Source organism: Janthinobacterium kochi (assembly GCF_051380715.1).
Taxonomy (GTDB): domain Bacteria; phylum Pseudomonadota; class Gammaproteobacteria; order Burkholderiales; family Burkholderiaceae_D; genus Janthinobacterium.
Genome location: NZ_JBNYXO010000010.1, coordinates 1 through 55,225, shown reverse-complemented (window position 1 = coordinate 55,225; position 55,225 = coordinate 1). Strand labels below are relative to the sequence as shown.

General features: G+C 61.8%; 51 protein-coding genes and 1 pseudogene (1 of these 52 cut by a window edge). 20 read left to right on the top strand and 32 right to left on the bottom strand.

Annotation, left to right across the window (positions count from 1 at the left end; all coding sequences use genetic code 11):
- Positions 1-815: the 5' portion of an AraC family transcriptional regulator gene (locus ACQ4WL_RS20165; protein WP_436511337.1), read on the bottom strand. 22 nt of this gene lie to the left of the window's left edge; the window shows 815 of its 837 coding nt (coding positions 1-815); it begins with the start codon at positions 813-815; its stop codon lies beyond the left edge, outside the window.
- 170 nt (positions 816-985) lie between these two features.
- Here ACQ4WL_RS20165 and ACQ4WL_RS20160 point away from each other — a divergent pair, with 170 nt between their 5' ends.
- Positions 986-1,390 carry a hypothetical protein gene (locus ACQ4WL_RS20160; protein ID WP_436511336.1) on the top strand — a complete coding sequence of 135 codons (405 nt, stop codon included), beginning with the start codon at positions 986-988 and terminating at the stop codon, positions 1,388-1,390.
- A gap of 136 nt (positions 1,391-1,526) precedes the next feature.
- Here the strand turns inward: ACQ4WL_RS20160 and ACQ4WL_RS20155 are convergent, their stop codons facing one another.
- A complete protein-coding gene (locus ACQ4WL_RS20155) occupies positions 1,527-1,892 on the bottom strand; it encodes a hypothetical protein (protein WP_034781254.1) in 366 nt (121 codons plus the stop codon).
- 310 nt (positions 1,893-2,202) lie between these two features.
- On the opposite strand from ACQ4WL_RS20155, the gene ACQ4WL_RS20150 reads away from it, so the two are divergent.
- Positions 2,203-3,849 carry a methyl-accepting chemotaxis protein gene (locus ACQ4WL_RS20150; protein ID WP_436511335.1) on the top strand — a complete coding sequence of 549 codons (1,647 nt, stop codon included), beginning with the start codon at positions 2,203-2,205 and terminating at the stop codon, positions 3,847-3,849.
- A gap of 4 nt (positions 3,850-3,853) precedes the next feature.
- On the opposite strand, the gene ACQ4WL_RS20145 is transcribed toward ACQ4WL_RS20150, so the two are convergent.
- Positions 3,854-4,279 (bottom strand): hypothetical protein, encoded by a 426-nt coding sequence (locus ACQ4WL_RS20145; RefSeq protein ID WP_436511334.1) that lies wholly within the window; start codon positions 4,277-4,279, stop codon positions 3,854-3,856.
- A gap of 191 nt (positions 4,280-4,470) precedes the next feature.
- On the opposite strand from ACQ4WL_RS20145, the gene ACQ4WL_RS20140 reads away from it, so the two are divergent.
- Complete coding sequence (locus tag ACQ4WL_RS20140) at positions 4,471-5,169, top strand: glutathione binding-like protein (protein ID WP_436511333.1); 699 nt, start codon at positions 4,471-4,473, stop codon at positions 5,167-5,169.
- A 7-nt stretch (positions 5,170-5,176) separates the two neighbouring features.
- Here the strand turns inward: ACQ4WL_RS20140 and uraH are convergent, their stop codons facing one another.
- Together uraH and ACQ4WL_RS20130 are read right to left on the bottom strand one after the other, a co-directional pair.
- The gene (uraH, locus tag ACQ4WL_RS20135) at positions 5,177-5,587 is read right to left on the bottom strand and encodes a hydroxyisourate hydrolase (RefSeq protein WP_436511332.1); all 411 of its coding nucleotides are present in this window, start codon (positions 5,585-5,587) and stop codon (positions 5,177-5,179) included.
- Between the two features lie 11 nt (positions 5,588-5,598).
- The gene (locus ACQ4WL_RS20130; protein ID WP_436511331.1) at positions 5,599-6,093 is read right to left on the bottom strand and encodes a GlcG/HbpS family heme-binding protein; all 495 of its coding nucleotides are present in this window, start codon (positions 6,091-6,093) and stop codon (positions 5,599-5,601) included.
- A gap of 141 nt (positions 6,094-6,234) precedes the next feature.
- On the opposite strand from ACQ4WL_RS20130, the gene ACQ4WL_RS20125 reads away from it, so the two are divergent.
- Positions 6,235-6,945 carry a heavy metal response regulator transcription factor gene (locus tag ACQ4WL_RS20125; RefSeq protein ID WP_436511434.1) on the top strand — a complete coding sequence of 237 codons (711 nt, stop codon included), beginning with the start codon at positions 6,235-6,237 and terminating at the stop codon, positions 6,943-6,945.
- On the top strand, positions 6,942-8,351 hold the full coding sequence (locus ACQ4WL_RS20120) for a heavy metal sensor histidine kinase (protein WP_436511330.1): 1,410 nt from the start codon (positions 6,942-6,944) through the stop codon (positions 8,349-8,351). The genes ACQ4WL_RS20125 and ACQ4WL_RS20120 overlap by 4 nt, the downstream gene beginning before the upstream one ends.
- A 112-nt stretch (positions 8,352-8,463) precedes the next feature.
- Here ACQ4WL_RS20120 and ACQ4WL_RS20115 read toward each other — a convergent pair whose 3' ends face one another.
- The 3 genes from ACQ4WL_RS20115 to ACQ4WL_RS20105 form a co-directional block, all read right to left on the bottom strand.
- Positions 8,464-11,802 (bottom strand): DEAD/DEAH box helicase, encoded by a 3,339-nt coding sequence (locus tag ACQ4WL_RS20115; protein WP_436511329.1) that lies wholly within the window; start codon positions 11,800-11,802, stop codon positions 8,464-8,466.
- Positions 11,803-11,976: 174 nt separating this feature from the next.
- Complete coding sequence (locus ACQ4WL_RS20110; RefSeq protein WP_436511328.1) at positions 11,977-13,683, bottom strand: methyl-accepting chemotaxis protein; 1,707 nt, start codon at positions 13,681-13,683, stop codon at positions 11,977-11,979.
- Between the two features lie 208 nt (positions 13,684-13,891).
- Entirely contained in the window at positions 13,892-14,782 is an 891-nt protein-coding gene (locus tag ACQ4WL_RS20105; protein ID WP_436511327.1) for a LysR family transcriptional regulator, read from the bottom strand.
- A 112-nt stretch (positions 14,783-14,894) separates the two neighbouring features.
- Between ACQ4WL_RS20105 and ACQ4WL_RS20100 the strand changes: the two genes are divergently transcribed.
- Positions 14,895-16,073, top strand: a complete 1,179-nt coding sequence (locus tag ACQ4WL_RS20100) for a serine hydrolase domain-containing protein (protein WP_436511326.1) — start codon at positions 14,895-14,897, stop codon at positions 16,071-16,073.
- Positions 16,070-17,251 carry an MFS transporter gene (locus ACQ4WL_RS20095; protein ID WP_436511325.1) on the top strand — a complete coding sequence of 394 codons (1,182 nt, stop codon included), beginning with the start codon at positions 16,070-16,072 and terminating at the stop codon, positions 17,249-17,251. Before ACQ4WL_RS20100 ends, ACQ4WL_RS20095 begins: the two co-directional genes overlap by 4 nt.
- On the opposite strand, the gene ACQ4WL_RS20090 is transcribed toward ACQ4WL_RS20095, so the two are convergent.
- The 3 genes from ACQ4WL_RS20090 to ACQ4WL_RS20080 all read right to left on the bottom strand — a co-directional run bounded on the left by ACQ4WL_RS20090 (position 17,216) and on the right by ACQ4WL_RS20080 (position 19,299).
- Positions 17,216-17,761 carry a DinB family protein gene (locus ACQ4WL_RS20090; protein WP_436511324.1) on the bottom strand — a complete coding sequence of 182 codons (546 nt, stop codon included), beginning with the start codon at positions 17,759-17,761 and terminating at the stop codon, positions 17,216-17,218. The two genes, ACQ4WL_RS20095 and ACQ4WL_RS20090, sit on opposite strands and share 36 nt — an antisense overlap.
- A 31-nt stretch (positions 17,762-17,792) precedes the next feature.
- Positions 17,793-18,392, bottom strand: a complete 600-nt coding sequence (locus ACQ4WL_RS20085) for a MarC family protein (RefSeq protein ID WP_436511323.1) — start codon at positions 18,390-18,392, stop codon at positions 17,793-17,795.
- 118 nt (positions 18,393-18,510) lie between these two features.
- The gene (locus ACQ4WL_RS20080; protein WP_436511322.1) at positions 18,511-19,299 is read right to left on the bottom strand and encodes an AraC family transcriptional regulator; all 789 of its coding nucleotides are present in this window, start codon (positions 19,297-19,299) and stop codon (positions 18,511-18,513) included.
- 101 nt (positions 19,300-19,400) lie between these two features.
- Between ACQ4WL_RS20080 and ACQ4WL_RS20075 the strand changes: the two genes are divergently transcribed.
- The 3 genes from ACQ4WL_RS20075 (at position 19,401) to ACQ4WL_RS20065 (ending at position 23,715) form a co-directional block, all read left to right on the top strand.
- Positions 19,401-20,315 carry a DMT family transporter gene (locus ACQ4WL_RS20075; protein ID WP_436511321.1) on the top strand — a complete coding sequence of 305 codons (915 nt, stop codon included), beginning with the start codon at positions 19,401-19,403 and terminating at the stop codon, positions 20,313-20,315.
- Between the two features lie 41 nt (positions 20,316-20,356).
- Positions 20,357-21,562 carry a toxin-antitoxin system YwqK family antitoxin gene (locus ACQ4WL_RS20070; RefSeq protein ID WP_436511320.1) on the top strand — a complete coding sequence of 402 codons (1,206 nt, stop codon included), beginning with the start codon at positions 20,357-20,359 and terminating at the stop codon, positions 21,560-21,562.
- A gap of 416 nt (positions 21,563-21,978) precedes the next feature.
- Positions 21,979-23,715 carry a methyl-accepting chemotaxis protein gene (locus ACQ4WL_RS20065; RefSeq protein WP_436511319.1) on the top strand — a complete coding sequence of 579 codons (1,737 nt, stop codon included), beginning with the start codon at positions 21,979-21,981 and terminating at the stop codon, positions 23,713-23,715.
- 1 nt (position 23,716) lies between these two features.
- On the opposite strand, the pseudogene ACQ4WL_RS20060 reads toward ACQ4WL_RS20065, so the two are convergent.
- A pseudogene (locus ACQ4WL_RS20060) lies at positions 23,717-24,145 on the bottom strand (AI-2E family transporter); the annotation flags it as partial.
- A gap of 107 nt (positions 24,146-24,252) precedes the next feature.
- Positions 24,253-25,149, bottom strand: a complete 897-nt coding sequence (locus ACQ4WL_RS20055) for an AraC family transcriptional regulator (protein ID WP_436511318.1) — start codon at positions 25,147-25,149, stop codon at positions 24,253-24,255.
- 181 nt (positions 25,150-25,330) lie between these two features.
- On the opposite strand from ACQ4WL_RS20055, the gene ACQ4WL_RS20050 reads away from it, so the two are divergent.
- Positions 25,331-26,092: an SDR family NAD(P)-dependent oxidoreductase gene (locus ACQ4WL_RS20050; protein WP_426089604.1), complete on the top strand. Its 762-nt coding sequence runs from the start codon at positions 25,331-25,333 to the stop codon at positions 26,090-26,092.
- Between the two features lie 3 nt (positions 26,093-26,095).
- On the opposite strand, the gene ACQ4WL_RS20045 is transcribed toward ACQ4WL_RS20050, so the two are convergent.
- Positions 26,096-27,112: a hypothetical protein gene (locus tag ACQ4WL_RS20045; RefSeq protein ID WP_436511317.1), complete on the bottom strand. Its 1,017-nt coding sequence runs from the start codon at positions 27,110-27,112 to the stop codon at positions 26,096-26,098.
- A gap of 124 nt (positions 27,113-27,236) precedes the next feature.
- Between ACQ4WL_RS20045 and ACQ4WL_RS20040 the strand changes: the two genes are divergently transcribed.
- Entirely contained in the window at positions 27,237-27,587 is a 351-nt protein-coding gene (locus tag ACQ4WL_RS20040) for a hypothetical protein (protein ID WP_436511316.1), read from the top strand.
- On the opposite strand, the gene ACQ4WL_RS20035 is transcribed toward ACQ4WL_RS20040, so the two are convergent.
- From ACQ4WL_RS20035 to dnaA, 5 genes are all read right to left on the bottom strand, one after another.
- Positions 27,584-28,645 carry a GGDEF domain-containing protein gene (locus ACQ4WL_RS20035; protein WP_436511315.1) on the bottom strand — a complete coding sequence of 354 codons (1,062 nt, stop codon included), beginning with the start codon at positions 28,643-28,645 and terminating at the stop codon, positions 27,584-27,586. The two genes, ACQ4WL_RS20040 and ACQ4WL_RS20035, sit on opposite strands and share 4 nt — an antisense overlap.
- A 206-nt stretch (positions 28,646-28,851) precedes the next feature.
- On the bottom strand, positions 28,852-29,772 hold the full coding sequence (locus ACQ4WL_RS20030) for a bifunctional helix-turn-helix transcriptional regulator/GNAT family N-acetyltransferase (protein WP_436511314.1): 921 nt from the start codon (positions 29,770-29,772) through the stop codon (positions 28,852-28,854).
- Positions 29,773-29,917: 145 nt separating this feature from the next.
- On the bottom strand, positions 29,918-32,416 hold the full coding sequence (gene gyrB / locus ACQ4WL_RS20025) for a DNA topoisomerase (ATP-hydrolyzing) subunit B (RefSeq protein WP_436511313.1): 2,499 nt from the start codon (positions 32,414-32,416) through the stop codon (positions 29,918-29,920).
- An 82-nt stretch (positions 32,417-32,498) separates the two neighbouring features.
- Positions 32,499-33,605 carry a DNA polymerase III subunit beta gene (gene dnaN / locus ACQ4WL_RS20020; RefSeq protein ID WP_436511312.1) on the bottom strand — a complete coding sequence of 369 codons (1,107 nt, stop codon included), beginning with the start codon at positions 33,603-33,605 and terminating at the stop codon, positions 32,499-32,501.
- 272 nt (positions 33,606-33,877) lie between these two features.
- Positions 33,878-35,272 carry a chromosomal replication initiator protein DnaA gene (gene dnaA / locus ACQ4WL_RS20015; RefSeq protein ID WP_034781304.1) on the bottom strand — a complete coding sequence of 465 codons (1,395 nt, stop codon included), beginning with the start codon at positions 35,270-35,272 and terminating at the stop codon, positions 33,878-33,880.
- 636 nt (positions 35,273-35,908) lie between these two features.
- On the opposite strand from dnaA, the gene rpmH reads away from it, so the two are divergent.
- The 6 genes from rpmH to ACQ4WL_RS19985 are packed head-to-tail and all read left to right on the top strand — an operon-like array spanning position 35,909 to position 40,259.
- Positions 35,909-36,043, top strand: coding sequence for a 50S ribosomal protein L34 (rpmH, locus tag ACQ4WL_RS20010; RefSeq protein ID WP_010401996.1), 135 nt, complete (start codon positions 35,909-35,911; stop codon positions 36,041-36,043).
- Between the two features lie 23 nt (positions 36,044-36,066).
- The gene (rnpA, locus tag ACQ4WL_RS20005; RefSeq protein WP_071653349.1) at positions 36,067-36,504 is read left to right on the top strand and encodes a ribonuclease P protein component; all 438 of its coding nucleotides are present in this window, start codon (positions 36,067-36,069) and stop codon (positions 36,502-36,504) included.
- Complete coding sequence (gene yidD, locus ACQ4WL_RS20000; RefSeq protein ID WP_102123285.1) at positions 36,501-36,761, top strand: membrane protein insertion efficiency factor YidD; 261 nt, start codon at positions 36,501-36,503, stop codon at positions 36,759-36,761. Before rnpA ends, yidD begins: the two co-directional genes overlap by 4 nt.
- Positions 36,762-36,772: 11 nt before the next feature.
- Positions 36,773-38,509 (top strand): membrane protein insertase YidC, encoded by a 1,737-nt coding sequence (gene yidC / locus ACQ4WL_RS19995; protein WP_436511311.1) that lies wholly within the window; start codon positions 36,773-36,775, stop codon positions 38,507-38,509.
- 60 nt (positions 38,510-38,569) lie between these two features.
- Positions 38,570-39,949 carry a tRNA uridine-5-carboxymethylaminomethyl(34) synthesis GTPase MnmE gene (gene mnmE, locus ACQ4WL_RS19990; protein ID WP_436511310.1) on the top strand — a complete coding sequence of 460 codons (1,380 nt, stop codon included), beginning with the start codon at positions 38,570-38,572 and terminating at the stop codon, positions 39,947-39,949.
- Between the two features lie 10 nt (positions 39,950-39,959).
- Positions 39,960-40,259, top strand: a complete 300-nt coding sequence (locus tag ACQ4WL_RS19985; protein WP_436511309.1) for a hypothetical protein — start codon at positions 39,960-39,962, stop codon at positions 40,257-40,259.
- 23 nt (positions 40,260-40,282) lie between these two features.
- Here the strand turns inward: ACQ4WL_RS19985 and ACQ4WL_RS19980 are convergent, their stop codons facing one another.
- On the bottom strand, positions 40,283-41,980 hold the full coding sequence (locus ACQ4WL_RS19980; RefSeq protein ID WP_436511308.1) for a M1 family metallopeptidase: 1,698 nt from the start codon (positions 41,978-41,980) through the stop codon (positions 40,283-40,285).
- Positions 41,981-42,159: 179 nt separating this feature from the next.
- Between ACQ4WL_RS19980 and ACQ4WL_RS19975 the strand changes: the two genes are divergently transcribed.
- Positions 42,160-42,360, top strand: a complete 201-nt coding sequence (locus tag ACQ4WL_RS19975) for a hypothetical protein (protein WP_436511307.1) — start codon at positions 42,160-42,162, stop codon at positions 42,358-42,360.
- A gap of 9 nt (positions 42,361-42,369) precedes the next feature.
- On the opposite strand, the gene ACQ4WL_RS19970 is transcribed toward ACQ4WL_RS19975, so the two are convergent.
- Positions 42,370-43,005, bottom strand: a complete 636-nt coding sequence (locus ACQ4WL_RS19970) for an Hpt domain-containing protein (RefSeq protein ID WP_436511306.1) — start codon at positions 43,003-43,005, stop codon at positions 42,370-42,372.
- 95 nt (positions 43,006-43,100) lie between these two features.
- Positions 43,101-44,054: a CAP domain-containing protein gene (locus tag ACQ4WL_RS19965; protein WP_436511305.1), complete on the bottom strand. Its 954-nt coding sequence runs from the start codon at positions 44,052-44,054 to the stop codon at positions 43,101-43,103.
- 238 nt (positions 44,055-44,292) lie between these two features.
- Here ACQ4WL_RS19965 and pssA point away from each other — a divergent pair, with 238 nt between their 5' ends.
- Positions 44,293-45,063 carry a CDP-diacylglycerol--serine O-phosphatidyltransferase gene (gene pssA, locus ACQ4WL_RS19960; protein WP_046683308.1) on the top strand — a complete coding sequence of 257 codons (771 nt, stop codon included), beginning with the start codon at positions 44,293-44,295 and terminating at the stop codon, positions 45,061-45,063.
- A 3-nt stretch (positions 45,064-45,066) separates the two neighbouring features.
- Here the strand turns inward: pssA and ACQ4WL_RS19955 are convergent, their stop codons facing one another.
- The 10 genes from ACQ4WL_RS19955 to ACQ4WL_RS19910 all read right to left on the bottom strand — a co-directional run bounded on the left by ACQ4WL_RS19955 (position 45,067) and on the right by ACQ4WL_RS19910 (position 54,844).
- Complete coding sequence (locus ACQ4WL_RS19955; RefSeq protein WP_436511304.1) at positions 45,067-45,993, bottom strand: aldo/keto reductase; 927 nt, start codon at positions 45,991-45,993, stop codon at positions 45,067-45,069.
- Positions 45,994-46,140: 147 nt separating this feature from the next.
- The gene (locus ACQ4WL_RS19950; protein WP_436511303.1) at positions 46,141-47,286 is read right to left on the bottom strand and encodes a D-alanyl-D-alanine carboxypeptidase family protein; all 1,146 of its coding nucleotides are present in this window, start codon (positions 47,284-47,286) and stop codon (positions 46,141-46,143) included.
- Between the two features lie 113 nt (positions 47,287-47,399).
- The gene (locus ACQ4WL_RS19945) at positions 47,400-48,053 is read right to left on the bottom strand and encodes an alpha/beta hydrolase (protein ID WP_436511302.1); all 654 of its coding nucleotides are present in this window, start codon (positions 48,051-48,053) and stop codon (positions 47,400-47,402) included.
- Positions 48,054-48,088: 35 nt separating this feature from the next.
- Positions 48,089-48,406, bottom strand: a complete 318-nt coding sequence (locus ACQ4WL_RS19940; protein ID WP_034781335.1) for a (2Fe-2S) ferredoxin domain-containing protein — start codon at positions 48,404-48,406, stop codon at positions 48,089-48,091.
- Between the two features lie 40 nt (positions 48,407-48,446).
- On the bottom strand, positions 48,447-49,634 hold the full coding sequence (locus ACQ4WL_RS19935) for a VanZ family protein (protein WP_436511301.1): 1,188 nt from the start codon (positions 49,632-49,634) through the stop codon (positions 48,447-48,449).
- Between the two features lie 10 nt (positions 49,635-49,644).
- Positions 49,645-50,259 carry an ABC-type transport auxiliary lipoprotein family protein gene (locus ACQ4WL_RS19930; RefSeq protein WP_436511300.1) on the bottom strand — a complete coding sequence of 205 codons (615 nt, stop codon included), beginning with the start codon at positions 50,257-50,259 and terminating at the stop codon, positions 49,645-49,647.
- Positions 50,260-50,271: 12 nt separating this feature from the next.
- Complete coding sequence (locus ACQ4WL_RS19925; protein WP_436511299.1) at positions 50,272-51,231, bottom strand: MlaD family protein; 960 nt, start codon at positions 51,229-51,231, stop codon at positions 50,272-50,274.
- The gene (locus ACQ4WL_RS19920; RefSeq protein ID WP_436511298.1) at positions 51,231-52,133 is read right to left on the bottom strand and encodes an ABC transporter ATP-binding protein; all 903 of its coding nucleotides are present in this window, start codon (positions 52,131-52,133) and stop codon (positions 51,231-51,233) included. Before ACQ4WL_RS19920 ends, ACQ4WL_RS19925 begins: the two co-directional genes overlap by 1 nt.
- Complete coding sequence (locus tag ACQ4WL_RS19915; protein ID WP_436511297.1) at positions 52,133-53,266, bottom strand: MlaE family ABC transporter permease; 1,134 nt, start codon at positions 53,264-53,266, stop codon at positions 52,133-52,135. Before ACQ4WL_RS19915 ends, ACQ4WL_RS19920 begins: the two co-directional genes overlap by 1 nt.
- Before the next feature lie 57 nt (positions 53,267-53,323).
- The gene (locus tag ACQ4WL_RS19910) at positions 53,324-54,844 is read right to left on the bottom strand and encodes a B12-binding domain-containing radical SAM protein (protein WP_436511296.1); all 1,521 of its coding nucleotides are present in this window, start codon (positions 54,842-54,844) and stop codon (positions 53,324-53,326) included.
- Positions 54,845-55,225 lie beyond the last annotated feature (381 nt).

Below are 55,225 nucleotides of genomic sequence, written 5' to 3'. Positions count from 1 at the left end.
TCCGCCAGATAGCGCGCCGGTGGCTTGCCCATCGCCTTGCGGAACATGGTGACAAAACCGCTGGTGTTTTCATAGCCCAGTTCCAGCGCCACCGCTTTCACGCTGTGGCCTTGCGCCAGTCCTTGCAGGGCAAGGATGACGTGCAATTGCCGGCGCCAGCGGCCCACGCTCATGCCCATTTCTTCCAATGACTGGCGGGTCATGCTGCGCTCGCTCATGCCGATGCGGCTGGACCATTCGGCCAAGGTGCTTTTATCGGCGGGCTGCGCCAGCAGCAGGGCAGCCAGGCGGCGCAGGCGCGCATCGCGCGGCATCGGCAAATGCAAGTCTTCCACCGGCGCGGCCGCCAATTCATCGAGCAGGGTGGCCACCAGGCGTTCCTGCGCGCCATGCAGCGCGGTCAAGGTGGGAAAGCCGGCTGCCTTGGCGATCAGTTCACGCAGCAAGGGTGAGACGGCCACGGTGCAGCAGACGGCGGGCAGGGCCGGCGCCATGGCCGGCTCGACAAACAGGCAATAACATTCGGCCTCGCCCACGCCCTGCGCGGCATGCATCAGGCCGCCGGGTATCCACACGGCGCACTGGGGCGGCACGATCCACACGCCGCTTTGCACTTCGCAATGAATCACGCCTCGCGTGGCGTATAGCAGCTGCCCCTTGCGGTGCTGGTGCGGCGCCTGCTCCGCATCCTCGCGCACGCTGGCCAGGCCCACGGCCAGCAGCGGACGCAGCACGCCATCGACGTCGAAATCGATGGTGACGCTGGCTGCACCCAGCCGCGTAGAGAGCAGATCAGGCAGGAGGAGATGGGGCATGGGGAAAATTTGGCTGGATTGAATAATATCGTGGCTATTTTATGCAATGACGCGCAATGCCGTCGACGGTATCGTGTATGCATCCGCAGCCCCGCTTCAACGGCAACCGCCGCCGCCAGTGTTCTGATGAAGGCCAGGAGGAACGGCAACCCCCTTGAAGGAGTCATCCCATGCAACTCGATTTTTCCACATTCCCTCTCGTCTGGATGCGCCGCGACAGCGCCGCAAGCGGCCCCGACGATGCCTTGTTCGCCCAGTTTGAGGCCCTGCTGGCACGCCGGCAGGCGTTTGTCATTCTCAGCGAAGAAGGCCTGGACGAGGATGGGCATGACCATCCGCAGGAAGAGCGCAAGCGGGCTGCACTATGGATGAAGCAGAACAAGGCGGCGATCCGCGCGTATATCCAGGGCATGGTGCTGGTCGAGCCGAGCGCCGCCAAGCGCCTGGCCGGCAAGGCCTTTGCCATCATGTTCGGCAAGTTCTGGGGCTATCCCCTGCATTTCGGCACCAGCCGCGACGACGCGCTCGACATCGCGCAGCATTTGCTGAAGGCATGGCTGCCGCCCCAAAAATGATCTGACAAGGCTACACAACGCCTGACAAAACCGTCGCGAGCGGAAGGGAGTGGTAGCCGGGAAGCGGAACTGTACTTTAGTACAGTGAGCATCGCAGGCTGCCTATACCGACGCGCAGCAGGTTTGGTCAGGTGTTTCAGTAGCGGTAGTCGTTGACGAAGTGCTTGGTGAAGTTGTACTTGCTGCCGCCGTCGAGCAAGTCAACCAGGCGTTTCGGCGCGGAGGCCGACATGAAAGCGTCGGCCGCGCCGCCCGTGCTGCGGAACTTCATGCCGGGGCTGAGGATCTGGTTGGCGCCGATTTTCAGGTGCTGGAAGCTTTTCGTCTTTTCATTGTTGAGGATGAAGTGCAATTCCTGCTTGAAGGTCAGGAAGGGAATCTTCAGCCACCAGCCTTCGTCCGTGCCATAGCTGGCGACGCTGGCAAAATGCGTGTTCTTGTCCGTCAGGGTGGGTTTGCCCAGGCGGTCGTTGATGCGTTTCATGGCTTCATTCTTGGTCATGCTGTGCTTTCGTGATTCAATCGATCTGGCGTGCATTTTGACACAGGCACGCCACCCCCGCCTGCCTTGCCACTGCCTGTCTGCCTGCTTTTTTACTGCAATGCAGCATCAATTCTCATCAATTGTCGCAACGCATTAACAACACCGGGCAAAAATCATTGCTTCCCGGCATTGTAAATATCGGTCGTTCGAGCGTATGCTGGAGACGTCTGAACGGTGCCGCCAGAGCACCGTCGCCGCCGCATTCTGGCCAGCCGAGCTGGAAGCGGGACACGCCCCCTCGCCGCAAATAGATAGTTGGAGACACAGCATGAAGAAATTGACGTTCCAGCAGAAGTTATGGATTCCCCTGATTTGCAGCTTGTTGTGCATCACCGTCATTTTTGTCTATAACGCCCTGGAAGTGCGCAAGATCCGCATTGAAGAGCGCAGCGCCGACCTGAGCAATGCCGCCGACCTGGGCCTGGGCGCCGTCAAGATGTTCGGCGACCTGGCCGCCAGCGGCGCCTTGACGAAGGAAGAGGCGCAAAAGCAGGCGAGCGCCGTCATCAAGAGCATGCGTTTCGGCGAGACCGGATATTTGTCCATCATCAACCTCGATGCTGTTGTCGTGATGAACCCCGCCGCGCCGCAAACCAACGGCAAGAACATGTCGGATTTTAAAGATGCCAACGGCACCTATCTGTACCGCGACATCGTTGCCGTCGGCAAGAGCGATGCGGGCAAGGGTTTCGTCCACTATTATTTCCCCCGTCCCGGCCAGAAAAACCCCGAGCCGAAGATGAGCCGCGTGGTGGCTTACAAGCCATGGAGCTGGACCATCGTGGTAGGTGTATACATGGACGATATCGACGCGGCCTTCCGCCAGTCACTGCTGACCTCGCTGGGCGTGCTGGTGCTGGTGTGCGGCCTGCTGGCGGCCGTCGTCGTGGCGATCAACCGCAGCCTGCGCCATGCGCTGGGCGGCGATCCCGAGTATGCGGCCGACGTGGCCGCCCAGATCGCGAATAACGATCTGAGCGTTGCCGTGCGCACGCATGCCAACGACCGCCACAGCGTGTTGTATGCGATGAAAACCATGCAGGCCAACCTGGTCGATGCGATCAGCGAAATCCGCCACAGTGCCGAGACGATTGCCACGGCATCGAGCGAGATTGCCAGCGGCAATATGGACTTGTCGGCGCGCACGGAAATGCAAGCCAGTTCGCTGGAAGAAACGGCGGCCTCGATGGAAGAATTGACCTCGACCGTCACACAAAACGCGGGCAATGCCGTGCAGGCAAATGAACTGGCGCAGTCCGCTTCTGCCGTGGCGCGCCAGGGCGGCGCCGTGGTGGCGCAAGTGATCGGCACCATGGACACCATCAACGCTTCGTCGCGCAAGATCGTCGACATCATCGGCGTCATCGATGGCATCGCCTTCCAGACGAATATCCTGGCGCTGAACGCGGCCGTGGAAGCGGCACGCGCCGGTGAACAGGGACGCGGCTTTGCCGTGGTGGCCAGTGAGGTCCGCAATCTGGCTCAGCGATCCGCTGGCGCAGCGAAGGAAATCAAGGAACTCATCGGCGCTTCCGTCGACAGCATCGCGGCCGGCAGCACGCTCGTCGCACAGGCGGGCACGACCATGGATCAGGTGGTGGCTTCCGTTTCGCGCGTGACCGACATCATGGCCGACATCACGGCCGCTTCGCACGAGCAAAGCACGGGCATCGGCCACGTCAACCAGGCGATCACGGAAATGGATAGCGTGACGCAGCAAAATGCGGCACTGGTGGAAGAGGCGGCGGCAGCGGCGTCGAGCATGCAGGACCAGGCGGCCGTGCTGGCGCAACTGGTGGCGCGCTTCAAACTGTCGGCGCAGGAGCCGGGGACGTCGCCGCGCCTGGCGGCAAGTTCGGCTGGCGCGCCGCGCGCCGTGGCGAAAAAGCCGCTGCGCAGCCTGGCGGCGCGCTAGGATTTTATTGGGCTGGCGCCGCCGCCTGCGGCGCCGGTTCGAATTCCAGCTTGTCATCGACGACCACGAATTGCCCGACCGGCTGGCCCAGGTCGGCTTTCGGGTCGTTTTCCATTTCCGTCAGTTCATTGCAGGTAGTCGTTTCCGCCTGCCACAACTGCTTGCCCATGCGAATATTCCACAGGCCATCGCCGGCCGCAAACAGCTCGACGGTGATGTCGGCTGGCGCATCCGTCGACAGGGTATGCAGGCGCTGGCATTGCGGCAAATTGGTCGCCATCAGCTGCACTTCCACGGTATCTTGCCAAAAATAACGTTGCTGGCGGCGCACGGTCAGGGAATGGTCTTGCCCATCGAACATATAGATGGCGAAGTCCTGGACACAGCCTGACAGCAGGACGGACAGCATGACGATCAGGAGTTTGCGCATGGTCGGCTTTCTTTGTTTGTGCTCTGGATTGGTGCTCGGGAATGTCGGGATGCCTGCTTGAGGGCGCCAGCCTTTCTTGGGCGCCGTCGTGTTTTCCGCTTACGTGGCATTATATCCATGCATATCAGTTGCGGCGCGACAATAGTTATGCGGAGGCCGCCTGCCCTACTCATCTACCTGGAAAGACCACGATGATCGACCTGTATTACTGGACCACGCCCAACGGGCACAAAGTGACGATGTTCCTGGAAGAAACGGGCATCCCCTACAACATCATTCCCGTGCATATCGGCAAGGGCGAGCAGTTCAAGCCCGAGTTTCTCGCCATCGCGCCGAATAACCGCATCCCCGCCATCGTCGACCAGGCGCCGGAAGATGGCGGCGCACCCTTGTCCCTGTTCGAGTCGGGCGCGATTCTGCAATACCTGGCCGAGAAAAGCGGGCAATTCCTGCCGGCGGACGTGCGCGGGCGCGCCGAGGTCATGCAGTGGCTGTTCTGGCAAATGGGCGGCCTTGGCCCCATGGCAGGGCAAAACCACCATTTCGTGCAATATGCGCCCGAGCCCATCGAGTATGCCATCACGCGTTACGTGAACGAAACGAACCGGCTGTACGGCGTGCTGAACAAGCGCCTGGCCGACCGCGAATTCGTTGCCGGCGACACGTATTCCATCGCCGACATGGCGATCTACCCGTGGATCGTGCCGCACGCCCGCCAGCGCCAGAAGCTGGAAGATTTCCCGCACCTGGCGCGCTGGTTCGCGGCCATTGCCGCCCGTCCCGCCACCGTGCGCGCGTATGCCCGCGCGGCCGAAATCAATGTGCAGCCTACCGTCAGCGGCGACGCGAAAAGCGTGCTGTTCGGCCAGACGGCGAAGACGGTAGCCTGAGCAACGGTCAATTACCCCGGTAAGTGGAAAAACCGAAAGGGCTGAGCAGCAAGGGAATGTGATAGTGCTGGTCAGTCTTTTCCACGTGGAATTGCACGGGAATTTCCGGGAAGAAGGTTTCCTGCTTCAGGCGCGCATAGTGTTCGCCTGTTTTAAACACGATGCGGTAGTCGCCCGTCTGCATGGGTGCATCGACCGGATACATGGCCGTGATGCGCCCCTGCGCATTCGTCACGGCGCTGCCCAGCTGTTGCCAGCCTTCACCGTTCTTTTGCTCCAGGGTGACCGTCACGCCCGCCGTCGGCTGGCCGCTCTGCAGATCGAGGATGTGCACGCTCAAGGGATTGGCGGCGGCCAGGGCCATGCTGGACAGGCTGGCGAAGGCCAGGGCGGCAGCGGTTTTTTTCAGATAGGTCATCGTCGTTTCTTTCAAGGTGTGGGGGAATCGAGTTCAGGGATGGCGACCAAGGCAGCCTGGGCGCAGGCGCGGTCTTGCAGGGCGCCACCGCCACCGGCAACGCCGATGGCGCCCACCACTTGCCTCTGGGCCATCAACGGCAGGCCGCCACCCAGCAGCAACAGCTCTGGCACGGTGGTTAGATTGTGCATGTCCGGATTGTTGCGGGCCGCCACGGCCAGCGTGTAGGTATCGCTTTTGGTGGACAGAGCCGTGTAGGCCTTGCGCCGGCTGGCCTCCGTGTTGTGCGGCCCGACGCCATCGGCGCGCTGCACGGTCATGACATTGCCGCCACGGTCCAGTACGGTGACGACGATGTGCCGTCCTTGCGCCTGACACGCGGCCATGGCCGCATCGGCCAGCTGCTTGGCCGTTGCCAGAGAAAGATCATCGACCTTGCGCAGCTGGGCGTGGGCGGGGCTGGCCAGCAGGCACAGCAGGGTACTGCCGAGTAACAGGGTTTTCATGCGGCGGTCCGTTGAGTAAAGTGACGCCAGTATGGCCAGTGCTACCCTACGAGAAGATGATCGCCGCATGACATTTTTATCATCCGCAGCGGCCTGCGCGCGGCGTAAAATGCTTCAACTTCCCTCATGAAAGTCCCATCCATGCGCATCCTGGTCATCGAAGACGAACCGAAGACGGGCGACTATTTGCTGCGCGGCTTGGCCGAGTCCGGCTTCACGGTGAGCCTGGCGCGCAATGGTCGCGACGGCTTGCACATGGCGAGTTCGGACGCGCCCGACTTGATCGTGCTCGACGTCATGCTGCCCATCATGGATGGCTGGCAAGTGCTGCGCGCGCTGCGCTTGCAGGAAGGCGGCGCGGACGTGCCCGTGATTTTCCTCACGGCGCGCGACGAGGTGCAGGACCGCGTGAAAGGGCTGGAACTGGGCGCCGACGATTACCTGGTGAAACCGTTCGCCTTTGCCGAACTGGTGGCGCGCATCCGCACTTTGCTGCGGCGCGGGCCGCCGCGTGAAGACGACGTCATCCGCATCGGCGACATGGAAATCGACGTGATGAAACGCAAGGTCAGCCGGCAAGGCCAGCGCATCAGCCTGACGGCCAAGGAATTCGGCTTGCTGCATTTACTGGCGCGGCGCCAGGGCGAGGTCTTGTCGCGTTCCATCATCGCCTCCCAAGTGTGGGACATCAATTTCGAGAGCGACACCAACGTCATCGACGCGGCCATCCGCCGCCTGCGCAGCAAGCTCGACGACCCGTTCGAACCCAAGCTGATCCACACCTTGCGGGGCATGGGCTATGTCTGTGAATTGCGCGCGCCATCCGCTCCAGACAGCGGCACCGCGCAATGAAGCTGGCACAATTGCGCCGCTCGCTGACCCTGCGCGTCACGCTCGTGTTCGTGCTGATCGTGGCGCTCGTCTCGGCCGGACTGGGCATGCATTTGTACCGTTCATTCGTCGCGGAAATCGAGCGCCGCGACGATATTTTATTGCTGGGAAAATTGCGGCAAATCCAGCAGTTGCTGGGGAATGCGGGCACGCTGGACATTATCCGCGAGCGGCCCCAGTATTTCCGCGACACCATGAGCGGACAAGAAAATTCGCTGGTGCGCATCGTGCGCGCCGATGGCACGCGTTTGATCGATGTCAACCCGCACGGCGAGACGGTGGCGCATGCTGTTCCCGTGGCTGTCGATGCGACCGTCACAGCCAACGACATCGTCAGCTGGACCAGCCGCGACGGCTATCCAGCCAGGGTCGTGGCGGCCAGCGCGCGCATCGGCGACCCGGCGCAGATGGCCGACATTTCCGTCGCCCGCGTCTACGGCGACCGCACGGCCATGTTTGCCGCCTACCGCTGGCAAATCGTCGTGTCCGTCGCCGTCAGCGCGCTGGTGGCGGCGATTCTGGCCAGCGTGATGCTGCTGCGGGGACTGCGGCCGCTGCGCAATATCGCCGCCCATGCGGCCTTGGTGCGGCCGGGCAAGCTGGAGCAGCAGCTGGAGGCGAGCGGCGCGCCGACGGAACTCTTGCCCCTGATTCAGGCCCTGAACGCCATGCTGGCGCGGCTGCAGGAAGGCTATGCGCGGCTGTCGCAATTTTCCGCCGACCTGGCGCATGAATTCCGCACGCCCGTCACCAATCTGCTGGGGCAAAGCCAGGTGATGTTGGCCCGTCCGCGCAGCGCGCACGAGTATGAACAGCTGGTGTCGTCGAATGTGGAAGAACTGGAACGGCTGTCGCGCATGATCGACAGCATGCTGTTTTTGGCGCGCGCGCAGCAGGATGAAATGGTGCTCATCAAGCAAGTCTTGCCCGTGCAGGACGAGTTCTTGCGCCTGGCCGATTTCTTTGAAGGCCTGGCCGAAGAGCGCGAGCTGGCGCTGGCCTGCCACGGCAGCGGGACAGTGACGGCCGAGCCGCAACTGCTGCGCCGCGCGCTGGGCAACTTGCTGTCGAACGCCATCCGTCACGCGGCGCCAGGCAGCACAATTCTGTTGCGTTCGCATCAAACGGGCGAGGGCATGGAACTGAGCGTCACCAATCAGGGGACGGCCATCCCCGCGCGCCATTTGCCGCACCTGTTCGAGCGCTTTTACCGCGCCGACCCGGCCCGCAGCGATTCGGCCGCTTCCACAGGATTAGGGCTGGCCATCGTCACGGCCATCCTGCAATTGCACGGCGGCAGCGCGACGGTCGCATCCGACGCGGCCGCCACGACGTTTACTCTTGTTTTCCCCGTTGAGAATACCTGATAAAACCGTAGCGAGCGGAAGGGAGAGGTGGTTGAGAAGCGGAACTGTGCTTTACGCACAGTGAGCATCGCAGACCACCTATACCGACGCGCAGTAGGTTTGATCAGGTGTTCTACCCCATTTCCACCAAAAACTCATGCATGCCCGTATGCGGCATTTGCGCACACGCCGGTGCAAAGTGCGGCAACTGTCCCCACAGCAAGGGGTTACCGACGATGTACACAAAGTGTTGCGCGCGCGTCAGGGCCACATTGAGCAGGTTCGGCGTGGCCGCCGCCCATTGCGCGGCACCGGCCGTGCTGTCGTCGGCGCCGAGGACCAGCATCACCACGCTTTGTTCCTTGCCCTGGAATGTGTGCACGGTGCCCACCATCTGGCTGCTCCATTGGCGCAATTCGCGCGCGGTCGGTGCCTTGCCATAGCCGAGGCGACGGTCCCAGTCCATATCGACGATGCGCGAACGCAACTCGTTGCGCACGGCCTTGAATGGCGTAATTACATACATGTCGGGCAGTTTGCCGTCGCGGCGATACAGTTTCAGCAGCACTTCCAGCACGAAATCGAGCTGCACGGGCACCACCTGCTTGTAGCTGACGGGGCCGACGGCATCGATCCAGCGGCTGGGGCCACGCGTCAGGCCCCGTGCGCCAGCCGGCGGCGTGCGTTCGCTCAAACCATAGACCATCTTGTCTTCATAGGCGATGCTGTTCGCCAGTGAAAACATCGGTTCCACGCAGCGGCGGTGCACGCGCAAGGGGCTGCCTATCCACAGCGGCTGGGTGCTGCCGGCGCCGACAGTCGCGCCATAGCGGTTGGCCTTGTCCGCCAATGTCTGCACGGAAACGGACGTCGGTGCGTAACTGCCATCTTGCGTGTGCGGCGACAGGGCGGACAAGGTTTGCACGAGGCGTCCCGGTACCGTGAACACGGGTTCGATCTGCAGCGGGTCGCCCACGACGACAGCACGTTTTGCGCGCCACAGGCTGCCCAGCGCCGCTTGCGGCACGGCCTGGCCCGCTTCATCGATGAACAGCCAGCCCAGCGATTCGGGGCCCATGCCCTGGAACTGGCGCGCGAACGAAGCGAACGTGGTCGACACGACAGGCACCACCATGAACAGGCTGTGCCAGACCATGGCGATGTGCGACTGGTCATAGGCGCGCTTGTTTTTGAGCAATTTCGATACGGCCAGCAAGTTGCCGCCAAAGCCGGGGCCGCCCTTCTTTGCCACTTCCGCCAGCCACGCTTCATGCAGGGCCAGGGCCTTGGCGAACAGGCGCGAGCGCAGGCGCGCCAGCGCCGGTTCATGCCACAGGCCGGCTATCTGCAGCGCGTCGCCGTCCAGCTCGTCCAGGGTGGCCGGGGCGATGATGGTGGGGAAACGCATGCGCGCGCGGCGCAACAGTTCCGTGCTGTCATCCCATTCGCGCTGGCGCGACTGCGCCGTGCGCAGGGCGATGTGCAGGCTGTTGCGGGCCCGTTCGCAGCGCGGTTCCAGCTCGCCCTTCAGCAGCAGCTTGATGGCGGAGACGTCGCGCGCGGCCTGGCGCTGCGCTTCGGCGTTGGCGATGACGGCGTCCTTGTAGGCGCGCGCCGGTGCGGTGCGGAACAGCCGGGCAAAGAAACCGGGCTGCGTCAGCGCCACCAGGCGTTCTTCTTCCAGCAATTCCTTCTTGCTGGCGAGCAGGGTATCTTGCTGCGCCAGCGCGCCGGACAGGGCACCATTCGCCGCATCCATCTCTTGCTCGGCAGCAATCAGCGCTTGCTGGCTGGCCTGCATGAAGTCTGCTTCCGTGCAGGTGCCCACGGCTTGCCACAGGGCCGCGTACTGGGCGTGCTCGGCCAGGGCTTTTTCCACCACGTGTTCCGTCTCGCGAAACTCGCGCGCCGCCTGGGCGAAGCTGACGCCCTGGTAGCTGGCCAGCCACTGGCGGATATTTTGCGCGTTCGGCGTCTTGCGCGTCGTGGCCTTGTCCCAGTCGTCGTCATAAAAATTGCTGACGAAGCGGCGGCGGTTAGCGCTATTGCCCAGCGCACAGGACATCAAGCCCCATGGCGCTTCCGCCTCGCCCAGGGCGCGGTTGGCGCCATTGCCGTCGGCCACGACCCGGCGCGCCACGCTTTCAAAGTAACGCGTGCGCGCCCATTCCTTGCCCAGCTGCTTGGGTTTTGGCAGGTCGCCGGAAATGTTTTCCACGGCTGCATTGTTCGACGAAGCGACGACCATTTCAAAGCCCGTCAATTCCGGGCGCAAACGGGCGATGGTGATCGGGTCGCGCACGCCTTCGAAGGCCACGGCCACCTTGCCGATGAAGGCGTCGCCGGCGCGATCCAGGCAGGACAGCACGGCCGCGCGGCGCACGATGTTGTCGGCGAACAATTCGCGCAACAAGGTCGTCTTGCCCGTGCCGGGTGGGCCGTTGACGGAAAAGATGCCGCGTTCATGCAAACTGGTGCGCGCGCCGTGGATGGCGAACTGCTGCATCAGGCTCATGGCGTAGCTGGCGTCTTCCAGCCAGTGTCCGCGGTTCATATTGCCCGGATTGAGCATGGCGGCCAGCGCCTGGCGTCCGGCCGGGCTGTACAGGTCGATGCGCTCATCCTGCGCCAGCGGCGTCAGGTAGGCGGCGACCGTGGCGGGCAGCTTGCCGCCACGCAAGGCGCGGATGATCTGTTCCAGGTCATCGAGGTAAAAACTGTTGAGGATATCGATCGATGGTTCCACCGCGTCGCCAAAGTCCAAGGTGCGGTTCTGGCTGGACTCAAGCGTATCGGCTTCCATTACGGCGGCGCGTTTTTTGCGCGTGCGCAATTCGAGCACGGCCAGCGGCTGGCAGGCGGACGGGTGGAAACCGGCCCAGTCGCGCAGCAGGTCGGCCAGGGCCGCCATTTCCAGGCCGGACAGGGGCGACGAGACATTGCCGGCCTCGTCCGTCACTTGCTGCGGGGCACGGGCGGCGGCGAAATTGCGCAGGCTGTCTTGCAGCACCAGTTGGCTGTCGCTGAAGGCGTCCAGGCTCAGGCCCGACCAGTCCGGCGTGCGAGCGCGGCCCAGCGCCCACGGCAAGGTCGACACGGACACGGGATCGAACTGCGGCTCGCCCAGCGCATTGAGGGACAGGCGGGCAAAGCACGAACGCCCGGCCAGTTCCGTTTTTTCTGTTTCGGCGATGTTTTCCGGGCCGCTGGCTGGCGGGCAAGCCTTGTTGATTTCGGCCTTGTCGAACACGCCGAGGAACAATGAGAAGCCGTCGATCTCGCGGTCGGAAGGCACTTGCCATTGCGTGGCGAACTGCAGCGGCAATTGCGCCAGCTGTTCGCGGTGCAGGAGACGCACGGTGGACTGGTCTTCAACGTCCGTGATTTGATTCAGGTCAAACGGGATAAAGAATTCGATCTTGTGCCAATACTCCAGGATAGCCAGGAGGCGCTGCTGTTCTGCCTGATTCATGATGACCAATATTTTGTAAAGCGAGCGAGGATTGTAAAGGGTATGCGCGGCGCGTGTTTTGCACATTCGCCTATTGCGCGGGCTTTGCCGCAAAAAAAGTGGCGATTGCGGACGAAAAAAAGCCAGGCAGCAACTTCCTGCCTGGCTTTCCCGTGGGGAGGGCGTTGCTATTGGTTAAAACTCTTCCCATTCGCTTTCGGCACCTGCATTGCTGCGGCGTGCCGGTGCGGCCGCCACGGCCTGGCGCGCGGGTGCGGGCTTGGCTGCGGGGCGTGCTATGGCAGGCGCTGCCGGTGCTGCGCGCACAGGCGTCAGCTTGGCTGCGCTGGCGACATGGTTGCCGGTTTTAAAGAAGCCCACCACGTGCGCCAGTTCGCCCGCTTGCTCCTGCATGCTTTGCGAGGCGGCTGCCGCTTCTTCCACCAGGGCCGCGTTTTGCTGCGTCACTTCATCCATCTGGGCAATGGCCATGTTGATCTGCTCGATGCCGATGGTTTGCTCGTGCGTGGCGGAGGTGATTTCTCCCATGATGTCGGTCACGCGCACGATGCTGTCGACGATGTCGCCCATGGTCTGGCCCGCTTCATTGACGAGGCGCGAACCCGTGTCCACGTTGGCGACGGAGGCGGCGATGAGTTCCTTGATTTCCTTGGCGGCCGAGGCCGAGCGGTGGGCCAGGTTGCGCACCTCTGTTGCCACGACGGCGAAGCCGCGTCCCTGCTCGCCCGCGCGTGCCGCTTCCACGGCCGCGTTCAAGGCCAGGATATTCGTCTGGAAGGCGATGCCATCGATGACGCCGATGATGTCGACGATTTTCTTCGACGACGCGTTGATGGTACCCATGGTGTCGACCACTTGCGAGACGATGCTACCGCCGCGCACGGCCACTTCGGACGCGCTTTTCGCCAGCTGGTTCGCCTGGCGCGCATTGTCCGCGTTCTGCTTTACGGTGGACGTCAGTTCTTCCATGGCCGACGCCGTTTCTTCCAGCGAACTGGCTTGCTCTTCCGTGCGGGAAGACAGGTCGAGGTTGCCTGCGGCAATTTCGCTCGATGCCGTGGAAATCGCCTCCGTGCCGTGGCGCACTTGCGCCACCACGCCCAGCAGGCTGGTGTTCATGGCTTTCAGGGCGCCGAGCAGGCGCCCCGTTTCATCGCTGGAATTGACGACGATGTGCGAAGACAAGTCGCCGGACGCCACGGTTTCGGCCACGCTGACGGCCGCATTGATGGGATGGGTGATCGAGCGTGTGATGATCCAGGCGACAAAAGCGCCCAGCAGCACGGCCACGCTGCCCAGGATAATCATATAGGCGCGCGCGCTGGCGCTCAGCGTTTCGGCGTCCGTTGCCGCCTGCGCCGCCTGCTGCGCTTCATACGCGACCAGGCTGTCGAGCGCGCCCAGCACGATCTTCAGGCTCGGTGCCGCCTGCTGCGTCAAAAAGGCGATCGCCTCTTCCGTCTGCCCCGCATTGCGCAGCTCGATGACCTTGTTGTTCAGCGGTGCGCCCGATTTCAGGGCAGCGTCCAGCTCGGCCATCAGCGCCGTTTCCTTGTCCGTCGAGATTTTCTTTTGCAATGTTTCCTTGGCGGCGCCGTATTTCTTGCGCGCTTCGCCGATTTTCGCCAGTTCCGCCTGTACCAGCGCTTCCGTCGGCGCCACCACCACGCTGGTGATCGCCAGGGTAATGTTGCGCACGTTGTCGCTCATGGTGTTGGCCGCGGCCATCTTGACGTTCTTGTCGGCCACGATGTCGTGGGTGCGTGCGCTCAGTTGGCCCATGGAATACAGGCCGACGAGCAAGACGGCCACCAGCAGGCCGAGGACGACAGCAAACCCGATTCCGAGCCGGGTGCCGATTTTGAATTGTGTGAGTGACATGATTGCTTTCGTGGTGCGGAAGTGAGGGAAAACGTCGACAAGCCAGGACTACGGGTTTATACGTAGGCTCGGCCTGTCTGTAATTGTTCCTCAAAATTCCGCACTGCAATACAAAAAATTGTATCAAGTCCCCGAAAAATTTAAAAAATGGTAGCAAATTAAATAAGTTGTCGTGTGGAAACAACGAGCACGGCGTCAGCAGGAAACATCAGCGCTGGGGAAACACGTGGATGGCCATGAAATCGATGAAGGCGCGCAGTTTCGGCGTCAGGTGGCGGCTGCTGGGCCACAGGATGCGCAAGGCGCCGTCGTGCTGGTGGTGCGCATCCAGCAGGCTGTGCAAGCGGCCCGCGTCCAGTGCCGCGCGCACGGCAAAGTCGGGCAGGGCGGCGATGCCCAGGCCGCTTTCGGCAAAGTGCAGCAAGGTCTCCACATTGTTGCAGTTGAGCAGGGCCGGCAAGCCCGCCGCGTGCAGGGCGGGCCATTCGGGCAGTGGCCAGGCTTCGACCTTGCCGCTGCTGGGAAACTTGTACAGCAGGCAGGTATGGCGCAGCAGGTCGGCCGGCAGCAGGGGCGTGCCGTGCTGCGCCAGATAGGCGGGCGCGGCCACCAGTTGCAGCTGGAATTGGCCCAGCTGGCGGCTCATCAAACGGCTGTCGGCGCTTTCGCCCGCGCGCACCACGGCGTCGTAGCCTTCTTCGATCACGTCGACCCGGCGGTCGCTGAAATCGAGATCGAGTTCTACCTGCGGATAGGCGCGCGCAAAGGCAGCCAGCACGGGATTGAGCAGGCTGCCCACCTGTGGCAGGCTGACGCGCAGCCGGCCTTGCGGTGCGCTCTTGCTGTTCGTTAACTCCAGCTCGGCCGCTTCGATCTCGCCCAGGATGCGCCGGCAGCGCTCGAGAAACACCGTGCCTTCGCTGGTCAGCGCGATGCTGCGCGTGCTGCGGTGAAACAGGCGCACGCCCAGCCGCGCTTCCAGCCGCGCGATGCTCTTGCCGATGGCCGAGGCGGAAATACCCAGCACCCTGCCCGCCGCCACAAAACTGCGCGTCTCTGCCGCCTGCACGAAGGCCGTGAATCCCGCCAGGTTATCCATTATTGACCTTTAATTGCGGATGCCAACGTCCGCACAGACAGAAACTATAGCCTGTTTTTCTTTGATCGTGCCTGCCTTACCTTGGCAGCCTGATCATTTGAAAGGCTACGCCATGATGTACCACTTCTCTCCTGCGGCCTTGTCCGCCCGCATCGATCCCTTGCTCGATGCCGTCTTGCAGCAGCGCCTGGTGGGCGCCGTGGTGCTGGTGCGCCAGCGGGGCCAGGAAATCTATCGTCGCGCTGCCGGCTATCTGGACCGCGAGGCGGGCACGCCCATGCGCGAGGATGCCGTCTTCCGCCTGGCGTCCGTCAGCAAACCCATCGTCTCGACGGCCGCGCTGGCGCTGGTGGGGCAGGGACGCCTGGGCCTGGACGACCTGGTCGCGCGCTGGCTGCCGTATTTTGCACCGTGCCAGCCGGACGGTGCCGTGGCGGCGATGAGCGTGCGCCATCTGCTCACGCACACGGCCGGACTTGACTACGGCTTTTTCCAGTCGCCGGGTGGCGCGTATGCGCAGGCGGGCGTGTCGGACGGCATGGATGCGTCCCGTATTTCTCTGGAGAACAACCTGCGCCGCCTGGCCACGGTGCCGCTGGCGTATGCGCCCGGTGAGCGCTGGGCGTATTCGATTGCCACCGACGTGCTGGGCGCCGTGATCGAAGCGGTGACTGGTTTGCCGCTGGCACACGCCGTGGAACAGCTGGTGACGGCGCCGCTGGCCATGCGCGATACGGGTTTTATATGCACGGATGCGGCGCGCCTGGCCGTCGCCTATGCGGACCGCGCAGCGGGAGAATCCCGGCCGCGCCGTTTGCTCGATGCGGGGGATGACCATTTGCCATTTATCGACGGCATGGCCGGTTTTAGCTTGTCGCCGGCGCGTGCCCTCGATGCACACGCTTACCCGTCCGGCGGCGCCGGCATGGTCGGTTCGGCACCCGACTTCATGCGCCTGCTGGAAATCCTGCGCCTGGGCGGCGCACCGCTGCTGCCGCCTGCGCTGGCACGCCAGATGGGCGAAAACCAGACGGGAAATTTCGACTTGCCGTTCTGGCCGGGCCGTAGCTTCGGTCTGGGTTTTACGGTACTGACCGACCCGCAACTGGCCGCCACGCAGGAATCCGTGGGCAGCTGGCGCATGGGCGGCACGTATGGCCATTCATGGTTTGTTGACCCTGCGCAAGAACTCTCTGTGGTGGCGTTCACGAATACGGCGCTGGAGGGCATGGCGGGGCCGTTCGTGATGGAACTGTGCCAGGCCGTGTATGGCGTGGAGCAAGGGCAATGATGCCCATCGTCTTCCTCGCTCTGGGCCTGTTCGGCGTGTATTGCATCGAGTTTGGCGTGGTGGGCATCTTGCCGATGATCATGCAGCGCTATGGCGTGACGGCCGCGCAGGCGGGTTCATTGGTGAGCCTGTTCGCCCTCGTGATCGCCGTGGGCGGCCCCTTCCTCGTGCTGCTGGCCACGCGCTGGCGCCGCAAACCGGTGCTGATCGTCTCCCTGCTGGTATTTGCCCTGGCCAGCGTGGCCTCGGCGTATGCGCCGCGCTTCGGGTGGCTGCTGGCGCTGCGCATCGTGCCGGCCCTGTTCCATCCCGTGTATTTCTCGCTGGCCATGGTGGCGGCCGTCGCCCTGTATCCGCCGCAGCAATCGGCGCGGGCCGGCGCGCATGCGTTCACGGGCACCAGCATGGGCATGGTGCTGGGCATTCCGCTCACCACCTGGATCGCCGCGCAGTATGGTTACGAGGCATCGTTCCTTGCCTGCGCCCTCGTCAATGCCCTGGCGGCGCTGGGGCTGTACCTGTTCTTGCCCGACACGCCGCAGGCGCCGCCGCTGGCATATGGGCGCCAGCTGGCCGTGCTGCGCAAACCCGCCCTGTGGTTCACCATTGCCGCCGCCGTCTTTGTCTTTGCCGCCATGTTTGCCGTGTATGCGTATGCGGCCGCGTATCTGCAGCAGGAAGCGGGCTTGTCGGCGCGCCAGACGGGGCTGGCGCTGGTGGTGTTTGGCGTGGGCGGCGTGGTCGGTAATCTGTTCGCCGGGCGCCAGCTGGGTACGCACGTGCTGCGCACGGTCTTGCTGCAACCCGTGTTGCTGGGGCTGGCTTACTGGCTGCTGTACCAGTCTGCGGGCAGCGACATCGGCTGGGCGGCGATGGCGGTGCTGCTGCTGTTCTGGGGCGCCGCGCATACGAGCGGGCTGATCGTCACGCAAGTGTGGCTCAGCAGCGAAGCGCGCGAGGCGCCCGCGTTCGCCATCGGCGTGTATATCGCCGCCATCAACCTGGGCGTGACGGTGGGCGCGCTGGCAGGCGGCATGGCCATCGCCCGCTATGGCATGCAGGGGGCGCTGGCGTGCGGCGCGCTGTTCGGTGCCTTGGCGCTGGCCTTGATCTTGCTCAAGGCGTGGCTGTACCGCCCGTCGTCAGTCGGCAATATGGTTGGGGATGCGAAACAGTAGATCCGTGTCGCCGATGTCCACGCCCGCTTGCGACAGCAGGGTGCTGGCCTGGCCCCGGTGGTGCGTCTGGTGGTTAAAGAAATGCATGAGCAAGCTGAAAAACTCGCGCCGGTTCGCTCCCTTGCTGTTGCGGTAATCGAGCAGGTGGTCGAGGTCGGCTTCCGTGATGGAAGCGGCCCAGTCGATGATGAGCTGGTCTAGCCACAGCCGGTGCGCGTGCATGGCGGCAAAATCCTCGGCCGCGAACAGCGGGTGCGTGAGCGACGCGGGCGGCGTGATGGCGCGGATGGGATCGAGCAACGGGAAACCTGCCGGATGTTTCGCGTAGCGCTGCAGCCACAGGGTGTCGCCCACCATCACGTGGTTCAGGGTGGCCAGCAGGGAGCCGAAAAAGGCGCCCCTCTCGCGCTGCAGCTCGTCGGGCGGCAGGCTGGCCGCCGCCGCGTAGACTTTGGCATTCATCCACTGGTTGTAATCGGCCATCAGGCAAAGGTGGGCGCAACGACTCATGGTGACTCCTTCAGTGGATGAATGTTCTATGTCAGACGGATTTCAAAAATGCGCGTATGCCAGCTAATAGCATTTCAATGGCCATCGCCGTCAAAATCAAGCCCATCAGGCGCTCGAACGCCGTCATGACCCTTGGACCGAGTGCCCGCTGCAAGCGTTCGGCGCACAGGAAGACGGCCAGCCAGACAATGGCCACGGCCGTCAGCCCGGCCACGTGGGCGATGACGTCGTTCATTTCATGCGAGGAAAACAGCAGCACAGTCGCCAGCGCCGATGGGCCGGCCAGCGCGGGGATGGCCAGCGGCACGATGAACGGTTCGCCGGCCATCTCGTGGTCGCTATTGCCCGCGTTGGGCTGCGGAAACACCATGCGCATGGCGATCAGGAACAGGATCACGCCGCCGCCGATGCGCAGGGCCACTTCCGACAATTGCAAGGCGTTCAGGAAATGGCGGCCGAAGAACATAAACAGCAGCAAGATGCCGAAGGCGATCATGCATTCGCGCACCACGACTTTCCAGCGCCGCTCGACCGGTACCCGTTTCAAGGCATTGACGAACAGGGAAACGTTGCCGAACGGATCGGTGACGAGCAAAAGCAGGATAAAAGTCTGGAAGAAATTCTGTGTCATGGTGGTGTGGAAAGAAGGTCAACAGCGCTGCCAGGATGGGCGCGCTGCGATAAGGCTTGCGATGATAACAAGAGCGGCGACGAACGCCCATGATTATTGATGCACAGCAGCATTTTTTTTACGCCGCGATGACTTTTGCCTGGTAAAACGCGGTGGGCGTGGTGCCGAAATGTTTCTTGAACATGGCGCTAAACGCGCTTTGGCTGGTGTAGCCATTGTCCATGGCCACGTCGATGACCTTGCTGCCATGCGCCAATTGTTCGAGTGCACGCAGCAGGCGCGCCTGCTGGCGCCACTGGCCAAAGCGCATGCCCGTCTGTTTCTGGAACAAGCGGTGTAGGCTGCGCTCGGTGATCGCCAGTTCCTGCGCCCAGTGCGCCACCGTCTGCTGTTCGCCCGGTTGCGCCATCAGCCGCGCGCAGATGCCGCGCAGGCGCGCATCCACGGGTAACGGTAAATACAGGGGTAGCACGGGCAGGCTGTCGAGCTCGTGCAACAGCAATTGCAGCAGATGCCAGTCGCGACTGCCTTCCGTAAAATCGGGCGCGATGTCGACCGCCGCCACGATCAATTGCCGCAGCAGGGGGCTGATGTCGAGCACGCAGCTGTGGCGCGGCAGCAGCGGTGAGCTGGCGCAATCGATGAAGACGGTGCGCATTTTCACCGCGCCGCTCATGCGCACCTGGTGCGCGATGCCGGGCTGCAGCCACACGCCGCGCGTGGGCGGCACCACCCAGCGCCCGCCCTGCGCCTCGATGGTCATCACGCCCTCGATGGCATACAGCAATTGCGCATGCGTGTGGCGGTGTACGGAAATCACGTGGCCATGCGCATAGTCGACGGCCAGCGCCATGGCGCGCGCCGTGACGGGCAGCAATTGCTGAAAGGCGGGGGAGGAACAATCCATGAAAGAAGGTCAGTTTTGCGATAGGTTCAGACATTTTAGCGCGAGAGGGCGCCGCGCGCCTGCGGCAAGATGAATACCCTCAATGTTTTATGGAGCCTCGCATGCCTGTGCGCGCCTATTTGTATCCATTCCTGGCCATGCTGCTGTGGGCCGGCAACGTCGTCGTCTCGAAACTGGCCGCGTCCAGCATCGCCCCCACGGCCATCACCTTTTACCGCCTGGTGCTGGTCTTGCTGGTGATGACGCCGTTTATCGCCCGCCCCATGTGGCGCAACCGTGCCGCCATCGGGCGCCAGTGGTGGCAGCTGGCGCTGTGCGGCGTGATGTCGATGGCGCTGTTCCAGAGCCTGTCCTACCGCGCCGCCGAATCGACGACGGCGACGAATATGGCCATCGTCACGGCGCTGGCGCCATTGATGACGGCCCTGCTCAGCGTGCTGCTGCTGGGTGAGCGTCTGACGGTGGGTATGGCGGCCGGCGGCGTGCTGTCGTTTGGCGGCTTGCTGTACCTGGTAGGGCGCGGCGATATGTTGGTCCTGCTGCAGCAGGGCTTGCATGCGGGTGACGCGCTGATGCTGCTGGCCTGCCTGATCTTTGCTTTGTACGGCGTGCTGCTGCGCCGCTGGCGTTTATCCATTCCCGCCTGGCAAGCCATTTATTGCCAGGCGCTGGCGGCCCTGGCGTGCATGCTGCCGCCGTTCCTGCTGCTGCCAGCGGGCAGCGCCAGGCTGGACGCCACCACCTTGCCGCTGATCGGCTATGCGGGCATCGGCTCGTCCATCGTGCTGTCCTATCTGTGGATCGAAGGCGTGAAACTGCTGGGACCGAACCGCTGCAGCATTTACGTCAACCTGCTGCCCTTGCTGACGGCCTTGCTGGCCATCGTCTGGCTGCACGAAAGCATGCATATGTATCACCTGATCGGCGGCGGCATTTCGCTGCTGGGCGTGCTGCTGGCGCAGACGGTGCAGCGGCCGCTGTGGCGCCAGCGTCCTGAGGTGTCCGGTCTTGCCTGAACGGCCATGCATAATGGCGGTTTTCAGGCAGTGGAGTGGGCATGCGGCAAACATTTTGGATGAGCACGATGGCGGCGCTGCTGGCGCTGGGTACCCTGGCGCCGGCGCAGGCGGCGCCGCGTTTTTATGCAGGCCAGCCCATGGCCACCGCCACTGCCGTCGAGCGCCGCGACGGCGGCGTGGTGCTGGCCTTCCTGCGGGAAAATGGCGAAGTCAACGGCTACTACTGCCAGTGCAATGAGGGCAGCGAAAAACGCATGAACCTGGACAAGTATGGCAAGGCCAGCATCGCGGCCGTGTTCCAGCTTGACCTCGACAGCGAAGGCGAGACGACGTTCGTGCTCAGCCGCAGCAGCGATAAGCTCTTTGGCTTGCATGCCTACCGCTACGAGCGCAGCGGCGGCAGGATGTTCAAGGTGGCGACCTTGCAGCCTGCGCTGGACGCCATCGTGCGCGGTGCGACAACCATGGACGAGGCGCGCGTGCGCGCTGCGCTGGGCCGTTTGCAGCTGATCGATTACAGCATCGCGTATGTGCCCACGGGCGTGGCCGAATTCGACGCCATCGAGCATGGCCATGGCACCCTGGCCGGCTATTTCAATATCGACGGCGAGTTACTGCCAGACAAACCGGCCGACGCGCCTGCGTTTGCCTATAAAAAAACCTTCCAGGAAAAGGATGGCCATTTTCTGACCGTCACGTATCTGCTGGGCAAGGGCTGGGAAGGGGCCCGCGCGCCCAGCTACCACGTCAAATGGATCACCTGGGAAACGCAGCCGCAGCGCTTTGCCGCCAGCCAGGATGGGCCATTCATCGAATACGACGTGAATTGCTGTGTGGGCAGCGTGTATGCCCGTGGCCTGTATGCGCAGGGCAAGCGCACGGGGCAGTGGCACTTTGAGGAGCCGAATACCATCCGCTCGTCTGGCGCGTTTGTCGACGACAAGGCAGAAGGGCCGTGGACGTATGCAAGCGGCGACGAAACCACCACGGGCATGATGCAGCGGGGCCAGCGCACGGGCCGCTGGGAAGTGAGCCCGGGCGTGGCCGAATGGCGCGCAGCGGACATGCACAGTTTCACCGGTTACGACCATTTCGTGAAAGACCGCCTGGACGGTCCCAGCGAGCGCCGCGTCGGTGGCGTGCTGCAATGGCAGGGCAATTATGTGAATGGCAGGAAGCAGGGCCAGTGGGTCGAGCCTGGTGGCGGCGGTCTGTACGTCGATGACGTGAAACAGGGCCCGTGAAAGAAGGCGACGCCGGACGGTGGCCGGCAAATGCTGACCATGCTCAACAGCAAGCTCTTTACAGAAACCGTTTATTAACATATTTGGCATTTCCGCACGACCGTACACCGCAGCGGAATGCCAGTTCTGCGCAAAAAACATCATCCGTTTGTTACAAAGCGTGAAAATTCCGGCTGCATATTGCTACCAGTAATCTTTCCCTGTATCTTGCAGCAAGGAAATTAAAAATACGGGAAACCTCAACCTCGTTGCCCTGTATTGCACTCCTGACGATATGCGCGGGCCGCCTTCCCCCCTGCCGCCGCACACGCCGTATCGATCTGTCCTGAACAATTCACGTGACCCGCCTAGCTGGCGCTTGCTGCTATCCGTTTGGTGAGCGCAGGCATGGTTACGCCCCTACCAAGGAAAACTGCATGCTGTCGAACTTAACAATAAAAATGCGCCTGATCGCCACCATGAGTGTGCTGGGCGTGCTGACCGCCGTGCTGGGCGTCATGAGCATCATCAGCCTGAAATCGGCCAACAACAGCCTCAACGAGGTCTACAGCAATCAGCTGGCATCGACGCAAGCCATCGGCGAGTCGCAGATTCTGTTGGGCCGCGCCCGTTTCACGATGGACCGCGTGATGGTGCACCCCGACGCGCCCAATGCCAAGGATACCCTGGCGCGCTCCGAGCAATTCATCGAGGCTTCCAACAAGTCCTGGAAGGAGTACCTGGGCTTGCCGCAAGGCGCGGACGAAAAGCGCCTGTCCGACGACATGGACAAGAAGCGCAGCGAATACATAAGCAACGGTTTGTTGGTCATGAGCAAGGCTTTGCGTGAAGGCAACATCGCGCAAGCGGACGGCTTGATGATGACGGGGCTGACGCCGCTGCACGGCACCCTGGACCAGGCTGCCGAAACGTTGACGCAATTCCAGGCCACCTCGGCCGCCGCGATGTATGCGGAAAGCCAGGCCAGTTACCGCACGCAAGTGACCATGGCCATCATCGGCATGGTAGTGGGCGCCTTGCTGACCATTATTTCCAGCATCTTGCTGCTGCGCGCCATCTTTAACCCGCTGGACCAGGCCTTGCGCCATTTCGGTGCCATTTCGGACGGCAACCTGGCCAACGACATCGTCATCACGCGCCACGATGAGATGGGCGCCTTGCTGACGGGCTTGCAGAAAATGCAGGAACGCCTGTCGACCACTGTGCGCGGCGTGCGCGACGGCAGTGGCGCCATCGCCACGGCCAGCAATGAAATCGCTTCGGGCAACCTGGATTTGTCGAGCCGCACAGAGCAGCAAGCTTCCAGCCTGGAAGAAACGGCCTCGTCGCTGGAAGAGCTGACCTCGACCGTCAAGCAGAATTCCGACAATGCGCGCCAGGCGAACCAGTTGGCCGTCTCCGCTTCGGACGTGGCCGTCAAGGGCGGCGCGCTGGTGGCGCAAGTGGTCGATACCATGGGCAGCATCAGCGAATCGTCGAAAAAGATCGCCGACATCATCGGCGTGATCGATGGCATCGCCTTCCAGACCAACATCCTGGCCTTGAACGCGGCCGTGGAAGCGGCGCGCGCCGGCGAGCAGGGGCGTGGCTTTGCCGTCGTCGCCACGGAAGTGCGCAACCTGGCGCACCGCTCGGCCTCGGCTGCAAAGGATATCAAGGTGCTCATCGAAGCGTCGGTGCAGAACGTGGGTGCCGGCAGCGCGCTGGTCAGCCAGACGGGCACGACGATGGACGAGATCGTGTCCAGCATCCGCCACGTGACGGACATCATGGGCGAGATCAGCGCCGCCGGCCGCGAACAGGAACTGGGCATTGGCCAAATCAATCAAGCCGTGGCCGAGATGGATACCGTGACGCAACAGAATGCGGCGCTCGTGGAAGAGGCGGCAGCCGCCTCGGAAGCGATGCAGGAGCAGGCGGCGGCATTGGCCGAGATGGTCAGCTTTTTCAAGCTCGACGCCAACCATAGCGGCCCGGCAGCGGCCAAGCCTGCCTTGCGCAAGCCTGTCGTGGCCGCCACCACCAGCACGGCCTTGAAACGCCCGGCGCTGCGCCTGGCGCCGTCCCGCGCTGCGGCAGCACCTGCCCCTGCTGCAAAACCGCGTCCAGCCAAGCCCGCTGCTGATAATAGCGGCGAGTGGGAAGAGTTCTAAGTTACTGCGCTGGCAGGGTGGCCTTGCTGCCCTGCTCCTGCAATCGCGCCGCCTCGGCCAAGGCTTGGGCGCGCGCTTCTTCCGCCGCCTGTTCTGCTTTCTCATGCGCATCATGGCGCGCCCGCAAGGCTGCCCGCGCACGCACGAAGACGATCTTGATGGCCGCCATCACGGGCACGGACAGGAAGATGCCGACCACGCCACCGAGCTGGTCGCCGGCCAGCAAGCCGACGATCACCATCAGCGGCCTCACTTCCACGCCTTCGCTCATCAAATACGGGTTGACCACGTAATCCTGGAATAAACGGTAGGCGGCGATAAAGCCGATCAGCCAGAATAGGTGATCGAAGCCGCTGAAACCGGCCACCACCACAGCGATGACGGCGGCCGCCAGCGGACCGGCAAACGGGATGAATTTCAACAAGGCGGCAACTGATGTTCAATAGATGCGCTGGGCAGGGATTCGGCGTAGCCGCACGGAAAAAATCATACCGCAAAATAGCAAAATCCCATTTGCCTATGCGTGGGGGCAATCTTTCAGTGCTGCATGACATCACCCGCCACCCGTTCGCGGCTGGGGGGCGTACCGAACATGCGCGTGTATTCGCGGCTGAATTGCGAGGCACTTTCATAGCCCACCTGATACGCGGCTTGCGAGGCATTGGCCGCGCGCGTGACGATCAGGCGCCGCGCTTGCAGCAGACGCAGCTGCTTTTGATATTGCAGCGGCGTCAGCGACGTGATGCTCTTGAAGTGTGCATGGAAGGACGAGACGCTCATGCCGGCCAGCGCCGCCAGGCGCCCGATGCCGATGGGGGCGGCAAAATCCGCTTGCATCAGGTGGATGGCTTCGGCGATGCGCAGGGTGCGGCTGTCGGGCGCCACCAGGCGGCGTAATTGTTCGCCTTGCGGGCTGCTCAGCAGCCAGTAATACAGTTCGCGCAGGATGGATGGCGCCAGCATGGCGATGGCGCGCGGCTGGCCCAGCAGTTGTACCAGCCGCAGCAGGCAATCGGCCGCCTGCTCTTCCAGCCGTCCCACGAAGACGCCCAGCGCCGCCGTACCCGGCGCGACAGCCTCCCCGTCGAGCTGGCGGATCACGTCCTGCAACAGCTTGACGTCGAGTTCGAGGATTAGCGCAAGGAAGGGATGCTCCGGCGTGGCGTGCGTCACCCTGCCAAGAATAGGCAAGTCCACGCTGACAATCAAAAATTCCATGGCGCCGTAATCGAACAGCGCATCGCCCAGCATCACTTGCTTGGCGCCTTGCACGGCCAGGCACAGGGCAGGCGTGTATAGCGCATAGGCGGGCAGGGTTCTTTCGCCTAGGCGCATCAGTTTCAGCGCTGCGATCTCGGTCGCATAAAAGCCATCCGGCGTGTTGCGCGTTGCGGTATGCGCGGCGATGGCGGCCGCCAGTGGGGTAGTGGACATGGCATCCCGGTCTGATAGCAGCAACGGTGCTGACTATTTTTTATGCAGCCATCGTAGCGCGCCTGTTAGCCGGCTGGCAAGCGGCTTGGAGTTTTAGGCATGGAATGTGGAGTTTTGCCTATTCACGCGGACTGTCTGCGGCGCGACACTGGTCGCCTCTTCACCCACCCAAGGAATGCACATGTCAACCACTCAAACAATCGCACTGGTGACGGGCGCCAGCCGCGGCCTGGGCCGCAATGCCGCCCTGCACCTGGCCCGGCAAGGCGTCGACGTCATCCTCACCTACCATGCGCAGCGTGGCGAAGCCGAAGCCGTGGCGGCAGAAATCGGGCAACTGGGCCGCCGCGCCGCCGTCTTGCAACTCGACTGTGGCGACGTGGCCTCGTTCGACGGTTTTTCGCATGCGCTGCAAGCCATCTTGCAAGGCTGGGGCCGCGATACCCTGGATTATTTGGTCAACAATGCCGGCATCGGCCTGATGGCGCCGTTTGCCGATACCAGTGAGGCCATGTTCGATCAGCTCATGAATATCCATTTCAAGGGTGTCTACTTCCTGACCCAGACTCTGCTGCCAGTGATCGCCGATGGCGGGCGCATCCTGAACCTGTCGAGCGGCTTGACCCGCTTCAGCTTGCCGGGCATGTCGGCCTACGCGGCCATGAAGGGCGCGGTCGAGGTGATGACGCGCTACCTGGCAAAAGAATTGGGCGCGCGCGGCATCACCGTCAACACGGTGGCGCCGGGCGCCATCGCCACGGATTTCGGCGGCGGCGACGTGCGCGACAATCCGCAGACGAACCAGTTCATCGCCGCGCAAACGGCGCTGGGCCGCGTGGGCCAGCCGGATGACATCGGCGCCATGATCGCTTCGCTGTTGTCGGACAGCAACCGCTGGGTCAATGGCCAGCGCATTGAAGTCTCGGGTGGCGCCTACCTGTAGGAGCTATTCTTTCTTCCAGCTGGCCACGGTGATGAACACACTGTCTTTCTTGCCCTGTTCGCGCAAGGTCACCGTGTAGCGGCCGCTCGTATCGCTGCCCGTGAACACCACCTTGTCGTCATGCCCCTTCACTTGCGCACCCTTGGCCAGTTTGGCGTAGGTGTTGAGCACCCAGTGGAAGTCGGCATAGCTGCGCAGGGTGATGCTGGCATCGGGCATGGGCTCGTCGCCGGCCTCGGCCGCTTCCGTGGGCGTGCGCATGGGCAAACCGGCCAGGCCGACCGGTGCGATGAGTTTGCCACCGCTGGAGCTGCTGTTCAATTCCGCGTTCGGCAGCAGCAGGTGCAGCAAGCTGGGGGGAAAGCCGGGCGGCACGTCGCGCTGCTCCCAGCCGGGCTGGTCGGGGCGGGTGGTGATGTATTCCAGCACAGCAATGCTTTGCCGCTGCTCCGGCGCAGCCTGCGCCAGCATCGGTGGCCGCTGCCGCGCCCACACCATCAGCGGCGCGGCCATCTCGTCCTCTGCACCTGGTGGCAGGAACAAGGTCAGCACGGCATGCGTGGACGGCAGGCAGGCGGGGGCGGCATCGCCAATGGCGGCCTGGCAATGGCCGTTGACAAGGGCCAGCGCCAACAGCGTGCGATGCGAGTCGAACAGCATGGCGGCGCGCTGCGCACCGTGTTCGCTGGGGTTGATGGAGGCCAGCACCGAGCGTCCGTCGGGCAGCATGGTGCGCTGGATATCATGCAGCGAACGCATGCTGTCGAGTACCTGGAGCGCGATCAGGGTATCGCCCTGCGTATAGCTGCCGCGCGCATAGCCCAGCAGCCTGAAGACGTCGGCGCGGATTTGTGGATGCTCGTTCAGGCTGAGCGGCGGCGATGGCACGGAGACGGGCACGGTGGCGGCCACGAAGGCGGCATCCTCGGCAGAAATGGCTTGTGCCATGCTGGAAAGTGGCAGGCACAAGGCGGCGCACAGCGACAGCATGCGCAGAGTGATGTTTCCTGGGGCGTTCAATGGCAATCCTTGTCGAGACGCCATGCCGGTCCGCTTGCCGGCATGCGCGCGCCGCGATCTTAGCATTTCAGGAATGAAACGCTTTCTGCTAAGCTTGGCTATTGAATCACTGTCCCCCGTTATCATGGCCAAGCTCACCATTTCCTGCAGTATTGCCGTCGACGATGAGGTAGTGACCGAGTTCGTGCACAAGTACGTGCTCCACTCGCGTCTCGGCGCGGCCAGGAGATTGCGCATGGGAGAGACGGGCTGTTTCTATACCTGTTCCTTGTATCGTGATGACCACGCCAAGGTGAGCCGTTTGATTCGCCGCATGCTGGCGTTCTTTGATAGCAAGGACATTCCCTTGACCATCCTCAAGATCGGCGCCCGGGACAGCTGGGATGAGGTAGACCTCGAGCAGCGCGATCCCTGGAAGATTTCGCCACAAGCCTTGCTGGCGCTGCTCGATGCAAAGCCGGACGGCAATGCCTAGGCGGCGTTGAGCACGTAGCGGTTCTTGCCGCTTTTCTTGGCCTGGTACAAGGATTCATCGGCGCGCCGGTAGCTGTGCGACAAGTCCGCTTCCTTGATCATTTCCGCCATGCCGATGCTGACGGACACCTTGCGTTCCGGCACGAAAGCCGCCTCGACGCTGTCGACCAGTTGCGCAGCAAAGGCGCAGGCGGCGCTCTTTTCGCCCAGGTAAATGATGGCAAATTCCTCGCCGCCCAGGCGGCCGCACAGGTGCTCGCCACACAGCCCCGCGATGACATCGGCGATCTTTTTCAGCACCTCGTCGCCCACGTCATGGCCATGCACGTCGTTGATTTGCTTGAAGTCGTCGATGTCGATCATTAAAAAATACGCGGGCGTGTGGGCCGTACGCTGCAGGATGCGCGCGCTTTGCGTGAACATGCGCCGGTTGTTGAGCCCGGTCAAGCCATCCTTGTAAGCCATCGTCGCCAGTTCGCGCTGGGAACGGTAGTTATGGATGCGCAAGACGAGAAAATAGATATTCAGCGCCAGGCCGATGATCACGCTGATGGTCACGGCCAGCACGGGCCAATGCTGGTCGATACGCCCCGCATGCACGGGAAACTGCCCCAGCCCCAGGATGGCCCACACGCACAGCGACACGCCCAGGTAATACGCGATGCCGCTGAAGATGGGCGCCGTCGTCAAGGTGATCATCACGCCCAGCGGCAATACCCAGAAAGCGGGGTCCTCCGTGCCCAGTATCAGCACGCGAAAGCCGAAAGCGATGAACAGCACGCTGATGCTGCCGCTGGCGATGATGGCGTGCAAGGATTTTGCATACACGGTCAGCAACAGCCCGACCAGCATGCCCATCACACCCAGCGCCGCCTGCGCATGATCGAGCGAAGCGCGCGTCAGGGTCAGGCTGAACGTGACCAGCCAGCAAGCCAGGCCAAACGTCAGAATGGCTATCGAAATGAAATGCAGTTCCTTGAAAAAGCGCTGCTGCTGCTCCCGTTCTCCTGAAAAGAACAGGTAATAGAAGGCAGGAGACAGGCTGCGCGAAGTGAACATGACATTTGTCCAGGCAGACAACACGCCTTGCGGCAGAGGCGCCTCCCGGCAACGGCAGGCGGCTTGGTGCGCGCACAAAATTAGTTGCGCTCAGGAATTAGTGTACTGGTTTCTTGGGGGGATTGGTGATCCAGACGAGGAAATTGGCGGCCACTGTCCTGCCGCCGCCACAGTCGCGTCCATGCCAGGGGCTGGCAAGCACCGGCTTACAGGTCGCGTGCCAGTACCTGGCCGACCAAGTCCTTGCCAAAGCTGTGATGCGCCTCTTCTTCGACCAGCTCGAAGCCAGCCCTGTCGTAGATCCGGCGCGCGCCGGTGAGGATGCTGTTGGTCCACAACACCATTTTCGTGTAGCCCACCTGGCGGCTGAAGCGCAGGCATTCATCGACCAGGCGGCCGCCGATGCCCAGGCCACGCGCGCAGGGATCGACATACAGCAGGCGCAGCTTGGCCGTCGTGTCGTCCTGGCGCACGATGAAGACCGAGCCGATCACCTTGCCGTCCTTCTCGGCGATCCAGCAGCGCTCATGGGCCGGGTCAAATTCCCGCACGAACTTGGCGAGGATGTCGGCAACGAGTGCCTCGTACTCGTTGTTCCAGCCATATTCCTGCGCATACAGCATGGCTTGCCGGTGGATGATCCAGCCCATGTCGCCCGGCTGCGGATTGCGCAGGACATAAGCGGGCGATGGCTCCCCCAGCAAACCCTGGATCTGGCCCATGGCAGCGACCAGTTCCTGCTGCGCCGTTGGCGGCAAGCGTCCCAGCATGGCGGCCACTTCGCGCCGCGAGGCGTCGACCAGTGGCGCGAGCGTGCGTTGGCCCTGTTCGGTCAGCTGCAATTGCGCCGCGCGTGCATCCGTGGGCGAGCGCGTCTTGGCGATCAGCCCCTGCTTTTCGAAGCCGGAAATAACACGGCTCAGGTAGCCCGCGTTCAAGCCCAGCTCGCGGCACAGGTCCGCGCTGGTCAGTTGCTCACGATGCGCCAGTTCATACAGGATGCGCACCTCTGTCAGCGAAAAAGCGCTGTCCAGCAAGTGTTCATGCAGCACGCCAATCTGGCGCGTATAGAAACGGTTGAAACGACGCACGATCTCCGTACGTTCGCCGAGTTGATCCGCCTGCATGTGATATCTCCCATTTGCTTGCTTATAGCAGATTATTGCTTGCTTTTAGCAAGTATGTCAATCTAGCGGCAGGATGCTGGCGTGCATAAAAAAAGCGGCCCTGAAGAGGGCCGCCTTGGCTGCAACGGAAACCAAGGACGCTGGCTTACACGTCAATATTGCCGGCGCGCAACGCGTTGTTTTCAATGAACGCGCGGCGTGGTTCCACGTCGTCGCCCATCAGGGTCGTGAAGATTTGATCTGCCGCAATGGCGTCTTCGATCTGCACCTTCAGCAGGCGGCGCACGGTCGGGTCCATCGTCGTTTCCCACAGCTGGTCCGGATTCATTTCGCCCAGACCTTTGTAGCGCTGTTTCGAGACGGTGCGTTCGGCTTCGTCGCGCAGCCATTGCATGGCTTGGTGGAAGTCGACGATGGCGATTTCCTTGACGCGCTCGCCTTCGCCGCGGCGCACGTAGGCGCCTTCGCCGATCAAGCCTTCGAAGGTGGCGGCGCCGCTGCTCAGCACGGCGTAGTCCGGACCTTGCACGAAGTCGGCGTCGATGGCCGTCACTTTGATGTTGCCGTGGTGCATGCGCTCGATGCGCAGCATGTGTTTTTCCGACAAGTCGTCGGAACGCACATGCACGCGCACGGCGCTGTCGTTGATGGCCGTCTGCAGGGCCAGGGCGGAAGTTTCCGCCAGGTCCAGCGTCGACAGGTCCAGCTGCACGCCCGTCATGATGGCCGTCAGGGCAGCGCGGTCGATGACGCGCGTCAGACGCGTCATGATGGTGTTCGACAGGTTGAACTTGCGCACCAGTTCCGTCAGCGTTTCGCCGGAAATGCCTTCCGCGCCGGTGCGCGGCACCAGCACGGCCGTGTTCAGCGCCACCGTCATCATGTAGCTCGCCTCTTCGGCGTCATCTTTCAGATAGCGCTCGTCGCGGCCCGATTTCACTTTGTACAGCGGCGGTTGCGCGATGTAGATGTGGCCGCGCTCGACCAGTTGCGGCATCTGGCGGTAGAACAGGGTCAGCAGCAGGGTACGGATGTGGGCGCCGTCGACGTCCGCATCGGTCATGATGATGATGCGGTGGTAGCGCAGCTTTTCGACGTTGAATTCGTCCGGTCCGATCGAGGTGCCGAGGGTGGCGATCAGGGTGGTGATCTGCTCGGACGACAGCATTTTCTCGAAACGGGCTTTTTCCACGTTCAAGACTTTACCGCGCAGCGGCAGAATCGCCTGGAACTTGCGGTCGCGTCCCTGTTTTGCCGAGCCACCTGCCGAGTCACCCTCGACGATGTACAGTTCGCACAGGGCGGGGTCTTTTTCCTGGCAGTCGGCCAGCTTGGCCGACAGGCCCAGGCCATCCATGATGCCTTTGCGGCGCGTCAGGTCGCGGGCCTTGCGGGCCGCTTCACGGGCGCGCGCCGCTTCGACGATCTTGCCGCAAATGATCTTGGCGTCGTTCGGTTTTTCTTGCAGGTAATCAGCCAGGGTCTTGGCGACGATCTCTTCGACGGGGCCGCGCACTTCGCTCGATACCAGCTTGTCTTTCGTCTGCGACGAGAATTTCGGCTCCGGTACTTTCACCGACAAGACGCAGGTCAGGCCTTCGCGCATGTCGTCGCCGCTGATTTCCACTTTTGCCTTTTTGGCGAACTCGTGTTCATCGATGTATTTGTTGATCACGCGCGTCATGGCCGCGCGCAAGCCCGTCAGGTGGGTGCCGCCGTCGCGTTGCGGGATGTTATTCGTAAAGCACAGCACCTGTTCGTTGTAGGCATCGTTCCACTGCATCGACACGTCGACCGAGATGTTCGTGCCCTGGTCCGACAGGCGCTCGCCCGTGGCCTGGAAAATGGTCGGGTGCAAGACTGATTTGGCCTTGTTGATGTACTCGACGAAGCCGCGCGTGCCGCCTTCGAAGGCGAAGATTTCTTCCTTGCCCGTGCGCTGGTCGGACAATTTGATCTTGACGCCATTGTTCAGGAAGGACAGTTCGCGGATGCGCTTGGCCAAGATTTCGTAGTGGAATTCCACGTGCGTGAAAATCTCTTCATCTGCCCAGAAATGCACGTCGGTGCCGCGCTTGTCCGTCTCGCCGATGACCTTGATCGGCGAGGTGGCGATGTCGCCCACCATGACGATCTGGCGGTCTTGCGGCACGCCGCGCACGAATTCCATGTGATGCACTTTGCCATCGCGGCGGATGGTCAGTTTCAGCAATTTCGACAGGCCATTGACGCAGGACACGCCCACGCCATGCAAACCGCCCGATACCTTGTACGAGTTCTGGTCGAACTTGCCGCCCGCGTGCAGCTCGGTCATGACGATTTCCGCCGCCGAACGCTTCGGATCGTGCTTGTCGTCCATTTTCAGGCCGGTCGGCACCCCGCGGCCATTGTCGGTGATCGAGATCGAATTGTCGCTGTGGATGGTGACGTGGATGTCCGTGCAGTGGCCGGCCAGCGACTCATCGATGGAGTTGTCCAGCACTTCGAATACCAGGTGGTGCAAGCCGGTGCCGTCCGAGGTGTCGCCAATGTACATGCCCGGGCGTTTGCGCACGGCTTCCAGGCCTTCCAGGATCTGGATGGAGGAGGCGCCGTATTCTTCCGTTTTGGCCTGGATCGGGGTGTCTTGTGGATTCTCGGACATGGACTGCTTTCTCAAATAACGATTGCTGATTTTGGGGTCAGACCCGTCGGGTCTGACCCCAGTTTTATGCTACGACTAAGGCTTAAATGCGCATCGGCATGACAACGTACTTGAAGTCCGCATTGTCAGGGATGGAGATCAGGGCGGACGAATTCGAGTCGCCCAGCGCGATGTTGACGTATTCGCATTTCAGGTTGTTCAGCACGTCCAGCAGATACGTCACGTTGAAGCCGATGTCGACGGAGTCGCCGCCGTAGTCGATTTCCAGCTCTTCGACGGCTTCTTCCTGGTCCGCATTGGTCGAGCTGATCTTCATGCTGCCCGGGGTGATGATGCAGCGCACGCCCTTGAACTTGTCGCTGGTCATGATGGCGGCACGTTGCAGTGAGCGCAGCAGTTCATCGCGGCCGATGGTGAAGTCGTTTTTGTAGCCTTTTGGAATCACGCGCGTGTAGTCGGGGAACTTGCCTTCCACCAGCTTCGAGATCAGCTCGATGTCGGCAAAGGTCAGTTTCACCTGGTTGGCGGCGATGTCCAGCTGCACTGGCTCATCGTTCTCTTCCAGCAGGCGCTGCAGTTCGATGATGGTCTTGCGGGGAATAATCACTTCCTGGCGTGCGAACGTCTGCTCGGTGGCCACCTGGCAAAACGCCAGGCGGTGGCCGTCGGTGGCCACGGCGATGACATGATGGCCATCCAGAACCAGCAGCAAGCCGTTCAGGTAATAGCGGATGTCTTGCTGCGCCATCGAGAAATGCACCATGTTGAACAGGTGTTTCAGCGTTTTCTGCGGCAGAGTGACGGAGGCGTTGTAGCTTTCCGCCTGTTGCACGGTTGGAAACTCTTCCGCCGCCAGGGTTTGCAGGGCGAAGCGCGACTTGCCCGTTTGCACGGTCAGGCGCTTGTTCAGCAGGGTCATCGTGACGTCGCCCGATTCGGGCAGCGCGCGCAGGATGTCCAGCAACTTGCGCGCGGCCACGGTGGTGCCCGTGACGTCCGCGCCGGAACCGATTTCCGCGTGCGTGGTGATCTGCACTTCGGTGTCGGTCGACAGGAAGGAGACATTTTCACCGTCTTTGCGGATGAGGATATTGGCCAGAATCGGCATAGTGTGCCGACGCTCGACAATACCGCTCACGATCTGCAGTGGCCGGAGAAGGGTATCTCGGGTGGTTTTGACCAATTGCATATTTATCCTCAATGTATAGGTTGAACAGTACGACGTTTAACGTATTAATTTAACAATTGTTGCCATAGGGAGCCCCGACAGACCGGCTGCGGTGCCCTCCCAGATGATAAGGGTAAAGCACGTTTTGAGCCAGTCTTGCCAAGTTGTGCTGAACGCCGAACAAAACCGTAGCGAGCGGCAGTGATTTGTGGCTAAGAAGCGCAACCGTGCTAGAGCACGGTGAGCATCGCAGGCCGCAAAGCGCGTCGCGCAGCAGGTTTTGTCAGGTGTTGTTAGCCCTTCAACGTTTGCTCCAGTACATGCAATTCGTGGTTGCATTCCGGGTTCTTGGTGCGGTCCAGCGCGATCTTGCGCACGGCATGCAGCACCGTGGTGTGGTCGCGGCCGCCGAACAGCTCGCCGATTTCCGGCAGGCTCTTCTGTGTCAATTCCTTGGCCAGGTACATGGCGATCTGGCGTGGCCGGGCGATATTCGCGGGGCGGCGCTTCGAATACATGTCGGCAACCTTGATATTGAAGAAGTCGGCCACCGTTTTCTGGATGTTTTCCACGGAAATCTGGCGGTTCTGCACCGACAGCAAGTCCTTCAGGGCTTCCTTGACGATATCAATCGTGATGTCCTTGCCATGGAAACGCGAGTACGCCAGAATTTTGCGCAGCGCGCCTTCGAGCTCGCGCACGTTCGAGCGCAAGTGCTTGGCGACAAAGAAGGCCACGTCGTCCGAGAAGGTCACGCCTTCCTGCTTGGCTTTTTTCAACAGAATGGCCACGCGCATTTCCAGTTCCGGCGGTTCGATGGCCACCGTCAGGCCCGAGTCGAAGCGTGAAATCAGGCGGTCGTCCATGCCCGTGATTTCCTTCGGATAGGTATCCGAGGTGATGATGATTTGTTTCTTCGCAGCAATCAATGCCTCGAACGCATAGAAAAACTCTTCTTGCGTGCGGCTCTTGCCGCCAAAGAACTGGATATCATCGATCAGCAGCATGTCGAGCGAGTGATAGTAGTGCTTGAAATCGTCGAAACCCTTGCGCTGGTAAGCGGTCACTACGTCGCGAACGTACTGTTCTGCGTGGATGTAGCGGATCTTCGCGCCCGGATTGTCGGCCATCACCTGGTTGCCGATGGCGTGGATCAAGTGGGTTTTACCCAGGCCGACGCCGCCGTAGAAGAACAGCGGGTTATAGGACACGCCCGGATTGTTCGCTACCTGAATAGCGGCGGCGCGCGCCAACTGGTTGGCCTTACCCGTCACGAAACTGTCGAAGGTCAGGTCGGTGTTGATGCGGCTCTGCTCGCGGCGCGGCGCCGCGCCGATGCTCAGCTCAGGCACGCTCGGTTGCGGCTCCGCGGCGCGCGCGCTGGGCGCGCCGCCATTCGGATCGCTGGCCGGGGTACTGGCGGTGACGGGCTTCTTCGGCAGGGCCAGGCGCGGGTCGAGCACGAACTGCACTTCCGTGGGCGCTTCGAAGTACTGAATGGCCAGCGCAGTGATGCGGCTGGCGAACTGGGTCTTGACCCAATCGAGCTTGAAGCGATTGGGCGCAGCAATGCGCAGCTTGCCCTCTTCGTAATCGAGAGGGATAAGCGGTTTGATCCACGCACTGAATTGTTGCGGTGTCAGCTCCAGTTCCAACTGCGCGGAACAGGCCTGCCAGAAATTATCCATGTATGTCTATGTGAAAAGGTGTGGGAGGGCGTATCGATTCTGCCCTGCGTTCACCGTGTTGCAAGGCCGGCGTCGCGCGAGGGCTCGCCACACGTAACGCGCTATTCTACTCCCGACTGCCAAAGTTATCCACAGGCACGGCTGTTATTTTTCTGTGTCAGGGCGGGGCGCCGTGTGCATAAGAGTCGACTTATCCCCCGGTTATCCCGGCTCAGGCAGGGCTGGCGCGGCCTGTGGCGGGGGCTTGCCGGCGAATGGGGGGCGACACGAAAATTTCCGGGCGATCACGGCAATCCTTGACAAGAGGGGGGCATATGCTGAATAATTCAGGGTTCCCCGCCCGTATTCCGTGTTTATTCATTTGGAACGACAATATGGACTAAGCGTGGATTAACGACGCAGTACCAAATCGTAGCGAGCGGTGATGAGTTGTGGCTGAGGCGCGCAACTGTGCGAAGGCACAGTGAGCACCGGAGGCCGCAAATCGCTCCGCGTAGTAGATTTGGTGCGCGTTCAAGCGGGCGATGAGATTGGCCAGCTTGTGCCTTGGCATAAGTGCGCGATTGTCATTGGCACCAAAAACTGACGGGACGTCAGACCCGATTTTGCATTTTTTTTGTTTTTAGCGAGACCAACATGAAACGTACTTACCAACCTTCCGTCGTTCGCCGCAAGCGTACGCACGGCTTCCGCGCTCGTATGGCTACCCGTGGTGGCCGTGATGTGCTCAACGCACGTCGCGCAAAGGGCCGCAAACGTCTGGCCGTCTAGGCTTGTCGTTGACAGCTGATCGCGTGGCTAGCTGTACTCCAGTCGGCAATCAACGCGAAGGTTCACACGACTTCGCGCGCGTTCGGCGTATCGTTAAAACGGATGAATTTTCATCCGTTTTTCGTTTGCGCCCTTCGCAAAAAACAGCGCATTTTGTGCTGTACACCCGACACAATCAATTGCCGCATGCGCGGCTGGGCGTCGTTGTGGCGAAGCGTTTCGCGCCGCGCGCGGCGACCCGCAACACGATCAAGCGCGTCACGCGCGAGCTGTTTCGCAACAGCGCGATGCCGCCGGTCGACTGTGTGGTGCGTTTGTCGCGTGCCGTCAACAGCAAGGATGGCCCGGCCACCACGACCCGGCTCAAAGCCGAGCTGCGTGAAGAATTGAGCCGCCTGTTCGCGGCGCAAATCGCCGCCCAGGCCCGTTCTGTTGCTGCGCCACCACCGTCCGCGCCATGAAAACCCTGCTGCTGTTCCTGCTGCGCGCTTATCAGTTGCTGATCAGCCCCATGCTGGGACAGAATTGCCGTTTCTATCCGAGCTGTTCGCATTACGCGATGGAAGCGTTGCGCGTGCACGGCGCCGCCAAGGGCAGCCTGCTGGCTGCCAAACGCGTGTGCCGTTGCCACCCCTGGAATGAAGGGGGTGTCGACCCGGTGCCGCCGGCCGATGCTAAACAATCTTCAACGACCGCTTGCGGTTGCAACCACTCCTGACAAATACCCTAATGGATATCAATAAACGTACCATCCTGTGGATCGTGTTTTCCGTCTCGCTGGTAATTCTCTGGAACGAATGGATGATCTCGAACGGCAAGCCGTCGATGTTCTCCGCGAACACGGAACAAACCGCCAAGGCGCCTGCGACCCCTGCCAAGACGGATGCCCTGGCTGCCTCGGCTGCGGCAGGCGTGCCTGCCCTGCCGGGTGGGGCTGTCGATCCCGCCGCGTTCAAGCGCGAAGTGATTACCATCACCACCGACGTCATCAAGGTCGATATCGACACCCTGGGCGGCCAGGTCAAGCGTCTGGAATTGCTGAAATTCAAGGGCGCGGGCAATCCGGGCTGGTTTGGCGGCTGCTTCGGCCTGTTCAAGGTATGCCAGCCTGACGACGGCAAGCAAAATGAAGTGCTGTTCGACGAAGGCGCGAACCATACTTACCTGGCGCAATCGGGCCTGGTCGGCGGTCCTTTCCCTACCCACGCGAGCGGTTTCACCGTGCAGCCTGGCGTGCGTACCCTGGCCGATGGCAAGCAGATTCAACTGGTGATGGAAGCGGTCGAAGGTGGCGTCAAGCTGACCAAGACGTTTACCTTCAAGCGCGGCGACTACGTCATCGACGTGCGCCACGATGTGGCCAACGTGGGCGCAGCGCCTGTCACGCCGCAGCTGTATCTGCAATTGACGCATGACGGCAACAAGCCGGTTGGCGACTCGTTCTTCAACAGCAGCTTCACGGGTCCGACCCTGTACACGCCGCAAGACAAATACCAGAAGCTGACGTTCGAGAAAATCGAAAAAGCGGCCTTGGAAGACGAGAAGAAGGGCAACGACAACGCCATGAAGGGCTTGCACCCGGCCACGGCGAATGGCGGCTGGTTTGCGATTTCGCAACATTTCTTTGTTTCCGCCTTTGTTCCGCCTGAAAATGCCAAGCGCGACATCTTCACCAAGAAGGTCGGCCCCAACCTGTACGCCATCGGCAACGTGCTGCCATTGCCTACCCTGGCGCCAGGCGCCACGGCCAGCATGGACAGCAAACTGTACTCGGGTCCACAAATCGCGCACCTGCTGGAAAATGTCTCGCCTGGCCTGGAACTGGTCAAGGATTACGGCTGGCTGACCATCATCGCCAAGCCCATGTTCTGGGTCATGGAACAGATCCACAGCGTGCTGGGCAACTGGGGCTGGACCATCATCGCCTTCACGATCCTGATCAAGCTGGCGTTCTTCCCGCTGTCGGCCGCCGGCTACCGCAGCATGGCCAAGATGAAACTGGTCACGCCGAAGATGCAAGCCATCCGCGAACGTTTCAAAGGCGATCCGCAAAAGATGAATCAGGCCACGATGGAGCTGTACAAGACGGAAAAGATCAATCCGCTGGGCGGCTGCCTGCCGATCCTGATCCAGATGCCCGTCTTTATCGCCCTGTACTGGGTGCTGAACGCCTCCGTGGAAATCCGCGGTGCGCCATGGATCGGCTGGATCACCGACCTGGCCCAGCATGACCCATGGTGCATCCTGCCAGTGCTGTACGCGATCTCGATGTACATCACGACCAAGCTGAACCCGGCCCCGGCCGATCCGATGCAAGCGAAGATGATGCTGTTCATGCCACTGGCATTCTCGGTGATGTTCTTCTTCTTCCCGTCGGGCTTGGTACTCTACTGGGTCGTCAACAACGTCCTGTCGATCGGCCAGCAATGGGTGATTACCAAGAAATACGCGCCAGCCGTCAAGTAACTCCGGCCAGCGACCAGAAAGCCCGCCTGCGCGGGCTTTTTTTTAATCTACAATATCCCCATGAAACTCGACTCTTCCCCTATCGCCGCCATCGCCACCGCACCCGGACGCGGCGGCATCGGCGTGGTACGCGCCTCCGGCAAAAACCTCGCCCCTTTGATGACGGCTCTGTTCGGCGCGCAGCAACTGAAACCGCGCCACGCCACCTATCTGCCCTTCACGGAAAGTGACGGTGCCATCATCGACCAGGGCATCGCCATCCATTTCAAGGGCCCGCATTCGTACACGGGCGAAGACGTGCTGGAATTACAAGGCCATGGCGGCCCGATCGTGTTGCAGCTGCTGCTGGCGCGCGTGCTGGAAGCGGGCCGTGACAGCGGCTTGCGCCTGGCCGAACCGGGCGAATTCACGCGCCGCGCGTTCTTGAATGACAAGCTTGATCTGGCGCAAGCCGAAGCCGTGGCCGACCTGATCGACGCTTCCACGGAAGCGGCGGCCAAGTCCGCCTCGCAATCGCTGTCCGGCGCGTTCTCGAACACCATCCATGCGCTGGTGGAGCAGGTGACGGGCTTGCGCATGCTGGTCGAGGCGACGCTGGATTTCCCGGAAGAAGAAATCGATTTCCTGGAAAAATCGAATGCGCGCGGCCAGTTGAAAGCCGTCATCGAAGCCTTGAATAAAGTGTTTGCGCAGGCGGCGCAAGGCGCGTTGCTGCGCGAAGGCCTCAATGTCGTGCTGGCGGGCCAGCCCAACGTGGGCAAGTCATCCTTGCTGAACGCGCTGGCGGGCGCCGACGTGGCGATCGTCACGCCGATCGCCGGCACCACGCGCGACAAGGTCAGCGAAACCATCCAGATCGAGGGCATTCCGCTCAACATCATCGACACGGCCGGCATCCGCAGCGCTGGCGACACCATCGACGCCGTCGAGCGCATCGGCATCGAACGCACCTGGGGTGAAATCGGCAAGGCGGACGTGATCCTGCATCTGCTCGACGCCGACCATGGCCCCACCCTGGCCGATGAAACCATCGTCGCCGCCTTCCCCGAAGGCGTGCCGGTGGTGCGCGTGTGGAACAAGATCGACCTGTCGGGCCACAAACCCGGCGTTGACAGCTTGCCGGACGCCACGCACGTGTATCTGTCGGCGCACGAGCACATCGGCATCGATTTGCTGCGTGCCGAGCTCTTGCGCATCGCCGGCTGGCAGCAGACGGGCGAATCGCTGTACCTGGCGCGCGAACGCCATTTGATCGCGCTCAAGTCGGCCGGCAAGCATTTGAACATCGCGGCCGCGCACGCGGCGCAGGATGACCAGTCGCTGGACCTGTTCGCTGAAGAGCTGCGCCTGGCACAGGTGCAGCTGTCGAGCATTACGGGCGAGTTTTCGCCTGACGATTTGCTGGGCGTGATCTTCAGCCGTTTCTGCATCGGCAAGTAAGGAGGGTTCGATGAAGCTTGTGCTCGCTTTCGTGTTTGGTTGCCTGCCCTTGCTGGCGACGGCGGAGGAAACGTTGCCGCGCGACGTGGCGCAGTTCATTGAGCAGGCGCAAATGTGCGAGCACTTTGCCGGCGAGTGGGATGAGCACGACAAGGCGCGCCAGCGCGAGATCACGCAAGCCATCGAGCAATCGTGCGGCCAGGCGCAACGCCAGTGGAAGCGGCTGTCCGCCAAGTATGCGCGACAGCCGAAGTGGCAAAAAGTCATTGCCGAGAATGCCAATGACGCGGTGCGCAGTTTCCGGAAATAGCGGCTGCCCTGGCTTGCAGCAGCTCAGCTCTTCTTGCGCTTCGCCTGTTCTTCCCTGAATTGCTGGAACGTCTCGATATGCTCGGCGCGGCGCAGCACGCGCGAGTGCGGGTCGAGCGTGTAAGTGGCGCCAGCCGGCAGGGGCAGTTCGCCAAAGCCCAGCGACATGGAAATGGTATGGATTTCCTTGCCGATACGCACTTCCACCGGCATCGGGAAGGCGATGTCGGCTGGCGTCTTCCATAGCAGACGCAAGGTGTCGCCGTCACGCACGGCGGACAGCTCTGGCAGCGCGGCCTGGTACAGATAGGCCTGGAAGAACCAGTCGTAATTACCACCCGTGACTTTGTTGACGATGGCCATGAATTCCTTGGTGCTGCCATAGCGCGGCTGGAAGTGGCCCGGTTGCGGATGTTCCGTGCCATACACGAGCAGGCGCACGGCGCGGAAGAACGCGTCGTCGCCGATCAGGCCGCGCAAGGTGTGCAGCACCAGCGCCCCTTTCACATAAATGTCGCCGCCCGGCCCGCCCTTTTTGAGGTCGTAGACCTCTTCCTCGCTTTTCGGCTTGCCCGAGACCATGGGCGCCTTGTTGACGATGCCGGCGCGCATTTGCTGCAGCGAGGCAAAGTATTCCTGATCGCCCCGCAGGTATTGCATGTACAGCGGTTGCATATACGTGCCGAAGCCTTCGTGCAGCCACATATCGTCCCAGTTGCTGTTGGTCAGCTGGTTGCCGAACCATTCATGGGCAAATTCATGCTGCAGCAGTTCATCGTAGCCGTAGCTGGTTTTGGCGAACTTGTTGCCATAGGCATTGATGGTCTGGTGTTCCATGCCCTTGTGCGGGGTTTCGGCGATGCCGACTTTTTCGTCGCCAAACGGGTAGGGGCCGATGATGCTTTCAAAAAAATCGAGCATGGGCGGCAATTGCGCGAACAGGGCGCCCGCCTTGGCCTCGCTTTCCGGCAGATACCAGAACTGCAGGGGGATGCGGTTGCCGTAGCGGCTCGCATACTCGCCCTGCAGGCTGCGGTAGGGCGCCACGTTCAGCGCGATGCCATAGGTGCTCGGATGCTTGGCGCGCCAGTGCCAGGTGCGCCAGCCATCGGCCTCATCCATGCCCAGCGCGATGCCGTTGCCGGCCGCCACCAGCGGCGCCGGCACCTGAATGTGCTGGTCGATCAGCTGGGCCTTGCCCATCGGGTGGTCGATGCAGGGCCAGAACAGGTCGCAGCCTTCGCCTTGCACTGCGCTGGCGATCCATGGCGCGCCCTCTGCCGTGCTCGACCACACCATGCCGCCATCCCACGGCGCTTTCACGGCGACGTGCGGCACGCCGTGGTAGACGATGCGGATGGTGGTGCGCGCACCTGCCGCGAGGGTGGCCGGCAAGGTCATGCTCAGGCGTCCGTCCGGGTTGGAATAGTCTTGTGGCCGCAGCGCCTTGCCGTCGACTTCGATGGCATCGACCGGCAGGTTGCGGTCCAGGTCCAGCGCGAAGCGCGAGATCGGCTGGGTCGCCAGGAAGGTCAGGCGCGCATCGCCGGCGATGCTGCGGCTGGCCGGCTCGATGCGCAGGGTCAGGTCGGCGTGTTCGAATACCACTGCCAGTTGTTCCGGCGTGCGTTCGGCACCCGAATTGAGGGTGTAGGCGGTGGGCGCGCGCGTGGCGCAGGCGCTGAGCAGCAAGCAGGAGAGCAATAGAGGGATAGGTTTCATGGCGAACGCACAAGTGAACGGAACACTGATTGTAGTGTTAAGTGGCAACGTTGTCGTTTGGAAATTTCAAGGTGACGATGGGCCAAGCGTGGCCGCCGTTGAGAAATGTCATGGGCTGCAAACTGCGCTGACGTAATCTTGCTGAGCGGCCTTGAAGTGCCGCTAGGAAAGGAAGCGCCATGGACAGCAAACAGCCGGACATCGTGCAGGGCGAACATGGGGTACTGGCGCGGCCATTGCCCGCCATGCCGGAATTGATCGCCAGCTTGCCGCCAAAAGGCGCCTGCTGGTATTGCGACAAGCCGCTCGACGCCGTGCGCCGTTTTTGCGGCAAGAGTTGCGGCATGGCTTACGCGGAAGAGGCGCAATACCACCCTTGAGTTCGGTAATTAGCGGCGCCGCAGCAGCGCCGCGAGTGCGCCGTCAAAGTCGAACTCATGCGCAGCGGCCGCCACTTCCTGGTAGACGTGCACGCCCAGGCTGGCGGCCAGCAGGCTGGCCGAGTTTTCCAGGATGTCGATGGCCGCGCCATCGCCTTCGCGCAGATGGCTGGCCAGGCGCGCCAGCAACAGCTGGATGGCGGGAGCGGCAGGATCGGGCGCCACGTCCTGCGCCGCCGTATGGGTCGCTTCGGGCGTGCCCAGCATGCTGCTGACCGCACCGAGCAATTGATCCTGTGCCAGTTCCAGCTGCAGCATTTGCCGGGCCAGGTCGGGCGCTTGCGCACGCAGTGCCGACTCCAAGGTTGCCGCCAGGCCATGCACGTGGTGCGCACCGATCATGCCGGCGGCGCCTTTCAGGGTATGCGCCTTCAGGCGCGCGCAGGCATAGTTGCCGGTGTCGAATTCGGCGCGGATCTGGCACGGCGTGGTGCCGTGGTCATGCAGGAAGCGGCGCAGGATTTTCAGGTACAGGATGCGGTCGCCCATGATGCGGCCCAGTCCGTTCTCGACGTCGAGAATACGGACCATGTCGGATGCCGCGACGGCGGCATCATCATCGCAAGTGGCGTGTGGTTTCAGCATGCTGTGCAGAGAGCCCCAAAACTTGTCACTGTCAGTAAAGCAGGAAGTACTATTTTACATCCTGTCGTGCTCAACACCGCGCCCGCTTGCCGAGCTTAGCGCGTCGTGAATGACCAGTTATACGTGATGTCCGCGCCATTGACTTTGCCGATGAAACTCACGTCATAGGTGGTGTTCGCGCTCAAGGGCACCAGTGGAATGATGGATGCGGCCGAGACCGGCGTATGCACATCGTTGCCGCTCGTCAGCAGGCGCACCGTCAGGTCCGTGCCGGCACCGCGCTGGCGCACGCTGAACGCCGTCACGCTGACGCTCGTGCCGTAGTTGGCATGCACGCTGATCGGGTAGCCGACCACGTCCTGGTTCGGCACGGGATCGGGCGCTTCGTTATCGCTGGAAAAACTGACGGCCACCTTTTGCTGCCCGCCAAAGGGATAGGCGACGATCTGTCCCGCCGCCAGCCCGGGGCCATAGTTGCGGTTGCCGGCCATGTCGGTGGTGAAATAGGCGTAGCCGGCGCCACTGACGGCCGCACCCGCTCCACCTTCCTTGAAGAGCGGTTCGAAAATGACGAAGCGGTGATAAATGGCCGTGACCAGCTCTTCGGCCAGGTAAAAGCCGGACGTGTTGCTCGCGCCGGCGATGACTTCGCCCTGCAGCGACGTGACGATGTAGCCGGCCTTGGCCAGGCGCTCGCCCAGTTTGACGCCGGTAAAGCCGGGCTTGCCCAGTACTTGTTCGTGCGCCACCGTACTGTTGAGATTGAGATAGTTGGAATGGCCCAGGGCGGCGCTGTCGATCAAGCCATTGCGCACCAGTGGCGACAGGCCGATCTGGCTGCGCCGGTAGTTGAACCAGTTGAAGCCATCGGTGGCAATATTGTTGCTGAGGACGGGAGCGCCCGGTTCCTGTACCAGCTGCCCGGCCGGGGTCGAGGTGCTTTGCGCAGCATTGCTGCTGTCGCTGCCGCCTCCGCCACAGGCGCTCAACAAGGCTGCACTCAGCAGAGCGGGTATCCAGTGTTTCCAACGCAGTGACGAGACAATCAAGTTGACTCCTGTATCGGTAGGCAGACAGAGGTGGGGGCCGGTGTGCTGCCCTGTGAGACGATTCTAAGGCATTTTGATCTGTCGTAGAGCATCCATGAAAAGATATGTCGCGCGCTCGTGCGCGGACGGCGCCGCAGCTGCGCAGGGTAGAATGAGCATAGTGCAGCGTTTGCCGCTGCTTTGCCTCATTACCGCTACTTTGATTGCCCATAATTTGAACACATTGCCCAAGTCGCGCCTGCAGCGCGCCAAGTACGCCTTGCCCAGCATGGTGACTTTGCTGTCAATAGCCTGCGGCTTTGCCAGCATCGTCATTTCCGTCGACAACGCCGCGGTGGGCGACGCGGATGCCTATCGCCTGGCTGCGGCGCTGCTGGTGCTCGCCGGGGTGTTTGATGCGCTCGACGGCTATGTGGCCCGGCTGACGAACACCAGTTCGCAGTTCGGCGTGCAGCTCGATTCCATTGCCGACGTGATGAATTTCGGCTGTGCCCCGGCCGTTTTGTTGTACTGCTACGGCTTTGTGCAGATGGGCGTGCACGATCCGCTGCTGCTGCGCTTTGGCGGCATGGCCAGCTTCTTCTTCGTCGCGTGCGGCGCCATGCGCCTGGCGCGCTTCAATGTGAATGTCGGGCGTACCGACCCCCTGTATTTCGTCGGCATGCCGATCACGGCCGGCGCCGCTTGCGTGGCGGCCGTGGTGGTGGCCTGGCCGGCGCCCATCGATTCCATGCTGCACAGCTATCTGCTGATGCTGCTGCTCGTCGGCGTGGGCAGCCTGATGGTGTCGACCTTGCGTTTCCCCAGCTCCAAGCAAAAGAAAAGCCTGGCCGCGCTGCTGGTGCTGATCGTGGCCATCGCCCTGCTGGTGTGGCTGAAGACCAGCTTCTTCGCGCTGTTCTTCGCCGTCTACATCGCCGCCACCCTGGCGCTGAACCTGGCGTGGTACCTGGGTTGGCGCGGTATTGCGCTACCTCAAGTGTTTAACGACCCCGACGAGATCGATTGAATTCTATGCCACCTCGTGCCCGCGCGCGGCGCGCAGGATGGCGAACCAGTCGCTGCGGCTGAGCGAAAATTGCGTGCCTTCCACGGCCACGCCGACGGCCTCGATGCGGCCCGTGCCCGTCAGTGGCAGGGGGCGGCACGGCAATTGCATGATCCACGCAAACACCACGCTGGCAAACGGGCGCTGCAGCTGGTCGGCGATCTGCTTGATGACATTGCGCAAGTTCTCCACATTCGCATCGCCACCCTGGAACAGCCTGCCGCCGGCCAGCGGCGACCAGATCATCGGCGCCACCCCCACATCCTGCAAGCCGTCGAAGGTTTCGTCGAACAGGGGCGCCACGTGCAGCGGCGAGCATTCCACCTGGTTTGTTGTCAACGGGAAACGCCGGTGCAGGCACTCGAACTGGTGGCGGCTGAAATTCGATACGCCAAAGTGCAGCACCTTGCCCGCTTGTTGCAGCTGGGTAAACGCGCCGGCGATCTCGTCGAAATCCATCAGCGGATCGGGACGGTGGATCAGCAGCAAGTCCAGGCGGTCCGTGTGCAACTGGCGCAAGGTATGTTCCACGGAACTGGTGATGTGCGCCGCGCTCGTATCGTAATGCTGGATGGCGTGTCCGGGACGGTGCGGCGAGAGCAGCTTGATGCCGCATTTGCTGACCAGCTCCATCTTGTCGCGCAAGCCCGGCTGCAGGGCCAGCGCTTCGCCAAACAAGCCTTCGGCGCTGTAATCGCCATAGATATCGGCGTGGTCGAAACTCGATACGCCGAGCGCCAGGCATTGCTCGATGAAGGCCAGGCGTTGCTGCGCCGACATATTCCACTCGCCGATGCGCCACATGCCGGCGACGATGCGCGACAGTTCGGGGCCGTTGGCACTCAAACGGCTGCGCGGTGCTTGCAGGCTGGCGGGAAATACATGGCTCATGGGCTGGCTTTCTGATGGTGGCGTGAAGGGATACCCTACGATTATAGCCAGCTACGCTACAGCATGCTGTGGAGAAAGCGGCGGCGAGACAGACGAAAAAAATGCCCGCAGCATCTGCGGGCATTGTTTATGGGATACAAGAAATAATTACTTCATCCACAGGCGCATCGAATCCCACGCGCGGCCGAAGATCGTGGCCTGGTTGATGGTTTCCAATGCCACGACAGGCAGTTCCAGCAGAACCTTGTCGTCAACCATCATTTTCAGTTTGCCGACAGGCGCGTTTTCAGCCAGTGGCGCGACCAGCGGGTCCTTGCGTTCCAGCACCGGTTTCATCTTGGCAGCCATGCCTTTAGGGACGGTGACGAGCACATCGCGGGCGAAACCGATCTTCACGGTGCCTTTCGAGCCTTTCCACACTTCCGGCGTGGCCACGGCCTGGCCTTTTGAGTACAGCTTGACCGTATCGAAGTTCTGGAAGCCCCAGTTCAGCAGCTTTTGGCTTTCCTGCGTACGGGCCTGGTCCGAGGTGGTGCCCAGCACCACGGAAATCAGGCGGCGCTCGCCGGTGCCGCCTGGACGGCGTGCCGATGCGATCATGCAATAGCCGGCCGCTTCCGTGTGGCCCGTCTTCATGCCATCGACGGTCGGGTCCAGCCACAGCAGGCGGTTGCGGTTAGGCTGGGTGATCTTGTTGTAGGTAAAGCTTTTCACGGAATCGATTTTGTAGAATTCCGGATAGTCGGCGATCACCCGCTTGGCCAGCACGGACAAATCTTGTGCGGTGGAATAGTTATCGGGGCTAGGCAAGCCATGCGGATTGCCAAAACGCGTGTTTTTCAAGCCCATGCGCTGGGCTTCGCGGTTCATCAGCACGACGAAAGTACCCTCATCGCCGGCAACGGCTTCAGCCAGCGCCACGGCGGCGTCGTTACCCGATTGAATCATCAGGCCGTGCAGCAAGTCGTCGATCGACACGGGGGTGGCCGGGTCGATGAACATCTTCGAGCTGCTCGAATCGACTTTCCATGCGCGCACGGATACGTTCACTTTTTGATCCAGCGCCAGTTTCTTTTCGCGGATGGCGGCAAACGTCAGGTATGCCGTCATGATCTTGGTCAACGATGCCGGCTCGATGCGGGCGTCCGGATCTTGCGAAGCAATGATCTGGCCACTGGTGGCGTCAAGCAATAGCCAGGACTTGGCCGCGATGGTCGGGGCTGGAACGCTTTGGGCGTAGGCGGCGGAAAAGAAAAATACACTGGAGGCCAGTGCCGCTAAAAGTTTTTTCATGGAGGCTGGTCTGCGAAAAAGATGAAGGCTGAGGGCCATGTTGTTGCTGCTGACATGGCCGCGTGGAAAAAACGGATCAATTATAGCCGTGGAGGCGCTAGTAAGCCCACACTTCAATGATCATCTGCTGCGATGGCGGGTTTGTCACCATGCCAAAGGGCAATCACGAGGTTCTTGATGTGATTGAGCTTGCGGTGGAAAAAGTGGTCTGCGCCGGGGATCACGATCACGGGAATGTCTTGTGGACGGGCCCAGTCGAAGATGGCGGACAGGGGAATCGTGTCGTCCAGTTCGCCGTGGATCAAGATGGTGTCGGCGGGAATATCGGCCATGGCCCACTTGCCGGCCGCGCTGCCGATCAGCGCCAGGCGCTCGACGGGCGTGCCGGCGGCGGCCAGGCGTTCCTGCAGTTTCGATTGCACAAAGGTGCCGAACGAGAAACCGGACAAGGCCACGGGCAAGCCCGGGTACAGGCTGCGCATGTGTTCATACAGCAATTGCATGTCGTCCGTTTCACCCGCGCCATGGTCATGCACGCCTTCGGAAGCGCCCACGCCGCGAAAGTTGATGCGCGCTACCACGTAACCGAGGGCGACAAAGGCGCGCGCCAGGGTTTGCGTGACCTTGTTATCCATCGTGCCGCCGTACAGCGGGTGTGGATGGGCAACGAGGGCGATGCCGCGCGGGGTGTCTGCCGGGAAATCGAGCAAGCCTTCCATGCTGCCTGCATGGCCGGCGAGGGTAAATTTTTCCGAGTTTCTGTTCATGACGCTCATACTGGTGGCTATCTCTTAAATTGGCATTAAATCTTGAGGCGTTCGACGATTTTGCCGCCCACCAAGTGCGTATCGATGATCTCGTCGATATCGCTGGTGTCGACATAGGTGTACCAGGTCGCTTCCGGGTAGATGACCAGCAGCGGGCCTTCCTCGCAGCGGTCCATGCAGCCGGCCTGGTTGATGCGGATCTTGCCCGCGCCATTCATGTCGAGTTCCTTGATGCGGCGCTTGCAATGTTTTTGCGCCGCTTCCGCGCCATGGTCGCCGCAGCTGTTGCGGCCGTCTTCACGTTTATTCATGCAGAAAAAAACGTGGCGTTCAAAATACGGTGCGTCGCTCATACTATGCTCCTGCTGATTCATCAATGCGCCATGATAGCGCTTATGGGTGCTCTTCGCGACGCTGGCGCTGCACTTCCTCCTGCCGGTTCAGGCGGTGCGAGGGCAGGCACAGGAACCACAGGGCCATGAAGGGCCACAGCAGGGCCAGGAATTGCGCCGCGCCATTGAAGTTGAGGAACTTGCCTTGTACCCAGCCTTGCAAGGTGGACATGAAGTACGGGTTGATCGGCGTCGTATTCACCATCACTAGGCTCAGCAGCAAGGTGGCGGTCGCGATGCGGCGCTGCGCCACGTGCGGGGCGAAGGCCAGGCCGCCCAGCATGATCAGGCCGATCAAAAAGCCGCCCTGGGCGCCGGGCGTGATCCAGACGAAGGCGTTTTCGGGCGAAAACAGCAGCGCGCTGGCCATCGAACGCACGATCAGTGCGGCGGCGATCAGGGCCAGCATGAGCACGGTGCGCGGTGCAGCGCGGCGCAGCAGGCACAGCAAGGTAAGCACGGCGCCCGTCATGCCGCAAGCCGTGATGATGGTTTCTGATAGCCAATATTGCTCGACCGTCAATACCACATCGGGACGCAGATACGTGGCCAGGTCGATCTCCATGCCTGTTAGCTGCGACAGCCAGTCCGAGAGGATGGGCAGCAGCTGGCCCAGGCCGAACAGATAGCCTTGCGGATAGATTTGCGCCAGCGGCCACAAGGCCACCAGCACCAGGCCCTGGCTGGCGTGCTGGGCAAACCAGCGCTGGCGCAAACGGTACAGATTGCTATGGTCGAGCAGCTTGCGTGCCGTCAAGGCACCGATGATGGAACCGATAAAGCAGCCGGCCGCATTCGTATAAAAATCCAGATTCGACGATACGCGGCTGGGCAGATAGGTTTGCACGGCTTCCATGCTGCCGGAAATCAACATGCCGCACAGGCTGGCGACAATGACGGCAAAGAAACCCGTGATGCGTGGAAACAGCGAATACACGATCAATGCGCCCAGCGGGATATAGCCGACGACGTTGATGCCCACGTCAAATCCCGTCCAGTAGCGGGGCATGCGCGTGTTTTCCAGGAAAGTGAGCGGTGACAAGCCATTGCTGTGCCAGCCCGTGAACGGGAACCAGCTGGCGTACACGATCAGGAAGACGTAGGCGAGCAGGGTCGCGCGCGACACGGGCGACGAGCGTACGGGCGGCAGTGGCGCTGGCGGGCTGGCAGGGGCTGCGGAGGCGGTCATTCTGTGACGGTCATTCTTTCGGGATGGTCAGCGTGCCCAGCCAGACCAGCAGGTCGGTGGCGATGGCATCCGATGCCGCCGCCAGCGCCTGCGCGCCGCCTTGCGCGTCGGCGCTGCCGGCCGGTCCGCTGCGGCTGAAGGTTTTCTGGTCGATCAGGCGGTGGCCGCGGAACAGCGAGGCGCGCAGTGAGACGTGGCCGCTGCTGTGCGTTTGCGTATCGAAGTTTTGCGAAAAATCATCGACGTCGATGCGTAGCAGGGGCATGCCGGCGGCCGCGTCCGTGGTCGACAGCACTTTCACGCCGCTTTGCGCCACGCGGGTTTTCAGGCGCTGGCTCAACAGTTGCAGCGGCGGCGTATTCCAGCGGTTGTAGGCGTACGGCCGCGATTGCTGTGCATCGGCGTACAGCAAGCGGTAATACATGCGCTGACTGTCCAGCCAGGAGGGGCCGTTGGCGTCGGCGATCACCAGCACTGGCAAGGGCGGCGAGCTTGCCGGCACGGTCGCCATCGGCGCCACCGGCCCGAAATCATAAAATGTTGGGACGGGGCCGCGGCTGGCGCAACCGCCCAGCAGGAATGCGGCGGCCAGGATGAGTGCGCTGAGATTGCGTGGAATAGGCATGCGGTGTTCTCCTTATTTGCCCGGTGCCGAAAAACCGGGCTCGCCCGGACCGGGCGGGATGTCTGGGGCGCCGAACAAGATGCTCTGCGGCTGTTCATTGAGCGTGCTCATGGTGGTTTTCAGGGCGCGCATCGAGGAACGCGCCTCGCCGCTCAGCTCGATGACCTGCGGCAGCACTTCCAGCGACACTCCATTGGCCACCGTTTCCACCGAATTGCCGACCCGGTCGACCGTGCCATTGACCTTGTCGAGCACACCGCCGGGCGCCTGGATGTCGTTGCCCAGCTTTTTCCACGTTGCCGTCAGGTCCGACACGTTCTTGCTGGCCGTGCTGACGGCCGTCAAGGTTTGGCGCGTTTGTTCCGTCAGTTGCGGCAATTGCGTCAAGGTCGGCTCCAGTTGCTGCGGAATGGCGCCAAAGGCCTTGGCCGCCTTGCCCACTTCATTGAAGGCGCCCAGCATGGCGGCCTGGTTGTCGGGGCTGAGCAGGTTGTTGACCTTGTTGGTGATCTGCTCGGCCTGGTCGAGGATGCGCTTGCCGCGCTTTTCCAGTTGGTCGAGCAAGCCTGCGCGCAGGGGAATCAGCGAAGGCTTGTCCTTGCTGGTTCCCAATAATTTGGAACCCACCTGCTCGTCGTCGAGCTGGATGTAGGCGATGCCCGTCACGCCCTGGTAGCCGAGGGTGGCAAAGGTGGTGTCGGTGACGGGGGTATCGGGCGCGACGCTGATGTGCACGAGGATTTGCCCCGCCTTTTGCGTGTCGAAATCGATGGTGTCAACCTTGCCCACCTCCAGGCCCCGGTAGCGCACGGTGGCCTGCGGGTTCAGGCCCGGCACGGACAGGGTGGTGGCCAGCAAATACGGGACGCGCTCCACGCGGTCGCGGTTGAACCAGACGCCGAACAGAATAGCGGCCACCAGTAAGGTGAGTGTAAAAAATCCCGTCATCAGGGCATGTGATCTGTTTTCCATTACTTCTCCGCTTTCTTGTCTGTGCCGGCGTCGTCGCCTGGCTGCGCCGACTTGCCCGCCGCCGCCTGTTTTTCATCGAGGACGGCCAGCGCGCGCTTGCCGCGGTCACCGAGGAAAAATTGCTTGATGAACGGGTGGTCGACTTCGATCACCTCGCGCGTGGGGCCGATGGCGATCACGTGTTTTTCCGCCAGCACGGCGATGCGCGTGGACAGGGCGAACAAAGTGTCGAGGTCATGCGTGACCATCACCACCGTCAAGCCCAGTTCGCGGTGCAGCGACTGGATCAAAGAAACAAAGCTTTCCGACAGGTCCGGGTCCAGGCCCGCCGTCGGTTCGTCGAGGAACAGCAGCTTCGGTTCCAGCGCCAGGGCACGCGCCAGGGCCACGCGCTTGATCATGCCGCCCGACAAGTCCGATGGCATTTTCAGCGCATGTTCCGGGCCCAGGCCCACCATATTCATCTTTAATAGTACCGCGTCGTGTATCAGCGCTTCGGGCAGCACGCGCAATTCGCGCATCGGCTGGGCCACATTGTCGAACACGGTCAGGGCCGAATACAGCGCGCCTTGCTGGAACAGCATGCCCCAGTGGTTGCGCAACTGTTGTAACTGGTCCGAACTTGCCTGGTTGATATCTTCGCCAAAGACTTTGACGCAGCCGCGCGCCGGATGTTCCAGGCCCAGCATCTGGCGCAGCAGCACCGTTTTGCCGGTGCCGGAACCGCCCACGATGGAGAGAATTTCGCCCCGTTCGATTTCCAGGTTCAAGTCCTGGTGCACGACGGTGCGGCCGAACTTGGTCCACAGATTGGTGATTTCCACCACGGGCGCGCTGCCATGCAGGTTGAACTGGCCTTCCTTGCCCCCGCTCTCCTTGCAGGCGATATTGGTGTCGTCCATCAGTAGCCCACTCCATTGAAGACGATGGCAAACACGGCGTCAGCCAGGATCACCACGGTGATGGCCGTGACGACGGCAGTGGTGGTGCCGTGCCCCAGGCTTTCCGTATTGGCCTTGATGCGCAGGCCGAAGTGGCACGAGACGAGGGCGATCAGCATGCCGAAGACGACGCCCTTCCCCAGGCCGATCATGTAGTTGGCCAGCGGCACGGCGTCCGGCAGCTTCTGGATGAAGTAGCGCGCCGATAAGTTCAATTCCACCTTGGCCGCCACCATGCCGCCGATCAGCGCGGCCGTATCCGTCCAGATGACGAGCAGGGGCATGGAAATGGCCAGAGCCAGCACTTTCGGCATGATCAGGCGGAAGCCGTGCGAAATGCCCATCACCAGCATGGCATCGAGCTCTTCCGTGACGCGCATGACGCCCAGCTGTGCCGTGATGGACGAGCCCGAGCGGCCAGCCACGAGGATGGCCGCCAATAAAGGCCCCAGTTCGCGGATGACGCTCATGCCCAGCAGGTTGACCAGATAAATGTCACCGCCAAAGGCGCGCAGTTGCTGTGCCGACAGGTAGGACAGCACTACACCGATCAGAAAGCCGACCAGGGCCGTGATGCCCAGCGCCTGAAAGCCCGCATGGAAAATATTGGCGGAAATTTCACGCCAGGGTCCGCGCATGGGATGGCGCGCAAAGCGGCCGATATCCTGCGTCACCTGGCCCACGAGGGCAATAAACCCCTTCAAATGTTCGAAAAACAGCAAAATGGCCATGCCCAGTTTCATTACGGGCGTGAGGCGGTTGGCGCGCGAAGGTGGCGTTGCCAAAGGGCCCGTTTCTTCGATGCGCCGGAAAAACTCTTCCTGCGATGGCGCCAGGGTCAGCTGCGCCGGGCGCTGCTTGCCCCAGGCATTCCAGAACAGCTGGGCGCCGATATGGTCCATGCTGTCGATGGCCGACAGGTCCCACTGCACCTTCTTGTCGCCCTGCAAGGGCTTGAGCTGGGCGTCGATGGCCTTGATGGCATTGTCATGCGCGAGAGCGTGCACCTGCCAGGTGCCGCTGGCAGTGACAAGGGCTCCCTGTTGGGAGCTGGTCTGGGAGAGGGTCAGTTTCGGCGATTGTACAGTCGGCATCGTGCCAGTTTAAGGGAGAATGGCGCAGACCGCCACCGCTGTTCAATCGCCGGCCACTCAGGACGCCAGGTGGCGCGCCTGCCGCTGCGGCAGGGCCACGTCCGGGCGCACCTTGGCGTTGCTAGTACTCACTTCGCTTGGCTTGGCGTGCGCGGCCGCCTGCGCGCCGCCCGCGTAGTCGCTGGCCACGAGGGCATTGGCTTCGAGCGCACTCATGCCGCGCGTCTGCAGCCATTGCGCCACCAGCTTGGCCAGGCGTTCCATGGCGATGCGGTGGGTGGCGTCCGTATGGGCGTACAGCCAGTTCGAAAAGTCCATGAAGTTTTCAAACGGCGCATCACCGAGCATCCATTGCACCGTATTGGCAAAGCGGCCCGAGTTGGCCACCAGGTCCCAGTAGCGGGCGAAGCGCACGAGGCGCTGCATGCTCATGAAATCGAGCTGCTTGTTGGCCAGGATGGTGTAGGGCGGGTGCGGGTCGAACACCATGCCATAATTTTCCGTATGGCGGATGATGGGCGTGCCACGCAGCCGCTTTAATATACCGAACTGGATTTCATGCGGTTTCAATGCCACCAGCTTGTTGAAGCCGGCCGCAAAGCTCGCTTCATCCTCGCCCGGCAAGCCGGCGATCAAGTCCACGTGCAGGTGGGCGTTCGATTCCTCGCACAGCCAGCGGATATTGTCGGCCGCCTTTTGATTGTCCTGCTTGCGGCTGACCAGCGATTGCACGTCCGGATTGAAACTCTGGATGCCGATCTCGAACTGCAGCGCGCCGGGCGGGAATTTGCTGATGCCTTCTTTCAAGGCGTCAGGCAAGTGGTCGGGCACCAGTTCGAAGTGGGCATAGATCGGGTCGTCCGGGTTGGCTTCGATCTTGTCCAGAAAGAACTGCATGATCTTCAAGCTGGTCTTGATGTTCAGATTGAAGGTGCGGTCGACGAACTTGAACAGGCGCGCGCCGCGCGCATGCAAGGATTCCATCTCGGCCAGGAAGTTGTCCAGGGCGAAGGGCCAGGCCGTCTTGTCCAGCGCCGACAGGCAGAATTCGCACTTGAACGGGCAGCCGCGCGACGCTTCCACGTAAATCGTGCGGTGGCGGATATCGTCGTCTGTATACAAGGAGTAGGGCAGTTGCAGTTCCGCCAGCGGGGCTTGCACGCCCGCGTGGATCTTCATCAGCGGCTTCGGCCCGTTGAGGATCTCGCCGCACAGTTTAGGGAAGGTGACGTCGCCCCAGCCCGTGATCAGGTAATCGGCCAGCTTGACGATCTCTTGCTCGCCCGCCTCATGCGACACTTCCGGCCCGCCCAGCACGATGATGACGTCGGGCGCCACGCGCTTGAGCATGGCCACCAGTTTCGTGGTTTCCTCGACGTTCCATATATACACGCCAAAACCGATGATGCGCGGTTTGTTCGTCAGGATGCGCTCGACCAGTTCTGTTGTCTTGGTACCGATGACGAATTCCTGCAGCCGTGTCTGCGCCTGCAGCGGGCCCATATTGGCCAGCAAATAGCGCAATCCCAGCGAAGCGTGGGTGTAGCGGGCGTTCAGGGTGGAGAGCAGGATGGTCATGACAGGTGCGGATCGAGGGAAAGCAGCCATTTTACGCTGCACACGATGATTTCTCCGGATAAAGCTTGCTTCCTGGCTTGGAGTTGGCTATAGTTCGCCTCCCCAATGAGACGCAGTCACTGCGGCAGTTGAGGATCACCGGAAACGGTGATGTAGTAAAAAAGAAGGAGTTGACGGACGTAGCGAAATGCTTCATACTCTTCCTTCTTCGCAGCTGACAAACACAACGCTTTGTCGATAGCGCGAGAGTAGTAAATAAGCAGCACCGAATACCGTTCTTTAACAATTAACAGTCGATAAGTGTGGGCATTTGATGTAAGTGCAGCGTCAATCTTCGGATGGGCGTCTAACTTAAAATATCAAATGTTCACAAGAAATAAT

Bases quoted from the DNA above. Each gene is read 5' to 3' on its own strand.
- ACQ4WL_RS20160 (WP_436511336.1), top strand. From the start codon at position 986: ATGCAACTCGATTTTTCCACATTCCCTCTCGTCTGGATGCGCCGCGAC.
- ACQ4WL_RS20155 (WP_034781254.1), bottom strand. From the start codon at position 1,892: ATGACCAAGAATGAAGCCATGAAACGCATCAACGACCGCCTGGGCAAA.
- ACQ4WL_RS20150 (WP_436511335.1), top strand. From the start codon at position 2,203: ATGAAGAAATTGACGTTCCAGCAGAAGTTATGGATTCCCCTGATTTGC.
- ACQ4WL_RS20145 (WP_436511334.1), bottom strand. From the start codon at position 4,279: ATGCGCAAACTCCTGATCGTCATGCTGTCCGTCCTGCTGTCAGGCTGT.
- ACQ4WL_RS20140 (WP_436511333.1), top strand. From the start codon at position 4,471: ATGATCGACCTGTATTACTGGACCACGCCCAACGGGCACAAAGTGACG.
- uraH (WP_436511332.1), bottom strand. From the start codon at position 5,587: ATGACCTATCTGAAAAAAACCGCTGCCGCCCTGGCCTTCGCCAGCCTG.
- ACQ4WL_RS20130 (WP_436511331.1), bottom strand. From the start codon at position 6,093: ATGAAAACCCTGTTACTCGGCAGTACCCTGCTGTGCCTGCTGGCCAGC.
- ACQ4WL_RS20125 (WP_436511434.1), top strand. From the start codon at position 6,235: ATGCGCATCCTGGTCATCGAAGACGAACCGAAGACGGGCGACTATTTG.
- ACQ4WL_RS20120 (WP_436511330.1), top strand. From the start codon at position 6,942: ATGAAGCTGGCACAATTGCGCCGCTCGCTGACCCTGCGCGTCACGCTC.
- ACQ4WL_RS20115 (WP_436511329.1), bottom strand. From the start codon at position 11,802: ATGAATCAGGCAGAACAGCAGCGCCTCCTGGCTATCCTGGAGTATTGG.
- ACQ4WL_RS20110 (WP_436511328.1), bottom strand. From the start codon at position 13,683: ATGTCACTCACACAATTCAAAATCGGCACCCGGCTCGGAATCGGGTTT.
- ACQ4WL_RS20105 (WP_436511327.1), bottom strand. From the start codon at position 14,782: ATGGATAACCTGGCGGGATTCACGGCCTTCGTGCAGGCGGCAGAGACG.
- ACQ4WL_RS20100 (WP_436511326.1), top strand. From the start codon at position 14,895: ATGATGTACCACTTCTCTCCTGCGGCCTTGTCCGCCCGCATCGATCCC.
- ACQ4WL_RS20095 (WP_436511325.1), top strand. From the start codon at position 16,070: ATGATGCCCATCGTCTTCCTCGCTCTGGGCCTGTTCGGCGTGTATTGC.
- ACQ4WL_RS20090 (WP_436511324.1), bottom strand. From the start codon at position 17,761: ATGAGTCGTTGCGCCCACCTTTGCCTGATGGCCGATTACAACCAGTGG.
- ACQ4WL_RS20085 (WP_436511323.1), bottom strand. From the start codon at position 18,392: ATGACACAGAATTTCTTCCAGACTTTTATCCTGCTTTTGCTCGTCACC.
- ACQ4WL_RS20080 (WP_436511322.1), bottom strand. From the start codon at position 19,299: ATGGATTGTTCCTCCCCCGCCTTTCAGCAATTGCTGCCCGTCACGGCG.
- ACQ4WL_RS20075 (WP_436511321.1), top strand. From the start codon at position 19,401: ATGCCTGTGCGCGCCTATTTGTATCCATTCCTGGCCATGCTGCTGTGG.
- ACQ4WL_RS20070 (WP_436511320.1), top strand. From the start codon at position 20,357: ATGCGGCAAACATTTTGGATGAGCACGATGGCGGCGCTGCTGGCGCTG.
- ACQ4WL_RS20065 (WP_436511319.1), top strand. From the start codon at position 21,979: ATGCTGTCGAACTTAACAATAAAAATGCGCCTGATCGCCACCATGAGT.
- ACQ4WL_RS20055 (WP_436511318.1), bottom strand. From the start codon at position 25,149: ATGTCCACTACCCCACTGGCGGCCGCCATCGCCGCGCATACCGCAACG.
- ACQ4WL_RS20050 (WP_426089604.1), top strand. From the start codon at position 25,331: ATGTCAACCACTCAAACAATCGCACTGGTGACGGGCGCCAGCCGCGGC.
- ACQ4WL_RS20040 (WP_436511316.1), top strand. From the start codon at position 27,237: ATGGCCAAGCTCACCATTTCCTGCAGTATTGCCGTCGACGATGAGGTA.
- ACQ4WL_RS20035 (WP_436511315.1), bottom strand. From the start codon at position 28,645: ATGTTCACTTCGCGCAGCCTGTCTCCTGCCTTCTATTACCTGTTCTTT.
- ACQ4WL_RS20030 (WP_436511314.1), bottom strand. From the start codon at position 29,772: ATGCAGGCGGATCAACTCGGCGAACGTACGGAGATCGTGCGTCGTTTC.
- gyrB (WP_436511313.1), bottom strand. From the start codon at position 32,416: ATGTCCGAGAATCCACAAGACACCCCGATCCAGGCCAAAACGGAAGAA.
- dnaN (WP_436511312.1), bottom strand. From the start codon at position 33,605: ATGCAATTGGTCAAAACCACCCGAGATACCCTTCTCCGGCCACTGCAG.
- dnaA (WP_034781304.1), bottom strand. From the start codon at position 35,272: ATGGATAATTTCTGGCAGGCCTGTTCCGCGCAGTTGGAACTGGAGCTG.
- rpmH (WP_010401996.1), top strand. From the start codon at position 35,909: ATGAAACGTACTTACCAACCTTCCGTCGTTCGCCGCAAGCGTACGCAC.
- yidD (WP_102123285.1), top strand. From the start codon at position 36,501: ATGAAAACCCTGCTGCTGTTCCTGCTGCGCGCTTATCAGTTGCTGATC.
- yidC (WP_436511311.1), top strand. From the start codon at position 36,773: ATGGATATCAATAAACGTACCATCCTGTGGATCGTGTTTTCCGTCTCG.
- mnmE (WP_436511310.1), top strand. From the start codon at position 38,570: ATGAAACTCGACTCTTCCCCTATCGCCGCCATCGCCACCGCACCCGGA.
- ACQ4WL_RS19985 (WP_436511309.1), top strand. From the start codon at position 39,960: ATGAAGCTTGTGCTCGCTTTCGTGTTTGGTTGCCTGCCCTTGCTGGCG.
- ACQ4WL_RS19980 (WP_436511308.1), bottom strand. From the start codon at position 41,980: ATGAAACCTATCCCTCTATTGCTCTCCTGCTTGCTGCTCAGCGCCTGC.
- ACQ4WL_RS19975 (WP_436511307.1), top strand. From the start codon at position 42,160: ATGGACAGCAAACAGCCGGACATCGTGCAGGGCGAACATGGGGTACTG.
- ACQ4WL_RS19970 (WP_436511306.1), bottom strand. From the start codon at position 43,005: ATGCTGAAACCACACGCCACTTGCGATGATGATGCCGCCGTCGCGGCA.
- ACQ4WL_RS19955 (WP_436511304.1), bottom strand. From the start codon at position 45,993: ATGAGCCATGTATTTCCCGCCAGCCTGCAAGCACCGCGCAGCCGTTTG.
- ACQ4WL_RS19950 (WP_436511303.1), bottom strand. From the start codon at position 47,286: ATGAAAAAACTTTTAGCGGCACTGGCCTCCAGTGTATTTTTCTTTTCC.
- ACQ4WL_RS19945 (WP_436511302.1), bottom strand. From the start codon at position 48,053: ATGAACAGAAACTCGGAAAAATTTACCCTCGCCGGCCATGCAGGCAGC.
- ACQ4WL_RS19940 (WP_034781335.1), bottom strand. From the start codon at position 48,406: ATGAGCGACGCACCGTATTTTGAACGCCACGTTTTTTTCTGCATGAAT.
- ACQ4WL_RS19935 (WP_436511301.1), bottom strand. From the start codon at position 49,634: ATGACCGCCTCCGCAGCCCCTGCCAGCCCGCCAGCGCCACTGCCGCCC.
- ACQ4WL_RS19930 (WP_436511300.1), bottom strand. From the start codon at position 50,259: ATGCCTATTCCACGCAATCTCAGCGCACTCATCCTGGCCGCCGCATTC.
- ACQ4WL_RS19925 (WP_436511299.1), bottom strand. From the start codon at position 51,231: ATGGAAAACAGATCACATGCCCTGATGACGGGATTTTTTACACTCACC.
- ACQ4WL_RS19920 (WP_436511298.1), bottom strand. From the start codon at position 52,133: ATGGACGACACCAATATCGCCTGCAAGGAGAGCGGGGGCAAGGAAGGC.
- ACQ4WL_RS19915 (WP_436511297.1), bottom strand. From the start codon at position 53,266: ATGCCGACTGTACAATCGCCGAAACTGACCCTCTCCCAGACCAGCTCC.
- ACQ4WL_RS19910 (WP_436511296.1), bottom strand. From the start codon at position 54,844: ATGACCATCCTGCTCTCCACCCTGAACGCCCGCTACACCCACGCTTCG.